Source organism: Embleya sp. NPDC050493 (assembly GCF_044458105.1).
Classification (GTDB): domain Bacteria; phylum Actinomycetota; class Actinomycetes; order Streptomycetales; family Streptomycetaceae; genus Embleya.
Genome location: NZ_JBITHP010000011.1, coordinates 230,230 through 287,900 on the forward strand (window position 1 = coordinate 230,230; position 57,671 = coordinate 287,900).

At 72.5% G+C, this 57,671-nt stretch carries 45 protein-coding genes (2 of these 45 only partly in view); 13 read left to right on the forward strand and 32 right to left on the reverse strand.

All coding sequences use genetic code 11. The features are described 5' to 3' along the window. Positions 1-314, reverse strand: partial view of a ferrochelatase gene (locus tag ACIBM5_RS22775; RefSeq protein WP_396008502.1) — the start only. It extends 820 nt beyond the left edge of the window; the window shows 314 of its 1,134 coding nt (coding positions 1-314); the start codon lies at positions 312-314; its stop codon lies beyond the left edge, outside the window. 150 nt (positions 315-464) lie between these two features. Between ACIBM5_RS22775 and ACIBM5_RS22780 the strand changes: the two genes are divergently transcribed. Continuing rightward, entirely contained in the window at positions 465-1,793 is a 1,329-nt protein-coding gene (locus ACIBM5_RS22780) for a D-arabinono-1,4-lactone oxidase (protein WP_396008503.1), read from the forward strand. 22 nt (positions 1,794-1,815) lie between these two features. Here ACIBM5_RS22780 and ACIBM5_RS22785 read toward each other — a convergent pair whose 3' ends face one another. Then, positions 1,816-2,769, reverse strand: a complete 954-nt coding sequence (locus ACIBM5_RS22785) for a hypothetical protein (protein WP_396008504.1) — start codon at positions 2,767-2,769, stop codon at positions 1,816-1,818. Positions 2,770-3,191: 422 nt separating this feature from the next. On the opposite strand from ACIBM5_RS22785, the gene sepH reads away from it, so the two are divergent. Beyond that, positions 3,192-4,316, forward strand: coding sequence for a septation protein SepH (sepH, locus tag ACIBM5_RS22790; RefSeq protein WP_396008505.1), 1,125 nt, complete (start codon positions 3,192-3,194; stop codon positions 4,314-4,316). Between the two features lie 87 nt (positions 4,317-4,403). Here the strand turns inward: sepH and ACIBM5_RS22795 are convergent, their stop codons facing one another. Next, a complete protein-coding gene (locus ACIBM5_RS22795; protein WP_396008506.1) occupies positions 4,404-5,246 on the reverse strand; it encodes a sulfurtransferase in 843 nt (280 codons plus the stop codon). 110 nt (positions 5,247-5,356) lie between these two features. Here ACIBM5_RS22795 and ACIBM5_RS22800 point away from each other — a divergent pair, with 110 nt between their 5' ends. Next, positions 5,357-6,136, forward strand: coding sequence for a VOC family protein (locus ACIBM5_RS22800; RefSeq protein ID WP_396008507.1), 780 nt, complete (start codon positions 5,357-5,359; stop codon positions 6,134-6,136). 438 nt (positions 6,137-6,574) lie between these two features. On the opposite strand, the gene ACIBM5_RS22805 is transcribed toward ACIBM5_RS22800, so the two are convergent. From ACIBM5_RS22805 to ACIBM5_RS22815, 3 genes are all read right to left on the reverse strand, one after another. Beyond that, a complete protein-coding gene (locus ACIBM5_RS22805) occupies positions 6,575-7,741 on the reverse strand; it encodes an alkaline phosphatase family protein (RefSeq protein WP_396008508.1) in 1,167 nt (388 codons plus the stop codon). Next, on the reverse strand, positions 7,738-8,325 hold the full coding sequence (locus tag ACIBM5_RS22810; RefSeq protein WP_161365428.1) for a DUF5998 family protein: 588 nt from the start codon (positions 8,323-8,325) through the stop codon (positions 7,738-7,740). Before ACIBM5_RS22810 ends, ACIBM5_RS22805 begins: the two co-directional genes overlap by 4 nt. Positions 8,326-8,920: 595 nt before the next feature. After that, positions 8,921-11,653 carry a GNAT family N-acetyltransferase gene (locus ACIBM5_RS22815; protein ID WP_396008509.1) on the reverse strand — a complete coding sequence of 911 codons (2,733 nt, stop codon included), beginning with the start codon at positions 11,651-11,653 and terminating at the stop codon, positions 8,921-8,923. Between the two features lie 123 nt (positions 11,654-11,776). On the opposite strand from ACIBM5_RS22815, the gene ACIBM5_RS22820 reads away from it, so the two are divergent. Both ACIBM5_RS22820 and ACIBM5_RS22825 read left to right on the forward strand, forming a co-directional pair. Beyond that, a complete protein-coding gene (locus ACIBM5_RS22820; protein WP_391581677.1) occupies positions 11,777-12,115 on the forward strand; it encodes a VOC family protein in 339 nt (112 codons plus the stop codon). Positions 12,116-12,145: 30 nt separating this feature from the next. Continuing rightward, complete coding sequence (locus ACIBM5_RS22825) at positions 12,146-13,156, forward strand: pseudouridine-5'-phosphate glycosidase (protein WP_396008510.1); 1,011 nt, start codon at positions 12,146-12,148, stop codon at positions 13,154-13,156. 58 nt (positions 13,157-13,214) lie between these two features. Here ACIBM5_RS22825 and ACIBM5_RS22830 read toward each other — a convergent pair whose 3' ends face one another. Next, a complete protein-coding gene (locus ACIBM5_RS22830; RefSeq protein WP_396008511.1) occupies positions 13,215-14,507 on the reverse strand; it encodes a four-carbon acid sugar kinase family protein in 1,293 nt (430 codons plus the stop codon). 207 nt (positions 14,508-14,714) lie between these two features. Between ACIBM5_RS22830 and ACIBM5_RS22835 the strand changes: the two genes are divergently transcribed. Further along, positions 14,715-16,448: an AMP-binding protein gene (locus tag ACIBM5_RS22835; RefSeq protein ID WP_396008512.1), complete on the forward strand. Its 1,734-nt coding sequence runs from the start codon at positions 14,715-14,717 to the stop codon at positions 16,446-16,448. 103 nt (positions 16,449-16,551) lie between these two features. Here ACIBM5_RS22835 and ACIBM5_RS22840 read toward each other — a convergent pair whose 3' ends face one another. After that, positions 16,552-17,232, reverse strand: a complete 681-nt coding sequence (locus ACIBM5_RS22840) for a hypothetical protein (RefSeq protein ID WP_396008513.1) — start codon at positions 17,230-17,232, stop codon at positions 16,552-16,554. A 174-nt stretch (positions 17,233-17,406) separates the two neighbouring features. Here ACIBM5_RS22840 and ACIBM5_RS22845 point away from each other — a divergent pair, with 174 nt between their 5' ends. Then, positions 17,407-17,817: a hypothetical protein gene (locus tag ACIBM5_RS22845; protein WP_396008514.1), complete on the forward strand. Its 411-nt coding sequence runs from the start codon at positions 17,407-17,409 to the stop codon at positions 17,815-17,817. 201 nt (positions 17,818-18,018) lie between these two features. Here ACIBM5_RS22845 and ACIBM5_RS22850 read toward each other — a convergent pair whose 3' ends face one another. The 4 genes from ACIBM5_RS22850 to ACIBM5_RS22865 all read right to left on the reverse strand — a co-directional run bounded on the left by ACIBM5_RS22850 (position 18,019) and on the right by ACIBM5_RS22865 (position 23,637). Continuing rightward, the gene (locus tag ACIBM5_RS22850; RefSeq protein WP_396008515.1) at positions 18,019-20,487 is read right to left on the reverse strand and encodes an HAD-IC family P-type ATPase; all 2,469 of its coding nucleotides are present in this window, start codon (positions 20,485-20,487) and stop codon (positions 18,019-18,021) included. Positions 20,488-20,565: 78 nt separating this feature from the next. Beyond that, complete coding sequence (locus ACIBM5_RS22855; protein WP_396008516.1) at positions 20,566-21,930, reverse strand: M16 family metallopeptidase; 1,365 nt, start codon at positions 21,928-21,930, stop codon at positions 20,566-20,568. After that, a complete protein-coding gene (locus ACIBM5_RS22860; protein WP_391581668.1) occupies positions 21,927-23,261 on the reverse strand; it encodes a M16 family metallopeptidase in 1,335 nt (444 codons plus the stop codon). The genes ACIBM5_RS22855 and ACIBM5_RS22860 overlap by 4 nt, the downstream gene beginning before the upstream one ends. 130 nt (positions 23,262-23,391) lie before the next feature. Next, on the reverse strand, positions 23,392-23,637 hold the full coding sequence (locus ACIBM5_RS22865) for a DUF2630 family protein (protein WP_391581667.1): 246 nt from the start codon (positions 23,635-23,637) through the stop codon (positions 23,392-23,394). 250 nt (positions 23,638-23,887) lie between these two features. On the opposite strand from ACIBM5_RS22865, the gene ACIBM5_RS22870 reads away from it, so the two are divergent. Further along, positions 23,888-26,356, forward strand: a complete 2,469-nt coding sequence (locus ACIBM5_RS22870; protein WP_396008517.1) for a DNA topoisomerase (ATP-hydrolyzing) subunit A — start codon at positions 23,888-23,890, stop codon at positions 26,354-26,356. 89 nt (positions 26,357-26,445) lie between these two features. Here the strand turns inward: ACIBM5_RS22870 and ACIBM5_RS22875 are convergent, their stop codons facing one another. Beyond that, positions 26,446-26,919: an HD domain-containing protein gene (locus ACIBM5_RS22875; protein WP_396008518.1), complete on the reverse strand. Its 474-nt coding sequence runs from the start codon at positions 26,917-26,919 to the stop codon at positions 26,446-26,448. Positions 26,920-27,032: 113 nt separating this feature from the next. On the opposite strand from ACIBM5_RS22875, the gene ACIBM5_RS22880 reads away from it, so the two are divergent. Continuing rightward, positions 27,033-28,025 (forward strand): sucrase ferredoxin, encoded by a 993-nt coding sequence (locus ACIBM5_RS22880; RefSeq protein ID WP_396008519.1) that lies wholly within the window; start codon positions 27,033-27,035, stop codon positions 28,023-28,025. Here ACIBM5_RS22880 and ACIBM5_RS22885 read toward each other — a convergent pair. The 3 genes from ACIBM5_RS22885 to ACIBM5_RS22895 all read right to left on the reverse strand — a co-directional run bounded on the left by ACIBM5_RS22885 (position 28,019) and on the right by ACIBM5_RS22895 (position 32,509). Then, positions 28,019-29,632: a cation acetate symporter gene (locus ACIBM5_RS22885; RefSeq protein WP_396008520.1), complete on the reverse strand. Its 1,614-nt coding sequence runs from the start codon at positions 29,630-29,632 to the stop codon at positions 28,019-28,021. The genes ACIBM5_RS22880 and ACIBM5_RS22885 overlap by 7 nt on opposite strands. Further along, positions 29,629-30,009, reverse strand: coding sequence for a DUF485 domain-containing protein (locus ACIBM5_RS22890; protein ID WP_391581662.1), 381 nt, complete (start codon positions 30,007-30,009; stop codon positions 29,629-29,631). The genes ACIBM5_RS22885 and ACIBM5_RS22890 overlap by 4 nt, the downstream gene beginning before the upstream one ends. 379 nt (positions 30,010-30,388) lie before the next feature. Continuing rightward, positions 30,389-32,509: a type IIA DNA topoisomerase subunit B gene (locus ACIBM5_RS22895; protein ID WP_396008521.1), complete on the reverse strand. Its 2,121-nt coding sequence runs from the start codon at positions 32,507-32,509 to the stop codon at positions 30,389-30,391. A 385-nt stretch (positions 32,510-32,894) separates the two neighbouring features. Between ACIBM5_RS22895 and ACIBM5_RS22900 the strand changes: the two genes are divergently transcribed. Next, positions 32,895-33,125, forward strand: coding sequence for a hypothetical protein (locus ACIBM5_RS22900; protein WP_020555816.1), 231 nt, complete (start codon positions 32,895-32,897; stop codon positions 33,123-33,125). A gap of 133 nt (positions 33,126-33,258) precedes the next feature. Here ACIBM5_RS22900 and ACIBM5_RS22905 read toward each other — a convergent pair whose 3' ends face one another. From ACIBM5_RS22905 to ACIBM5_RS22930, 6 genes are all read right to left on the reverse strand, one after another. Continuing rightward, positions 33,259-34,032, reverse strand: a complete 774-nt coding sequence (locus ACIBM5_RS22905; RefSeq protein WP_396008522.1) for a S1 family peptidase — start codon at positions 34,030-34,032, stop codon at positions 33,259-33,261. A gap of 270 nt (positions 34,033-34,302) precedes the next feature. Continuing rightward, a complete protein-coding gene (locus ACIBM5_RS22910) occupies positions 34,303-35,916 on the reverse strand; it encodes an RNA polymerase sigma factor (RefSeq protein WP_396008523.1) in 1,614 nt (537 codons plus the stop codon). 257 nt (positions 35,917-36,173) lie between these two features. Then, on the reverse strand, positions 36,174-37,811 hold the full coding sequence (locus tag ACIBM5_RS22915; protein ID WP_396008524.1) for a SpoIIE family protein phosphatase: 1,638 nt from the start codon (positions 37,809-37,811) through the stop codon (positions 36,174-36,176). Between the two features lie 215 nt (positions 37,812-38,026). After that, on the reverse strand, positions 38,027-38,881 hold the full coding sequence (locus tag ACIBM5_RS22920; RefSeq protein WP_396008525.1) for a FadR/GntR family transcriptional regulator: 855 nt from the start codon (positions 38,879-38,881) through the stop codon (positions 38,027-38,029). A 172-nt stretch (positions 38,882-39,053) separates the two neighbouring features. Further along, complete coding sequence (locus ACIBM5_RS22925; RefSeq protein WP_396008526.1) at positions 39,054-39,812, reverse strand: hypothetical protein; 759 nt, start codon at positions 39,810-39,812, stop codon at positions 39,054-39,056. Beyond that, positions 39,809-41,218 carry an ATP-binding cassette domain-containing protein gene (locus ACIBM5_RS22930; RefSeq protein WP_396008527.1) on the reverse strand — a complete coding sequence of 470 codons (1,410 nt, stop codon included), beginning with the start codon at positions 41,216-41,218 and terminating at the stop codon, positions 39,809-39,811. The genes ACIBM5_RS22925 and ACIBM5_RS22930 overlap by 4 nt, the downstream gene beginning before the upstream one ends. A 189-nt stretch (positions 41,219-41,407) precedes the next feature. Between ACIBM5_RS22930 and ACIBM5_RS22935 the strand changes: the two genes are divergently transcribed. Then, positions 41,408-41,860, forward strand: a complete 453-nt coding sequence (locus tag ACIBM5_RS22935; RefSeq protein WP_396008528.1) for a hypothetical protein — start codon at positions 41,408-41,410, stop codon at positions 41,858-41,860. 138 nt (positions 41,861-41,998) lie between these two features. On the opposite strand, the gene ACIBM5_RS22940 is transcribed toward ACIBM5_RS22935, so the two are convergent. The 4 genes from ACIBM5_RS22940 to ACIBM5_RS22955 all read right to left on the reverse strand — a co-directional run bounded on the left by ACIBM5_RS22940 (position 41,999) and on the right by ACIBM5_RS22955 (position 47,152). Next, complete coding sequence (locus tag ACIBM5_RS22940) at positions 41,999-42,706, reverse strand: NUDIX domain-containing protein (RefSeq protein WP_396008529.1); 708 nt, start codon at positions 42,704-42,706, stop codon at positions 41,999-42,001. Between the two features lie 118 nt (positions 42,707-42,824). Beyond that, complete coding sequence (locus ACIBM5_RS22945; RefSeq protein WP_396008530.1) at positions 42,825-44,768, reverse strand: glycogen debranching N-terminal domain-containing protein; 1,944 nt, start codon at positions 44,766-44,768, stop codon at positions 42,825-42,827. Between the two features lie 134 nt (positions 44,769-44,902). Then, the gene (locus tag ACIBM5_RS22950; protein ID WP_396008531.1) at positions 44,903-46,009 is read right to left on the reverse strand and encodes a DUF4192 domain-containing protein; all 1,107 of its coding nucleotides are present in this window, start codon (positions 46,007-46,009) and stop codon (positions 44,903-44,905) included. Between the two features lie 162 nt (positions 46,010-46,171). Next, positions 46,172-47,152, reverse strand: coding sequence for an aldo/keto reductase (locus ACIBM5_RS22955; protein ID WP_396008532.1), 981 nt, complete (start codon positions 47,150-47,152; stop codon positions 46,172-46,174). A gap of 192 nt (positions 47,153-47,344) precedes the next feature. On the opposite strand from ACIBM5_RS22955, the gene ACIBM5_RS22960 reads away from it, so the two are divergent. Further along, positions 47,345-49,492 carry a RecQ family ATP-dependent DNA helicase gene (locus ACIBM5_RS22960; RefSeq protein ID WP_396008533.1) on the forward strand — a complete coding sequence of 716 codons (2,148 nt, stop codon included), beginning with the start codon at positions 47,345-47,347 and terminating at the stop codon, positions 49,490-49,492. 199 nt (positions 49,493-49,691) lie between these two features. Beyond that, positions 49,692-50,354, forward strand: a complete 663-nt coding sequence (locus ACIBM5_RS22965; RefSeq protein WP_396008534.1) for a hypothetical protein — start codon at positions 49,692-49,694, stop codon at positions 50,352-50,354. A gap of 13 nt (positions 50,355-50,367) precedes the next feature. Here the strand turns inward: ACIBM5_RS22965 and ACIBM5_RS22970 are convergent, their stop codons facing one another. The 6 genes from ACIBM5_RS22970 to ACIBM5_RS22995 form a co-directional block, all read right to left on the reverse strand. Beyond that, the gene (locus tag ACIBM5_RS22970; protein WP_020554773.1) at positions 50,368-50,736 is read right to left on the reverse strand and encodes a hypothetical protein; all 369 of its coding nucleotides are present in this window, start codon (positions 50,734-50,736) and stop codon (positions 50,368-50,370) included. 96 nt (positions 50,737-50,832) lie between these two features. Beyond that, positions 50,833-51,420 (reverse strand): hypothetical protein, encoded by a 588-nt coding sequence (locus ACIBM5_RS22975; protein WP_396008535.1) that lies wholly within the window; start codon positions 51,418-51,420, stop codon positions 50,833-50,835. A 231-nt stretch (positions 51,421-51,651) separates the two neighbouring features. Then, positions 51,652-54,231, reverse strand: a complete 2,580-nt coding sequence (locus tag ACIBM5_RS22980; protein ID WP_396008536.1) for a TerD family protein — start codon at positions 54,229-54,231, stop codon at positions 51,652-51,654. 163 nt (positions 54,232-54,394) lie between these two features. After that, positions 54,395-55,303, reverse strand: a complete 909-nt coding sequence (locus ACIBM5_RS22985) for a DUF2510 domain-containing protein (RefSeq protein ID WP_396008537.1) — start codon at positions 55,301-55,303, stop codon at positions 54,395-54,397. Positions 55,304-55,381: 78 nt separating this feature from the next. After that, positions 55,382-56,068 (reverse strand): ribonuclease HII, encoded by a 687-nt coding sequence (locus tag ACIBM5_RS22990; protein WP_391581791.1) that lies wholly within the window; start codon positions 56,066-56,068, stop codon positions 55,382-55,384. Positions 56,069-56,332: 264 nt separating this feature from the next. Beyond that, positions 56,333-57,671 carry the 3' portion of a hypothetical protein gene (locus ACIBM5_RS22995; protein ID WP_396008538.1) on the reverse strand. 167 nt of this gene lie beyond the right edge of the window, so the window shows 1,339 of its 1,506 coding nt (coding positions 168-1,506); its start codon lies off the right edge, out of view — the gene reads right to left on this strand; its stop codon occupies positions 56,333-56,335.

Here is a 57,671-nt window from a genome sequence, read left to right on the forward strand (position 1 = left end):
ATCCGCCGCACGGTGTCCGCCAGATACGGGCGCCAGTTGCGGTTGCCCCAGTACACCGGCAGCCGCACCTCGTGCGCGGCGAAGTCGGCCTCGACCGCGGCGATCAGGGCGCGGTTGTGCGCGTTGATCGGGCTGGCCCCGCCGAAGTGCGCGTAGTGGCCGGCGGCCTCTTGGAGGCGTTCGCGGGGCACCCCGCGTCCCGCGGTCACGTTCTCCAGGAACGGGAGCACCTCGTCGGGGGCCTCCGGGCCGCCGAAGGAGAGCACCAGGAGGGCGTCGAACGGAGTGGGGTCGAGGGCCCGGGTCGCGTGCATGCCTGTGATCCTCGCATCGCCGACCCCGCGGTGCCCGACACCCCCGCCCGCACGGCGTGAGTTGCGGCGCAACCGTGCGCGACCCCTTCCCGGTCCGATGACCGGCGAGTAATGTCCGGCTGATCCCACGGCGACCCCAGGAGGAACCCGTTGAGCAGCGCCACCCCCGCCGTCTCCAAGACGCCCCCCGCCTGGCGGAACTGGGCCGGGAACCAGTCCGCCCGGCCGCACTCGGTGCTGACCCCGAGGTCCGCCGAGGAGATCTCGGCCGCCGTGCGGCGGGCCGCGGGGCAGGGTCTCGCGGTCAAGGCCGTCGGCGCGGGGCACTCCTTCACGTCGGTCGCGGTCACCGACGGGGTGCAGATCCGGCCGGAGGGGCTGACCGAGGTGCACGCGCTCGACCGTGCGGCGGGCACCGTCACGGTCGGGTCCGGGATGCGGCTGAGCGACTTCAACACGCTGCTCAGCGGCTACGGCCTGGCGCTCGCCAACATGGGCGACATCGCGGTGCAGAGTCTGGCGGGCGCCACCTCGACCGGCACGCACGGCACCGGGCGGGCGTCCGGCTCGCTGGCCGCGCAGATCCGGGGCATGGAGATCGTGCTGGCGGACGGTGAGATCACCACGTGCTCGCCGACCGAGAACGCGGAACTGTTCGCGGGCGCCCGGGTGGGCCTGGGCGCGCTGGGCATCGTGACCGCGCTGACGTTCGCGGTGGAGCCGAGCTTCCTGTTGGAGGCGCGCGAGGAGCCGATGAAGTTCGACGCGGTGCTGGCGGACTTCGATGAGCTGTGCGCCGACAACGAGCATTTCGAGTTCTATTGGTTTCCGCACACGGACAACTGCAACGTGAAGCGCAACAACCGGATCGAGGGACCGGCGAAGCCGCTTTCGAAGGCACGTTTCCTGCTGGACGACGAGTTGTTGTCCAACGGCGTGTTCTCGCTCGCCTGCCGGGTGGGCAGGCGGGTGCCCGGGACGGTGCCCTCGATCGCGCGGCTGTCCAGCCGCGCGTTGTCGGCGCGGACCTACTCGGACACCTCGCACAAGGTGTTCACCAGTCCGCGCCGGGTGCGCTTCATCGAGATGGAGTACGCCCTGCCGCGCGAGGCGGCGACGTCGGCGCTGGCCGAGGTGCGCGCGTTCGTCGAGGCCGCCGGTCTGCCGATCAGTTTCCCGGTCGAGGTGCGGGTGGCTCCGGCGGACGATCTGTGGATGTCCACGGCGTACGGCCGCGACACCGCCTACATCGCGGTGCACATGTACAAGGGCACGCCGCACGAGCGGTACTTCACCGAGGTCGAGAAGATCATGGTCGGGCACGGCGGGCGCCCGCACTGGGGCAAGATGCACACCCGCGACGCGGACTACTTCGCCAAGCTCTACCCGAGGTTCGCCGACTTCACGGCGCTCCGGAACCGGGTGGATCCGGAGCGCCGCTTCGGCAACGACTATCTGCGTCGGGTGCTGGGCGACTGAGCCGCGACACCGGCCGACCGCGTTACGACCCGGAGCCGGTGTTCGACTTCGGGTCGGACTTCGCCGCGCCCTGACCGGTGCCGCCGGCGTCGTTGCCCGCCGCCGCTCCGCCGTTGCCCGCTCCGCCGGGCGGCGTGGTCGTGGGCGGGGCCGTGGCCGGCGGCCGGGAGCCGGTCGGGTCGGGGGTGGGGGTGTCGCTCGGGCGGGTGGTCGGGGTGGTCGAGGGCACCGAGGTCGCGCCGTCGCCGCCGTGCTCGCCCGACGTGCCCTTGTCCCCGGTGTCCGGGCCGCGGGTGGGCGTCGATGTAGCGGTGCCGGTCGGGTTCGGGGTCGACCCGGTCGGGGGCTTGGGCGGGTCGTGCCGGGCGGGCCGGTCGTCGACGATCCGCGAGATGGTCGAGCCGCCGCCGTCGCCGTGACCGAACAGGCTCGCGAACGAGCGCCCGATCGCGGTCTCGGCGAGCGTCACGACGCCCATCGCCACGACGAACACGAGCACGGCTCCCACCAGCGATCGGCCGAGCCACACCCGCCGGTCGCCGACGTCGCCGGGCGGGGCCTGGGTCCGGGCGGCGTCGGCCCGGGACGCTCCGCCCGGCGCACCCGCGTCCGGGTCGAGGCGCTCGTAGTCGCCGACCGGCAGCAGCACCGTCTCGTCGAACGCCTGCCGTCGTTCGGCCACGCCGGTGGGCCGATTCGGCACCGCGGCGGGGTCCGGGCTCGGCCCGCCCTCGTGCGGCGGGCTCAGCGTCGCCCGCACGTCGCGCAGTTGCTCGCCGGTGCGCCGGAACAGGTGCACGTAGACCGCGCTCCCGACCGTGGCGACCACACTCGCGAGCGCGGCGCCGATCACGGTCCCGGCGACGCCGAGCGTGGAGAGCAGGAACGCCGAGGAGATGGCCGCCAGGGCACTGCCCACGACCTGCACCGCGTTGACATCGATCCGGCGACGTTCATTCTCGGCCCTTTCCGGCATCACTTTCCTTGCCCGTCCGCACTCGGACGGTGGTTAATCATGAAAAACAGGACTTCACCCTGGTTACGACCGAACAGCCCATCCACATCGTTCCGATCGGCCCAATCTTGTGATCGACATCACCCCGGACGGCCGAAAACGACTCGTCCGAACGGGACGCGCCGATGCGGCGCGGTGTGTCCCGGTAGAGCCCCCGAATGGAGTACTGTTCACGCGAGGTTCCGGAAAGACCTGTGCGCGAAGTGGGGAGGCGACCGACCGCAGAGGTCAGGGTGGGGCGCCGCCCCGGTATCGACCCGAAATGGTGTAACCAAGGCAATTCGGCCAGTCAGGTAATAAATCCGACACGCCGGACAACTCGGTCAGGTTGTGGCCATGCCGAGGCTGGGCAGGTCACACTCGTAGCGGGAGCAACGACGCAGGTGACGTCGGCAGGCACCACCCGGGAGGTCCCCATGCCCGAACTGCGTGTCGTGGCCGTCAGCAACGACGGCACACGGTTGGTGCTGAAGGCTGCCGACGGCACTGAGTACATGTTGCCCATCGACGAGCGGCTCCGTGCCGCCGTCAGGGGCGACCGCGCCAGGCTCGGCCAGATCGAGATCGAAGTCGAAAGCCAACTGCGTCCGCGTGACATCCAGGCCCGGATAAGGGCCGGTGCCACCGCGGAGGAGGTCGCACAACTCGCCGGCATCCCGGTCGACCGCGTGCGGCGTTTCGAGGGTCCGGTGCTCGCCGAACGCGCCTTCATGGCCGAGCGCGCCCGCAAGACGCCCATCCGTCGCCAGGGTGAGACCACCGGTCCGCTGCTCGGCGAGATCGTCACCGAACGCCTGCACCTGCGCGGCGCGGACTCCGAGTCCGTGCAGTGGGATTCGTGGCGACGTGACGACGGCAGCTGGGAGATCCTGCTGCTCTACCGCGCCGACGGCGAGATGCGCTCCGCGAGTTGGAGCTTCGATCCGCCCCGGCGGCTGGTCACCACGAACGACGACGAGGCCCGTTCGCTGATCGGCGAACACCCGGCGGCGTCCGAGACCCCGTTCCCGTTTCGGCCGCGCCTGGCCACCATCCCGCGCGAGAGCGACGACGACGCGATCACCAGCCTGCTGGACGCGGTCCCGGGGCTGCGCGGCGAACCGCAGACCCAGTCGGTCTCCCCCGGTCCGATGCGCATCGACGTGACCGCGCTGGCCGAGCGCCCGCGGGTGGGCAGCATCGAGCGATCCGAGCGCGCCGAACGCCCGGAGCGGATCGAACGCGTCGAACGCGGCGAGCGGATCGAACGCGTGGAGCGGGCGGAGCGCCCGGAGCGCGCCGAACCGATCGAGGAAGAGGAGACCCAGGCCCCCGCCGCGGCGGCGGGCGCGGGCAGCGCGTACGAGAACGTCCTGGTGCCGCGCGGCGTGGTCGGCCCGCACCGCGAGCGCCTGGTCGGCAGCACCGACCGGCAGGCCGAGGCGGACGGCGTGCGTCCGGGCCGCCGGGCGACCGTGCCCAGTTGGGACGAGATCGTGTTCGGCAGCAGGCGCAAACGCCGCGAGTGATCGACGAATACGGATACGCGAAGAGCCGAGGGCCCCAACGGGACCCTCGGCTCTTTCGTTGCCGGCCACGAACGGGCGCGGGACCCGCTACTCGCCGGTGGCCACCGGGCGGTCCGGATCCGTGATCCAGTCGCTCCAGGATCCGGCGTACAGCGCGGCGGGGACGCCGGCCAGGGACAGCGCGAGCACCTCGTGCGCGGCGGTCGCGCCGGAGCCGCAGTACGCGGCGACCCGCGCACCGTGCACCGCGCCCCGAGCGGCGAAGTACTCCTTGAGCTCGGCGGGTTCGCGGAACCGGCCGTCGGCGTGCGTGTACTCGGTCGCGGGCGCGCTGATCGCGCCGGGGATGTGCCCGGCCTTGGCGTCGATCGGCTCGGTCTCGCCGCGGAAGCGCTCACCGGCGCGCGCGTCCAGCAACACGCCGCCGGCGGCCACCAGCGCCGCGGTCTCGTCCGCGTCCAGCCGCGACATCCCACCCGGACGCGGGACGAACGTGCCGGGCTCGGCGGGCCCCGGCACCACGTCGGTGACCGGCAGGTTCGCGGCCGTCCAGGCCCCGAAGCCGCCGTCGAGCACCCGCACCCGGTCGTGGCCGAAGTAGCGCAGCAGCCACCACGCACGCGCCGCGGCGACACTCTGGCCCGCGTCGTAGACGACCACGTCGGTCTCCGGGGAGACGCCCAGGCGGCGCATCGCCGTGCCGAACGCGGCCGGCTCCGGCATCGGATGCCGGCCCCCGGCGCCGGTGGGGGTGTGCGGCCCGGACAACTCCGTGGCGAGGTCGACGAAGCGGGCGCCGGGTACGTGGGCGATCCGGTAGGAGTCGATTCCGGGCGGACCGCCGAGCTGCCAGGTGACGTCGAGCACCAGCGGCGGCGACGAACTCTCCAGGGCGGCGGCCAGGTCGGCCGCCTTGATCAGGGAACTCATACCCGCATCCTGCCTCGTGCGGCGGTCACCGACGAGCACATGTCCGACCCTGGTGGCAGCATCGGTTTCGGATCGTCCCGAATTGTCGGCATCTGCCCGAGGAGGCAGTGATGAGCGAGTGGACCTCGCGGTATCCCACCGGCGTGCCGTGCTGGGTGGACCTGGGCGTGCCCGACGTCGAGGCCGGACTGGCCTTCTATCGTGGCCTGTTCGGCTGGGAGGGGGAGATCGGGCCGGCCGACGTGGGCCACTACACGACCTGCACGCTCGGCGGTCGCCCGGTCGCCGGCCTGATGGGGCGCATGCCCGGACAGGAGGGACCCGTCGCGTGGACCACCTACCTGGCGGCGGACGACGCGGATGCGGTGATCGACCGGGTCCGCGCGGCCGGCGGCACGGTGCTCGTGCCGCCGACGGACGTGCTGACGTTCGGCCGGATGGCGGTGGCCGCCGACTCGACCGGCGGCGTGTTCGGCGTGTGGCAGGCGGGCGACCACAAGGGTGCGGGTGTGGTCAACGAGCCCGGCGCGGTGGTGTGGAACGAGCTGTACACGCCGGAGAGCGCGCGGGCCAAGGAGTTCTACACGGCGGTGTTCGACTTCACCTACGAGGACATGTCCGACGCCGACTTCGACTACGCGACGTTCCATGTCGGCGGCGAGCTGCGCGGCGGCGTGGCGGGCGTGCGGAACGGCCCGCCGCCGCACTGGGCGACGTACTTCGCGGTGCGCGACGCGGACGAGACCGTGGACCGGGTGGACGCCCTGGGCGGCAAGGTGCTGCGCGGCCCGGAGGAGTCGCCGTACGGCCGGGTGGCCGCGGTGCGGGATGCGCAGGGCGCGGTGTTCAACGTGATCGCGGTGGCGTCGAATCCGAATGATCCGCAATAGCCCGCCTGGTGCGAATCCGCGGCCGGCGCCCCTCGCAGGGCCCGCCACTCCGACCGGAAACCACTCCACGCTTGAGCCAAACGGGTGACGTAGAGTCGAGCTTGACGGGCTCCCGTCCGGCAACGGGGTCCGGGATCGGCGGGTTCCCGTGCGCCTACGTACACACGGGGCGCGTCGCCCGCGACCTTCCCGGTCGGGAGACGCATCTTCGTTCGACCATCGAGGGGGTCCTTTTCCATGGGCAAGCTGTTCAAGATCGTCCTGCTGCTCGCCGCCGCCGCGGGCGTTGCCACGCTCGTGGCGTCCAAGAAGCGCAACCAGGCCTGAACCGGCCTCTGTTCACGCCGAAGGGACGGTCTCCGTGCGGAGACCGTCCCTTCGGCGTGAACGGGATCGCCCGCCGCGACCGGAGGTGTTCACCGGTCCTGGGCGCACGCTTCAGCCGCGAACCTCGAGGAGCGGAATCAGCTGTTCCGCCGAGGTCATCGACCCGTGCACGCCGGTGAGTCGCGATTCGCCCGGTTCGCGACGCGAGGCCACCACCGCGATGTCGCCGAAGGCCGCCGCGACGATGTCGCCGATGCGCGCCCGCACCCGGTCCTCGACGACCGGCCCGAACCAGCCCGCCTCGATCGCCTCGTCGCGGGTGAGCACCCACATCTGGTCACCGAGCATGTCGTCCCAGATCGCGTGCACGTCCTTGGTCGCGCCCGGACGGGTATAGACGTGCCGCGCCCGGGACTCGCCGCCGAGGAGGGCGACGCCGGCGGACAGACCGGGGTCGCCGTCCACGTCGACGCGCTGCTCGGGAGCCACGTCGACCATGCCGTGGTCGGCGGTCACGTACAGGACCGAATCCGCGGGCAGGCCCTCGGCCATCGCCCGCACGACGCCGTCGATCCGCCGCAGTTCGGCGCGCCACTCGGGCGAGTCGACGCCCATGCCGTGGCCGCAGCGGTCGAGTTCGCTGGCGTAGGTGTACACGAGCACGGGGCCCGGTCGGGCGAGTTGCCGGTGCACGCCCTTGACCCTGGGCTCGCCGAACTCGGCGCCCACGTAGCGACCGCCGCCGAGCACCGCCTTGGTCAGCGGGGTGTGCTCGAAGATGACGTCGTTGACCTGCGCGACGGTGATCCCGGCGGCGGCGGCCCGCTCCAGCAGGCTCGGGTACGGCTGCCAGTCCCGCGGGCGGATGTCGTCGGCCCAGCGCAGCTGGTTCATCAGGCGGTTCTCGCCCGGCACCGCCACGGCGTAGCCGACCAGTCCGTGCACGCCGGGGGTGAGCCCGGTGCCGAACGACGCGAGGCTGGTCGCGGTGGTCGCCGGGAAGCCGGCCGTCAGCGGCCTGCCGCTGCCCGCGAACGAGGTGCCCAGGAGCGAGTGCAGATACGGCGCCTCCACCGGGTGTGCCCGCAGCAGGTCCCAGCCCAGGCCGTCGATCAGGAACACGCACGCGGCGCGCGCGGGCGCGAGACCGAGTGTGTTCGCCTCCCCCGGCATGCCGAGGGAGGCGGCTATCGAGGGCAACAGGTCGGACAGCGCCCCGGTCCCGTAGCGAGGCAGCGGGACCGGGGGTTGTTCGTCGAACCAGACGGAAGCACTCACTGGTTGATGCCGGCCACTGCCTCGGACAGCGCACGGGCGAAGGTCAGGGTGCGCTCGACCGCTTCGGGGCCGTCGGCGGCTTCACTGACCCGCAGCGAGAGGTCGTCGGCGGTCAGCGAACCGGTGTAGCCGTGGTCGACCTCACAGTTCGGGTCGGCGCAACCGGCCGGTTCGAGGTCGATCCGACCGACCGCACCCCAGCCGATGGTGAGCACGGCTTCGCGCGGCGGGGCTCCCGGGACGTACTCGGCGGGGTTGCCCACGACGCGACTGACCACGACCGACTCCAGGCGGTCGATCCGCACCGTCTCGGTGGACGTCGTCGCGTACGGAGTGGGCGAGGTGTCGTCCGGTGCGTGTTCATCGGTGTGGCTGACCAGAAAACGGCCTGGTGTGAGCACCAGAACGGTGATGTGGCGGCGGACCTCATTGGAATCGAACGTGGTCTCCTGGTGCACCAGGAAAGCGTCGACCGGCTCGGTGCCGATCGTGGACTCGACCGCGTCGGCAACGAGGCTCGGGTAGTAACCGCTGCGCTCGATGGCCGTGCGCAGCCCCTGGGTCGAGGTGGTGGTCTTAGCCATACCCCCATCCTGGCACCTCCGAGGGCACACGTGCGCCATCCGCCCCGTGCGAAGGTCGGGTTGCGCACCTGCCGTTGCCAAATGGTGACGGTTTGTCGACGTAATGACAGGACCGAAAGGGTGAGGTGGATGCGCACTGTTGGTGCGTCCTCTACGGATCGCCACCGTGCGCCTTCCGTGCGCCCTCCCGGTGAACGGCTCGGCGGGGTTGACTGATCCCTCGAGAGGCCCGACCGGGGCAACAGGGACGCGCCGTCGACACGGTGGCACCGGTGGATCTCTCGCGACACTCGTGCCCCCGGGCGGGGGAACGAGTGACACCGCCTCACCGCCGGGGACACTCGGGGAAACGACCGGCGCGGGGCGGCTCGGTCCGGAAAGCGTCGAACGGCATGAAATGCGCAGCCATGTGGAGGGTAGGCGCGGAGGGGCATGCCGCGGAGCGGATCCGGCCTGGAGCCGCCGCCGTACGTAGGTGCCACAGCTCGGGGTGGCATGTGAGTACGGCGGCGGTTCCGCATGTGTGTACGGGCACGGCGCCGGCGCGCACCGCGGCGGATTCCCCCGCACTCGGGCGGTCCGGCGCGATCACCGGCTACGGGCGCGACAGTGACCTGGGGCCCAGGTCGGTGCGGGCCGGCGGGCGGGACAGGCGGATCTGCGCGCCCAGTACGTGTGCGCCCTCGGCCGCCACCACCACCGGGTTCAGCGCGATGGACGTCACCTGCGGCAGGTCGTCGGCCAGCCGGGACAGCCGCAGCAGGATGTCCTCCAGCGCGGGCACGTCCACGGGCCGTGCGCCGCGGTAGCCGAACAACATCGGCGCCGCCCGGACCTCGCGAACCAGGTCCGCCACGTCCTGGTCGGTGGCCGGCACCAACCGGTGGGCCACGTCGCCCAGGAGTTCGGTGGCGGGGCCGGCCAGCCCGAACGAGAGCACCGCACCGAAGGATTCGTCGTAGGTCAGCCCGAGCACGGTCGCGATCCCGTGCGGCGCCATCGGCTGCACCACCAGTCGGGCCTGGTCCGGGCCGCCCAGTCGGGTGGTCATCTCCCGGAACACCCGGCGCAGTCCGGCCTCGGCGCCGATGTCCAGCCGCACTCCGTCCACGTCCACCCGGTGTCGCAGATGTTCGGCGATCGTCTTGAGCGCGACCGGGTAGCCCAGTTCGGTCGCCGCGCGGATGGCCGCGTCCTCGCTGTCCACCCGCACCGCGGGCAGCAGCCTGATGCCGTAGCAGTCCAGCAGCTCGGCGGCGTCCGCCGGGGACAGGCCCACCGCGTCCGCCGCGCCGAGCCGGGCCCGGACCAGTGCGCGGGCCTGATCGGTGCGCACCTCGGGATGTTCGGGCACCGAGCCGGTGGGCCGCCGGCGCCACGCGGCGTAGCGCACCACCTCGGCGAGCGCGCGGACCGCGTTCTCCGGGGCCGGGTAGGAGGGCACCGAGCCGAGCGCCGGCACGCCGTCCGCGTCCAGTCGGCGCAGTTGGGTGGGCAGCCCCTCGTGCGCGAGGTAGGTGGTCAGCAGCGGCTTGCCGATCCGTGCCGCGTGCCCGGCCATCTCCGCGATCGCGCTCGCCACCTCGTCGCCCGACGTGGTCAGCGGTGGGATGAACACGGTGATCACCGCGTCCGTCTCGGCGGAGGCCAAAGCCTCGGCGAGCGCGTCGCGGAAGTCGTCGGCGGTCGCGGACGTGGTCAGGTCGACCGGGCGCCGCGGCTTCAGGCCCGCACTGGCGCACGCGTCCTGGGTGAGCAGGCCCAGCGAGTCGGAGTTGCCGATGATCGCGATCCGGTCGCCGGCGGGCAGCGGTTGGTAGGCGAGCAGTTGGCCCACGTCGAACAGCTCGGCGACGGTGGGCACCCGGATCACGCCCGCCTGCCGGAACAGTGCGTCGACCGCCGAGTCGGGCAGGGTCAGGGTGCGGGTGACGTGCCCGAGCGGCACGCCCTGGGTGTGTCGTCCGGACTTGACCGCGACCACCGGCTTGGCCCGGGAGACCCGTCGGGCGAGCCGGGTGAACTTGCGCGGGTTGCCGATCGACTCCAGGTGCAGCAACACCACGTCGGTGGCCGGGTCGTCCTCCCAGTACTGCAACAGGTCGTTGCCGGAGACGTCGGCGCGGTTGCCCGCGGACACGAACGTGGAGAGCCCGATCCCCCGGCTCACGGTGGACTCCAGGATGGCGATGCCCAGCGCGCCCGACTGGGCGAACATGCCCACCCGGCCGCGGCGTGGCATCCGGGGCGACAGGCTGGCGTTGACCAGCAGGTCCGGGTCGGTGTTGAGCACGCCCAGGCAGTTCGGTCCGATCACCCGCATGCCGCGCCGGCGCGCGGCGCGGACCAGGCGCCGCTGCCGTTCGCGGCCCTCGGGACCGGTCTCGGCGAAGCCGGAGGACACCACGACCAGGCCGTGCACACCCTTGCGCCCGCACTGTTCGACCACTTGGCGCACCGCGTCCGCGGGGACCGCCACCAGCGCCAGGTCCACTCCCCCGGGGATGTCCAGCACCGAGGCATAGGTCGGCACGCCGTCGATCGGCTCGCTGCCGGCGCTCGGGTTGACCGCGTACAGGTCGCCGGTGAACTCGCCCGCACGCAGGTTGGCCAGGAGCGTGTTGCCGACCGTGCCCTCGTGCCGGCTCGCGCCGATCACCGCGACCGAGCGCGGGGTGAGCAGCCGGGCGATCGAGCGCGACTCGGCCCGGTGTTCGCGCCCGAGCATGACGCCGAGCGAGGTCTCGGTGGGCGCGAGTTCCAGGGTGAGCCGGACCACGCCGTCCTCGAACGCGGACTGCTGGGTGTAGCCGGCCTCGGTGAACACCGTGACCATCCGGCGGTTCGAGGGCAGTACGTCGGCCACGAAGCGGCGGATGCCGCGCTCGCGGGCGACCGCGGCGATGTGTTCGAGCAGGACCGACGCGACGCCGCGGCCCTGTTGGTCGTCCTGGACCAGGAAGGCCACCTCGGCGGTGGAGGAGCGGCCCTGCGGGCCGGTGCGCACCGCGCGCCCGTCCGGGCCGATCCGGTCGTAGCGCACGATCGCGACCATCTCGTCGCCGACGAACAGGCCCAGGCCGACCCGGTCCACCCAGTCGTGCGTGGTGAAGTGGCGCACGTCGCGGTCGGACAGTCGGGGGTAGGGCGTGAAGAAGCGCAGATACTTCGACTCGGCCGAGACGCGCGCGTAGAACTCGACGAGGCGGCCGGCGTCGTCCGGGCCGACCGGGCGGACGTGGGCGGTGGCGCCGTCGCGCAGCACGACGTCGGCCTCCCAGTGTTCGGGGGGCTTCGGTGGCACGTCTGCCGTGTCGGTGGGCTCCACGTTTGCGAGGCTAACCCCTGAGGCGCATCACCGGTGCTTTCCGGCCGCCCCGATTCGGTGGGTGTCCGCCGCACCTGATAGACCATCAGATACCGTGCCCGGTCTCGTCGCAGGAGGTAACCCATGTCCGCTCAGGGCCTGTCCGCCGCTTTCCCCGTCGCCGACATGGCCGCGGCGGTGCGGTTCATGACCGCGGTACTCGGCGCGGAACCGACCTTCGTCGACGGTGAGCGCTGGGCCCAGTTCGACGTGAACGGCGGCCGGCTGGCGCTGGCCGGCACCGACCGCGAGGGCGAGGCGGCCTCGGTGATGGTCAAGGTCGCCGACCTCGACGCGGCCCTGGTGCCGCTGCGCGAGAGCGGGTTCGGTGTGGGCGAGCCGGTCGAGGGGCCGCACGAGGTGCGGGTCCGGGTGACCGGGCCGGACGGCTGGGCCGCCGTGCTGTATCAGCCGCGGCGCTGACCGCGGGTCGCGACGGGACGGCGGATTGCCATGATCATCGGAGTATCCGAGCGCCGAGGCGAGGCCGAACCGCCGCGTCCCGGCGCATATGCCGTACCACTGCCGCCCGCGCCCGGTAGCGTCCTACCGGTGAACGGCTTGCGGATCCTGCCGGAGGTCGCGGACGCGCTCGCCGCGGGCCGACCGGTGGTCGCCCTGGAGAGCACGATCATCGCGCACGGGCTGCCGCGCCCGGACAACCTGCGGATCGCGCGCGAGATCGAGGGCCGGGTCCGGGCCGCGGGCGCGGTCCCGGCGACGATCGCGGTCGTGCACGGCCGTCCGTCGATCGGGCTGGACGCCGAGACGCTCGAATTCGTCGCCACGTGTCCGGACGTGCTCAAGGCGGGCATGCGGGATCTGGCCCTGGTCGCCGCACGGGGCGGGCACGCCGCGACCACCGTGGGGGCGACCGCGCACCTGGCCCACCAGGCGGGCATCCGGGTGTTCGCCACCGGCGGTCTGGGCGGGGTGCATCGGCAGGCCCGGGAGAGCTGGGACGAATCGGCCGACCTGGTCGCGCTGACCCGGTGCGGCCTCGTCGTGGTGTGCTCGGGGGTCAAGTCGATCCTGGACGTCGGCGCGACGCTGGAGCGCCTGGAATCGCTCAACGTGCCGGTGGTGGGTTTCGGCACCCACACGTTCCCGGGGTTCTACCTGGTCGACTCCGGCCATCGGCTGGAGTGGCGGGTGGACACCGCGGACGAGGTGGCCGACGTCGTGCGGGCGCACGAGGCGCTCGGGCTGGGCCGCAACGCCCTCGTGGTGGCCAACCCGGTGCCGCGGGCCGACCAGTTGGACCCGCGGTTGCACGACCGGGTGCTGAACGGGGCACTGGCCGCGCTGACCGACGAGGGCATCGGCGGCAAGGCGGTCACCCCGTTCCTCCTCGACTTCTTCCACCGCGAAACCGCCGGCGCAAGCCTGACCGCCAACATCGCCCTCATCCTGAACAACGCCGCCCTGGCCGCCCGCATCGCCCAGGCCCTGACCATCACCTGAGCATCGACAAACCGAGCCGGTCACTCCACTGCGCACAGCGTGTTCGCACCGTCGTCCTTCACCGATCCCGCACGATCTCCCGGATCGCGATCGCCGTCGGCGCGGTCGCCTGGACGGTGGCACTCATCCGCAGGTGCAACACGCACGCCACCGCCGCGTGCGCGTCCCCGACCAGCCCGCCCTTCGCCGCGAACGGCAACCCGTCGTGCGACCCGCCGACCAGCCGACCGGCCACCACCAGCGGCTGCACCTCGGTCTCCACCGCGAGCCCGTCCGCACCGAGCGCGGTGCACACCGCACCCGCGATGTCCCCGCCCGTCGCGTACACCCCCGCGAACGGCGCGGCCGCCAGGGCACGTTTGACCACCTCGCCGAGCAGCACCGGCAGCCGCGCGGCGCGCATCGGGTCGATCCGATCCGGGATCCGGGTGCGGATTCCGGTCAGGGCCGCGCCGGTGCGGGCCAGCGCCACCAGGTCGGCGGCGACCCGAACCGGATCGGGCGCATCGCCCACGTCCAGCCAGCGCGCGCCCAGTCGGCGCTGGGTCTCGGCGATCTGATCCCGGCTGAGCCTGCTGAGACTGCCCGCGACGCCGAGCACGGGCGCACCGGTGGGCACCGCGCCCAACGCGCCGACCAGCGCCGCGCCGAACGGCCCGGGATCCACCGGCAACCAGCGCACTTCGCCGCCCAGCGCGGCGGCTGCGGCGGTCAGCGCGAGCGTCTCCACGTCCGCCTCGGTGACCGCGTCGCAGACCAGCACCCGGGCACCCGGGTCGCCCAGCGCCCGCGCCAGGCCGGACGCATCGCCGCGCACCACGTCCAGCGGGACGTGCACGATCGGCCGCTCGATCACGCCGAAGGCCTCGATCACGCACGAGGACGTCACCGGGCACAACGGGTCGCGGCCGACCTCGCCGGCCGCGATCGGCACGCCGTGCACGAGCTGGATGCCACCCTCGGTGGTGCCGCCCGCCTCGGGATGGGCCGGCACCACGAGTGCGCGCACCGGCGGCCCCGGGCGGGCGTCCAGCACGTGCAGCAGCGCGGCGGTCTCCGCGCCCGGGTTGCCGCGCAGGGTGCTGTCCACCCGCTTGGTCACCAGCGGCGCGTCCGGGAACACCGAGGCGCCCGCGACCACCCGGCGGGCGGCCTGCTCGGCGGGCAGGTGGCGGGTGGCCAGGTCCAGCACGAGTACGTCCGGCGCACTGACGCAGGCCCGCGGCGGCCCACCGGTGACCAGCGTGCGCATCCCGCGCCGGGCGAAGCGCACCGCGGTGGCGTTGGCGCCGGTGAGGTCGTCGGCAAGGACGAGCACCCGCGGGTCGGATCGCCCCGTACTGTCTGTCAATTACGGTCCCGAATGTCGGATCAAGATCAACTTTGGTGGCTTTTGTGCTGGCCCCGGGAGTCTTGCCGCCCGGCGCGGCGACGGTCAATGCGCGGAGCCCGCGCGCGGTCGTTGACCGCTCGAACGGGTGATGCGAGGGTGCGTTCCGGTACCGACGACGCGATGCTGCGGTACGGCGATCCGCACGACAGACGGAGGAATTCGGCGATGACGACGGGTGCGACCGAGGCTTTTCGCGCTGCGCGCGACTTCCTGCTCGAACACCGCGAGGACCAGCCCACCGCGTGCCGGGACTTCCCGCGCCCCGAACCCACCGAATTCAACTGGGCACTCGACTGGTTCGACGTGATCGCCCGCGGCAACGACACGACCGCGCTGTGGATCGTGGCCGAGGACGGCACCGACACCGAGTTCTCCTTCGACGAACTGGCCCGGCGCTCCGACCGGGTCGCCGGTTGGTTGCGCGCGCAGGGCGTGCGCCGCGGCGACCGGGTCCTGCTCGTGCTCGGCAATCGGGTCGAGTTGTGGGAGGCGATGCTGGCCGCGATGAAGCTCGGCGCGGTGATCATCCCGGCCACCACGATGCTCGCGCCCGCCGACCTGACCGACCGGGTCACCCGGGGCGACGTCGCGCACGTGATCGCCGAGTCGGCGGTGACCCCGGGTTTCGCCGAGGTGCCGGGCGCGTGGACCCGGATCGTGGTGGGCGAACCGACCCCGGGCTGGCTCTCGTTCGCCGACGCGCACGACGGTCCCGACGACGCGCACGCGGCGTTCGTACCGGACGGCCCGACCGCCGCGACCGACCCGCTGCTGCTGTACTTCACCTCCGGCACCACCGCGCAGCCCAAGCTGGTGGGCCACACCCAGGCGAGCTATCCGATCGGGCACCTGTCCACGATGTACTGGCTGGGCCTGCGTCCGGGCGACGTGCACCTGAACATCTCCTCACCCGGCTGGGCCAAGCACGCCTGGAGCAACTTCTTCGCTCCCTGGAACGCCGGGGCCACGATCTTGATCGTGCGTCAGGAGCGGTTCGCCGCACGTCCGTTGTTGGACACGATGGTGCGCTGTGGGGCGACCTCGTTCTGCGCGCCGCCGACCGTGTGGCGGATGCTGGTCCAGGAGGACCTGGGCGCGTGGCGGACCGCGCTGCGCGAGGTGATCGGCGCGGGCGAGCCGCTCAATCCGGAGGTCATCGAACAGGTACGGGCCGCCTGGGGGTTGACCATCCGGGACGGCTTCGGGCAGACCGAGACCACGGCGCAGATCGGCAACGCACCCGGGCAGGAGGTCCGGCCCGGCTCGATGGGCCGGCCGCTGCCCGGCTACACGGTGGCTCTGGTCGACCCGATCTCCGGCGAGGTGGTCACCGACACCGACGCCGAGGGCGAGATCTGCCTCGACCTCGCCGCCCGCCCGCTGGGCCTGATGACCGGATACCTCGACGACCCGGAGCGCACGGCCGAGTCGATGCGCGACGGCTTCTACCACACCGGCGACGTCGGCACCCGGGACGCGGATGGCTACATCACCTATGTGGGCCGCTCCGACGACGTGTTCAAGGCGTCCGACTACCGCATCTCGCCGTTCGAGCTGGAGAGCGTGCTGATCGAGCACGACGCGGTGGCCGAGGCCGCGGTGGTGCCGTCGCCGGACCCGGTGCGACTGGCCGTGCCGAAGGCGTACGTGGTGCTCGCGCCCGGGCACGAGCCGACCCGGGAGATCGCGCTGTCCATCCTGCGGCACGCCCGCGCCGTGCTCTCACCGTACAAGCGGGTCCGCCGGATCGAGTTCGCGGAGTTGCCCAAGACCATCTCGGGCAAGATCCGCCGGGTCGAACTGCGGGGTCGGGAGCGCGAATTGCATGACGGCGACCCGGCCGGGCGGGGCGCCCTGGAGTGGTTCGAGGAGGACTTCCCGGAACTCAAGGGCAACTGAGCGCGGACCCCGGGCCCGGGCGCCGAGAGCCGAGGAGTCGAGCGCCGAGGAGTCGGGCCGGGCCCGGGGCCGAGCCGATACCGGCTCGGCCCCGGGCGGCGGGTCAGATCTTGTCGGCGATCAGCTTGGCGATCGCGATGTGCTGCCCGCGCGGCAGGTCCTTCGCGGCGGGTGCCAGGCTCACGTGCATGTCGACGATCAGGTCGCCGTGCGTCTTGGCGAAGTAGATCTCGGGGACACTGGGCGCCGGGTAGCTGCCGGTGCCCGGCACGTACAGCGTGGGGAACGCACCGAGGTCGGTGATCGGCTTGCCGTACTTCGACATTTCGTTCTTGGCCACGACGCTCTCCGGCGTGTCACCGGCCCTGCTGCTGCGGGTGAAGTACTGGAGGGTCACCACCGGCGAGTCGCCCGGTCCGTAGTAGCGGCAGGTGCGCAGCGTGTCGTCGTTCTTGGTGCGGGTGACCTCGCTGCCCAGCACACCCTTGAGTTCGGCGGGCGTGAGCAGGTTGCAGAAGGCCTTGGGGTCGAGGTTGCCCGTACCGCCGGGCTTGTCCGTGGCCGGCGTCGTGGCGGGCGCGGTGCCCTTGCCCCCGCCGGGCTGCGTGGCCGGCGCGCCGGTCGCCCCGCCGGTCGATCCACCCGCCTGGGGCGCGGCCGTGGCCGGGTCCTTCTTCTTGTCGTCGTCGCCCTTGACCTTGTCGACCAGGCCGCATCCGCTGGAGAGCGCGATGACGGAAGCGGCGATCAACAGTCCCGGAAGGGCAGGCTTGCGCAGGTACAACGTGGTTCTCCATCCCCGTGGCGCGACCGGACGCCGCCACCCCCCTGGATGCGTGACGGGTCGTCACGATGGCGCCGATCCCGCGATGTCGCCGGTGCGTGTGTACGGCAGAGCGAGGCTAATGCACGAAATTGCCGGCCGCTGAAGTGCCGCGGGGACGATACCGTGACGGATGTGACGCGCACGCTACGTGATCCCCAGGGCCTCATCCGCACGGCGACCTTCGGCTGGGCCGGTGCCCGGGCCGTGCTGGGCGTGGTCGCGCTGCTCGACCCGCCGCGGGTCTCCCGACCGTGGATCGGCGACGACGCGGACCGCACCGGGGCCCTCGTGTTCGCCCGCGCGCTCGGCGGGCGCGACCTCGCACTCGGCGCCGGCGCGATGTTCGCGGCCGCCCGCGGCGAGCCGATCCGCACCTGGGCGCTGGCGGCCTCGGCGGCCGATCTCGGCGACACCCTCATCACGTACCGGCATCGCGAGCAACTGCCCCGCGGCCGGAGGGCCTTCATCGCCGGCCTGGCCGGGGGCTCGGCACTGATCGGCGTGGGCCTGGCCCTGGCGGAGCGGCGCCGAGCCGGCGGGTAGCGGCGGAGGCCGCCGGGCCGGAGCGGGGCGCCCCGACGTGACGTGACGCCGATCTCCGCACCGAATCGCAACGGGTGGGCCGGGTCGGCGCGACAACCGCCGACCCGGCCCACCCGCCACCGCCGCGAGCGCCCATGCCCCGACAACCGTCGGGGCCATCCGGCCGGCAGCCAGGCCGTGTCCGGCGGATCCTGGTGGGGCCTAGGCCGCGACCTCGCTCGCCAGTCGCCGCTTGTTCCAATAGGCGACGACCTCCAGCAGGATCCCCGCGACGACCGCAATGCCGACCGCGGTCCACGGCATCTTCGTGCCGACCAGCTTGAGTTCGAAGAAGTCCTGCAACCACGGCACCGAGAGCACCGTGGCGAACCCGGCCCCCATCACCAGCACCAGGCCTATCCGCCACCACGTGTACGGGCGGGCGATGATCGCCAGCACCCACAGGCCGACCAGGAACAGCGTGAGCGTCGCGATCGACGTCTCGGCCGTACGCGTGGCGTCCGTCGCGCCGTAGTCCGCACGGGCCAGCAGATACGCGGTGAAGGTCGCGGTACCGGCGATCACGCCGGAGGGGCCCGAGTAGCGCAGCACCCGCTTGACGAAGCCGGGGCGCGCCCGCTCCTTGTTCGGGGCCAGTGCCAGGAAGAACGCGGGCGTGCCGATGGTGAACCAGGCCAGCAGCGTCAGGTGCCGGGGCAGGAACGGGTAGGGCACGTTGGCGATCACGACCAGGATGGCCAGGAGCACCGAGTAGGCGGTCTTGGTCAGGAACAGGTTGGAGACCCGCTCGATGTTGCCGATCACCCGGCGGCCCTCGCCGACCACCGACGGCAGCGTGGCGAAGCTGTTGTCCAGGAGCACGATCTGCGCGACGCCCTTGGTGGCCTCGCTGCCCGAACCCATCGACACGCCGATGTCGGCGTCCTTGAGCGCGAGTACGTCGTTGACGCCGTCGCCGGTCATCGCCACGTTGTGCCCGCGCGACTGGAGGGCGGCGACCATGTCCCGCTTCTGCTGCGGGGTGACCCGGCCGAAGACCGTGTTGGCCTCCAACACGTCCGCGAGCTCGTTTTGGTCGGTGGGCAGCGTGCGGGCGTCCACCGGGTGTTCGGCGCCCTTGATGCCGAGCTTGGCGGCTACCGCGCCGACCGAGATCGCGTTGTCGCCGGAGATCACCTTGGCCGCCACGCCCTGGTCGGCGAAGTAGTCCAGCGTCGCGCCCGCGTCGTGGCGCAGTCGCTGCTCCAGCACCACCAGCGCGGCGGGCGTCACCTCGGCGCCGTCCGGGCCGCCGACGAGCGCATCGACGGTGTCCGCGAGGGAGGCGTCGGTGCGGACCAGCAGCAGCACCCGCAGGCCCTGGGCGCCCAGTCGCTCGGCGTCGGTGAGCAGGTCGCCGTGCTCCCGCGTGCCCACCAGCACCTCGGGGGCGCCGATCAGCCACGTGGCGCGGGCGCCGGACACCTCGAACGTCGCGCCGCTGTACTTGCGGGCGGAGGAGAACGGCACGCTCTCCACCGACGTCCAGCCGGTCTGCGCCGGGCACTCGTCGATGATCGCGGCCAGGCTCGCGTTCGGCCGGGGCTCGGTGGTGCCGAGCGCGCCGAGCGCGGCGCGCACCGGCAGGCCCTCGGCCAGTTCGCGCACCTCGGCGACGTTCATGCCGCCCTCGGTGAGCGTGCCGGTCTTGTCCAGGCAGACCACGTCGACCCGGGCCAGGCCCTCGATCGCGGGCAGTTCCTGGACCAGGCAGTGCTTGCGACCCAGCCGCACCACACCGACCGCGAAGGCCAGCGAGGTGAGCAGCACCAGACCCTCGGGGACCATCGGCACGATGCCCGCGATCATCCGGGTGACCGCCTCGCGCCAGGTGGTGTCCTCCAGCCGGTACTGGCTGATGATCAGCGCGATCGAGGCCGGGAACAGGATCCAGGTGACGTACTTGAGGATCGTGCTGATGCCGTTGCGCAGTTCGGAGGCCACCAGGGTGAACTTGCTGGCCTCCTCCATCAGCTGCGCGGCGTACGCCTCGCGGCCCACCCGGGTCGCGGTGAAGGCGCCGTTGCCGGCCACCACGAAGCTGCCGGACATCACCGGGTCGCCCGGGCGCTTGATCACCGGGTCGGCCTCGCCGGTGAGCAGCGACTCGTCGATCTCCAGGTTGTCCGCCTCGACGACCACGCCGTCCACGGCGGCCTTGTCGCCCGCGCCCAACTCGATCACGTCGTCGAGCACGAGGTCCGAGGGGGACAGCGCCACCGGCTTCCCGTCCCGGCGCACCACCGGCTTGGACTCGCCGATCACCGCGAGCCGGTCCAGGGTGCGCTTGGCGCGCATCTCCTGGATGATGCCGATCCCGGTGTTGGCGATGATCACGAAGCCGAACAGGCCGTCCTTGACCGACCCGACGGACAGGATGATCAGCCAGAGCACACCGATCACGGCGTTGAACCGGGTGAAGACGTTCGCCTTGACGATCTCGGCCGTCGAGCGGCTCGACCGCACGGGAACGTCGTTGACGTCCCCTCTGGCGACCCGTTCCGCGACGTCCGCGGCGGTCAGTCCGATGCCAAGGGTCACGTCGGGTTCGCTTGCCGTCCCGTCGGGTCTGTCGACCGGCGGGATGGCTGTCGTCTCTCCGGGCCCGGCGCCCGGCAACGGCTGAGTCATGGGTCTACCGTAAGTGCCCCAAGAGATCGTGGTTGGCGGTGGGCCGACCGTTGTCGTCCGCCCACCGCCGGATCACGACTATTCGACGACCGTGACCGGTCCGAGTTCGAGTGCTTCGAGCGGTTCGCGAATCTTGTCCGCGTCGCCCACCAGGACCACCACGAGGTGCTCGGGATCGAACCCCGCGGACACCGCCTCGGCGGCGTCCTTGGTCGCGACTTCGGCCAGCCGCAGGTAGAGCTGCGGCAGGTAGTCGTCCGGCTGCCGCTCGGCGGCCATGTCGGCCAGCGAGTCGCACACCGCGCGCGGCGTCACGTACTTGAGCGGCGCGACGCCCACGATGCTCTGCACCGCCGCGTCCCGCTCGCCGTCCACCAGGCCCTCGGCGGCCAGCGTGCGCAGCACGGTGACCAGGTCCGCGACGGCCGGCCCGGTGACGTCGGTCTCCACCGAACCCTGGATCACCAACAGCGAGCCCTGCGGCAACGATTGGTTCGCCGCGCGCACGCCGTAGGTGTAGCCCTTCTCCTCGCGCAGCACCCGGTCCAGTCGCGAGGTGAGCGTGCCGCCCAGGCAGTACGTGCCGATCGTCAGGGCCGGCCACGCGGCGTCCTCGCGGCCGGGTCCGATCCGCCCGACCAGCAGCTGCGTCTGCACGCTGCCCGGTCGGTGCACGATCAGTACGCGGGCGTGGTCGTCGGCGAGCACGGGTGCTGGCTGCGAGGGCTCGGCGGTCGCCGCGGTCCAGGTGCCGAGCGTGCGCTCCAGCACGTCGGTGACATCCACGCCGGCGAAGTCGCCCACCACGACCAGGGTCGCGGTCTGCGGGCGCACGTGCGTGGTGAAGAAGTCCCACACGGCCGCGCGGTCCACCCGCGCGACGCTCTCCGCGGAGCCGGCCCGCGGTCGGGACAGCCGCATCGAGGCGTCGAACAGCGTGCCGCTGAGCGCGAGCGCGGCGCGCCGGGGCGGGCTGGCCAACTCGTGCACGATCTCGTCCTGCCGCTGGCGCACCAGCCGGTCCACCTCGGCCGCGGGGAAGGCCGGTGCCCGCACCGCGTCCGCGAGCAGCCCCAGCGCCCGTTCCAGACGCGAGGCCGGCACGTCGAGTGCGACCCGCACGCCCGGGTGATCGGCGTCGGTGTCGATCGTCGCGCCGCAGCGCTCGAGTTCGGCGGCGAACTCCTCGGCGCCCATCCTGTCGGTGCCCTCGGTGAACGCGCGCGCCATGATCGTGGCCACGCCCTCGCACTCGGCCGGCTCGGCGGCCAGCGGCGAGTCGAGCACCAACTCGACGGCCACCACCTTCTGACCGGGCCGGTCCACGCGCAGCACCGCGAGGCCGTTGCCGAGCACGAAGCGCTCGGGCGCGGGGAAGGTCCACTCACGGGCCGGGCCCGCGCCGGGGCGCGGGTGGAACACCATCTCGCCGGTCTGGGTCACGCGACCTGCTCCTCGTCCTCGTCCGCGTCGTCGTCGGTCGGCTCGTCCGTCGGTTCGTACACCAGCACCGCGCGGTTGTCCGGCACCAGGCGTTCGGCGGCGACCGCCCGCACCTCCTCGGCGGTGATGTCCAGCAACCGCTCCAGCGCGGTGAACGCCAGGTTCGCGTCCCCGAACAGCGTCGCGTAGCGGCACAGTTCGTCGGCCCGGCTGCCCACCGTTGCCATCGTGTCCAGGTAGGCGCGCTCCAACTGGGCCTGCGCACGCTCGAGTTCGGCCGGGGTCGGCCCCTCGGCGGCGAACCTGGCGAACTCCTCGGTCAACGCCGCGTCGATCGCCTCCACCGCACCCGAACCGGACGCCTTCACGTCCAGCATGCCCACCGACGCGGTTCCGGCCTGGCGCATCAGGCCGACCCCCGCGTAGAGCGCGAGTTCGTCGTGCCGCACCAGGCGGGTGTTCAGCCGCGAACTCTCCCCCTCGCCCAGGACGGTCAGCGCGATCTCCGCGGCGTCCGCCTCCCGGGTGCCGTCGGCCGGCATCCGGTAGGCGGCCATCAGCGCGGGCGAGGGCACGTTCTCGCGTACGACCTCGCGCAGCTCGGCGCCCAGGACCGGGGGCAGCGCGCCGTCCGCGGGCACCGGCTTGCCGTCGTGCGCGGGGATCGTGCCGAAGTACTTCTCCACCCAGGCCAGGGTCTGCTCGGGGTCCACGTCGCCGACGATCGCCAGCACCGCGTTGTTCGGCGCGTAGTAGGTCCGGAAGAACGCCTGGCAGTCCGCGAGCGAGGTGGCGTCCAGGTCGGCCATCGAGCCGATCGGCATGTGGTGGTACGGGTGGCCCTCGGGGTAGGCCATCGCCACCAGGCGCTCCCACGCGGTGCCGTAGGGCACGTTGTCGTAGCGCTGGCGGCGCTCGTTCTTGACCACGTCGCGCTGGTTCTCCAGGCTTTCCTCGGTCAGCGCCCGGAGCAGCCCGCCCATCCGGTCCGCCTCCAGCCACAGCGCGAGTTCCAGCTGGTGCGCGGGCATCGTCTCGAAGTAGTTCGTGCGCTCGAAGCTCGTGGTGCCGTTGAGCGAACCGCCCGCGGACTGCACGAACTCGAAGTGCTCGTTGCCGTGCACGTTGGCCGAGCCCTGGAACATCAGGTGCTCGAAGAGGTGCGCGAGCCCGGTCCGCCCGGGCCGTTCGTGCCGTGAGCCCACGTCGTACCAGAGGCAGACGGCGGCCACGGGGTCGACGTGGTCCTCCGAGAGCACCACGCGGAGCCCGTTGCCGAGGGTGTGCGTGGTCGCGGTGAACCCCAACGATGCAGTCGCCGGTCCTGCCATAAGCCCATCCGTCCTCTCCTGGAGGGTGACCGCCGCGACGGCGGCCACCCTCACCCTAACGACGCGCGGTGCCCGATCGACTCCCGCTCGCGAGGGTGTTCGCGGTGGGCGAAGCGCGCCCGCAGCGCGCCTACTGCTGGTAGCCCTCGACCTCGCGCGCCGGGCGCGCGGCCGCGCTCGCCGGGTCCCCTCCCGCGTCGCGCAAAGCCTGACGCTGCCTCAGCAGGTCCCAACACCGGTCGAGTTCGGCCTCCACCTCGGACAGCCGACGATGCTCCTCGTCACCGGAGATCGTGCCTTGCGCAAGTTGGTCCCGCAGGGCACGCTCCTGCTCGACCATGTCGGTGATGCGTTCGCGAATCTGCTTGTCGTCCATCGCGAAACCCTTCTTTTTTCCTGCTCGGACGGCGGCCGGAGACTGCGGCACAACCGTGGGCCAAAGGGCTGTCCTTCCCTCCTCGCACGGCCCCCAAGCACGGTGTCACCCGGGTCGATGCACTCACATGTCGCAGCGGCGCGTCACAATGGGCACGCCGTGCGGGCCGTCCCCGGCCGCGCCGCCCTCGGGCGGACACGGGAGACACGGCCCGGCGCCGGCCCGAAGAAGCAAAGGAGCAACGCCGCGCATGGCCCGCCGTAGTACGAAAACTTCCGGTCCGCAGCCACCGGACGACTTCGAGGAACGCATCCTCGACATCGATGTCGTCGACGAGATGCAGGGCTCCTTCCTGGAGTACGCCTACTCGGTCATCTACTCGCGGGCACTACCGGACGCCCGCGACGGGCTCAAGCCCGTGCATCGCCGCATCCTGTACCAAGCCGCCGAGATGGGCCTGCGTCCCGACCGGGGGTACGTCAAGTGCGCCCGTGTCGTGGGCGAGGTGATGGGCAAGCTGCACCCGCACGGTGACGGCCCCATCTACGACACCCTCGTGCGGATGGCGCAGCCGTTCTCGATGCGCCTGCCACTGATCGACGGCCACGGGAACTTCGGCTCCCTCGGCGGCGACGACCCGCCCGCCGCGATGCGATACACCGAGTCCCGACTGTCCTCCGCCGCGATGTTGATGGTCGACTCGATCGACGAGGACGTCGTCGACTTCGGCCCCAACTACGACGGCCAGGAACAGGAACCGGGCGTCCTGCCCGCCGCGTTCCCGAACCTGCTCGTCAACGGCGCGTCCGGGATCGCGGTCGGCATGGCGACCAACATGCCGCCGCACAACCTGGTCGAGGTGATCGCCGCCGCGCGCCACCTGATCCGGCACCCCACCGCCACGCTCGAAGACCTGATGCGCCACGTACCCGGCCCCGACCTGCCCACCGGCGGCCGGATCGTCGGCCTCGGCGGCGTCCGGGACGCGTACGAGAAGGGCCGCGGCACCTTCAAGATCCGCGCGACCGCGACGGTCGAGTCGGTCACCGCGCGCCGCAAGGGCATCGTGGTCACCGAACTGCCCTACAACGTCGGCCCGGAGCGGGTGATCGCCAAGATCAAGGAGTTGGTGCAGTCCAAGAAGGTCCAGGGCATCGCGGACCTGAAGGACCTCACCGACCGCTCGCACGGACTGCGCCTGGTCATCGAGATCAAGAACGGCTTCAACCCCGAGGCGATCCTCCAACAGCTCTACAAGCTGACGCCGATGGAGGAGACCTTCGGCATCAACAACGTCGCCCTGGTCGACGGCCAGCCGCTCACGCTGGGCCTGAAGGAACTGCTCCAGGTCTACGTGGACCACCGCTTCGAGGTGATCCGCCGACGCAGCGAGTTCCGCCGCCGCAAGCGCCGGGAGCGCCTGCACCTGGTCGACGGTCTGCTCGTCGCGCTGATCGACATCGACCGGGTGATCGAGCTGATCCGCTCCAGCGACAACTCGGCGCAGGCCAAGGAACGTCTGATGGAGACGTTCTCACTGTCCGACATCCAGGCGTCCTACATCCTGGACACCCCGCTGCGCCGGCTCACCCGGTTCGACCGGATCGAACTGGAGGCCGAGCAGGAGCGGCTGCGCGCCGAGATCGCCGAACTGACCAAGATCCTGGAGGACGACAAGCTGCTCCGAAAGGTGGTCTCGGACGAACTGGCCGCGGTGTCCAAGAAGTACGGCACCCCGCGCCGCACCGTCCTGCTGGAGTCGGCCGACGTGTCCGCCGCGGCGGTCCCGCTCCAGGTCACCGATGCGCCGTGCACGGTCCTGCTGTCCTCGACCGGTCTGCTCGCGCGCACCTCGACCGGCGGCCCGCTGCCGCCCGAGGGGGGCCGAGCCAACCACGACCTGGTGGTGTCCTCGGTCGCGGCCACCGTGCGCGGCGAGGTCGGCGCGGTCACCAGCACCGGCCGGCTGTTGCGGATCAACGTGGTCGACCTGCCCTCGTTGCCGGAGACCGCGACCGCGCCGAACCTGGCCGGCGGCGCGCCGCTGTCCGAGTTCGTCTCGTTGGAATCACACGAACGCCTGGTGTGCCTGACCACGCTCGCCGCCGACTCCCCCGGGCTCGCGCTCGGCACCGCGCAGGGGGTGGTCAAGCGGGTCGTGCCGGACTATCCGGCGAACAAGGACGACCTGGAGGTGATCTCGCTGCGCGACGGCGACGTCATCGTCGGCGCGGTCGAGTTGCGCACCGGCGAGGAGGACCTGGTCTTCGTCACCGACGACGCCCAGCTGCTGCGCTTCCAGGCCGCGATGGTGCGGCCGCAGGGTCGCCCGGCGGGCGGCATGGCCGGCATCAAGCTGGGTGCCGGGCAGTCCGTGCTCTCGTTCACCGCGGTGGATCCGGGCGCGGACGCGGTGGTGGTCACGGTCGCCGCCTACAGCGGCGACGCCCTGTTCGGCTCGGAGCACGGCACCTGCAAGGTCACCCCGTTCGCCGAGTACCCGCGCAAGGGCCGGGCCACCGGCGGCGTGCGCTGCCAACGCTTCCTCAAGGGCGAGAGCACGCTGCGCCTGGCCTGGGCGGGCCCTGCCCCGGCCCGCGCCTCGGACGCCAAGGGCCGGCCGGTCGAGCTGCCCGCCCTGGACCCGCGCCGCGACGGCTCCGGCACGCCGCTGGCCAAGCACGTCGACGCGGTCGGCGGCCCGCCGGGCACCGTCTGAGTCGACCCATCGACGAGGCCCCCGCAGCGTCCCTCGCTGCGGGGGCCTCTCCCGTTCCGTCACCGGGCGTACCGGCGGCGATCGACTCGTCAGCGTGCCGCGAACTCCTCCAGGAGCTCGATCGAGCGCGCGTACTTCCTCCGCAACCGCACCTGCGTCCTGGCGTCGAGCTGGCCGAGCCGGGCCTCGGAGCGGTTGTCCGCGATGTCCGCCCGCTTGACCACGAGCGCGATCGGGTCCGCCGCGGCGCGCGCGATGCTGACCTCCAGCGGTTCGCCGGGCAGCTTGGACAGCGCGATCACCGCCGCCACCACCCGCTCCGGCACACCCGCCTTACGCAGGTCGTCCGCACCCACCGGTGTGTCTTCGATCACGTCGTGCAGCACCGCCGCCATCTGCGTGTAGGTGCCCTCGACCTGTTGCATCACCCGCAGCGGGTGCGTGATGTACGGATGGCCACCCTTGTCCAACTGACCGTCGTGCGCGGCCCTGGCGAGCGCCACCGCGTCGTCCAACGTGAAGCCGGCTATCGCCGCGCTCCCGTCGGTCCGTCCCTGGGGCATGGCCGCCTCCCATCGTTACCGTGTGCAACAACCGTACCGGGATCACCGGATCCGGGCGCTCGGGGCGGCACCGATCGGGCCGGACGGCGGGTAAAGCTATACGGTGCACAGTCGTGGAAACCTGCGTCTTTCTCTCGCACGAACTCGCCGAGCCGATGGCCGGCACCGCTCCGACCACGCGCGGTTGGTTGCTCGTCGAGCACCCCGGGCCGTGGGCCGCCAAGGCCCTGACCGGCAGTCGCGGGCTCGACGACGGGGTGGGCGCGGAGTTGGACGAGCGGGCCGCCCGGGCCGGTTTCCGCGCCGCGCTCATCCGCCGGCCGGACGAGACCGGCCGCCGCATCGACGAGGCGGCGGGCCCCGGGGGCAACGAGAGCGAGCGCGCCTTCGACGCCCCGGGACGCCGCGCCGGCGACGCGGGCGCCGCCCCCGACGGTCCGCGGACCGTCTTCCTGGCCTGGACCGAGCCCGGCGGCACGTGGCTGCGCCGGTTGCGCGTACGCACCGCCGCCGACGTGCTCGCGCTCGACCTGGCCGCGCTGGCCGGACCGATCGAACCCGCGGTGGGCGAGGCGACGGCCGAACCGCTCCTGCTGGTCTGCACGAACGGCAAGCGCGACCGGTGCTGCGCGGTCGCGGGCCGGCCGCTGGCCGGCGCACTCGCCGTGAGCTTCCCCGAGGCCACCTGGGAGGTCACCCACCTGGGCGGGCACCGATTCGCACCGACCGCCCTCGTGCTGCCCCAGGGCTACCTGTACGGGCGCCTGGACCCCACCTCGGCCCGAGCCGTGGTCGCCGCCGCCCGGCGCGGCGAGATGTTGCCGGACCGCTGCCGGGGCCGGGCCACCTACTCCCGGGCCGGGCAGGCCGCCGAACTCGCGGTGCGCGCGGACTGCGGCGAGCGCCTGGCCGACGTGCTGTCGGTCTACGACGAGCGCGCCGAGGACGACGGCGGCTGGACCGTGCGGGTCGACCACCGCGACGGCCGTACCTGGACCGTCGCGGTGGACGCCCGCAAGGAGGCCCCCGCCCGGCCGGAGAGTTGCGGCAAGGGCGAGGGCCTCCCGACGAGCATGCGCGCCCGCCTGTTGTCGCACCGTCAGTAGGCGCCCGCCCCGGTCAGCGAACGGACCTCCATCTCGGCGTACTTGGCGGCGTCCGCCTCCTCGTCCGAGCGCAGCGTGCCGATCCAGCCGCACAGGAAGCCGATCGGGATCGACACGATCCCCGGGTTCTCCAACGGGAACCAGTGGAAGTCGATCCCGGTCACCAGCGGCGTTTTGCCCCCGGAGACCACCGGCGAGAACAGCACGAGCACCAGCGCCGAGCCGAGCCCGCCGTAGATCGCCCAGACCGTGCCGTTGGTGTTGAACCGGCGCCAGAACAGCGTGTACAGCAGCGTGGGCAGATTCGCCGAGGCGGCGACCGCGAAGGCGAGCGCGACCAGGAACGCGACGTTGAGCTTCTGTGCGGACAGGCTCAGCCCGATCGCGATCCCGCCGATCACGATCGCCGAGAGCCGGGCGGCCCGCAGTTCGCTCTTCTCGTCGGTCGCCTCCTTGCGGATCACGTTGGTGTACAGATCGTGTGCGAAGGACGCCGAGGAGGCCAGGGTCAGCCCGGCCACCACCGCCAGAATGGTCGCGAACGCCACCGCCGCGATCACCGCGAGCAGCACCACACCGCCGAACGTGTTCGGACCGCCGCCGAGTTCCTCCGCGAGCAGCGGCAGTGCGGTGTTGCCGGCCGCGTTCGACTTGCGGATCCTGTCCGACCCGAGCACCGCCGCAGCACCGAATCCGAGCACGATGGTGAGCAGGTAGAACGTGCCGATCAGGGCGATCGCCCACATCACCGAGTGCCGCGCGGCCCGCGCGGTGGGCACGGTGTAGAACCGCACCAGGATGTGCGGTAGCCCCGCGGTGCCGAGCACCAGGGCGATCGCCAGGCTGATGAAGTCCAGCCGACTGGTCAGGTTCTTCCCGTACTTCAGCCCCGGTTCGAGGAACTCCTGTCCGTGCCCGCTGGTGTGCGCCGCGGTGTCCAGCAACTCGTCGAGATCGAAGTGGAAGCGCAGCAGGACCAGGATCGTCATCAGGATCGCGCCGCCCAGCAGCAGCACCGCCTTGACGATCTGGATCCAGGTGGTGCCCTTCATCCCGCCGAAGGTCACGTAGACCACCATCAGCGCGCCCACGCCGACGATCGTCCAGGTCTGCGCGGAACCGCCCGGGTCGCCGAGGAGCAGGGCGACCAGTGTGCCCGCGCCGACCATCTGGGCGATCAGGTAGAAGATCGAGACCACGATCGTCGCGGCTCCCGCCGCCGTCCGCACCGGCTTGCGACTCATCCGGAACGCGACCACGTCGGCCATCGTGAACCGCCCGCAGTTGCGCACGAGTTCGGCCACGAGCATGAGCACGACCAGCCAGGCGACCAGGAAGCCGATCGAGTACAGGAAGCCGTCGTAGCCGAAGAGCGCGATCAGTCCGGCGATGCCCAGGAAGGACGCCGCGGACATGTAGTCGCCGGCGATGGCCAGCCCGTTCTGCGACGCGGAGAACTCCCGTCCGCCGGCGTAGAAGTCGTTGGTCGTGCGGTTGTTGCGACTGGCCCACACGGTGATGCCGAGGGTGATCAGCACGAAGACCACGAACAGCAGACCGGTCAGACCGCGGTGGCCGCCGGCCGCCGCGAGGTTGGCAGGGTTCACCGGAACATCTCCTGGGTCTCCCACCGCAGGTTGAGCGCGGCCCGGTCGCGCTTGCCTCGCGCGTTGCGGGCGTACGACCACGTGATCAGGAACGTGCTCGCGAACTGGAGCAGGCCGAAGGCGAGCGCGACGTTGAACGCGCCCAGGATCCGGTGTGCCATGAAGCCGCGCGCGAAGGTGGACGCGAATACGTAGAGCAGGTACCACGCGAGGAACGCGAGCGACATCGGGAAGACGAAGTCGCGATAGCGGCGCCGGATCTCCTGGAACTCCGGGCTCGCCTGCACGCGTAGGTAGATGTCCGCGCGCGAATCCGGCTCCGGGTCGCCGAACGGCACACCCTGGGTGGGTGTGGGTCGGTACGAACTGGTCGTCACCGTAGCTCTCCTCGTCGATTGCCGAACCGCGCGGTTCCGTCCGGTCCGAACCCCCGAGACAGGCGTTCGATGGGACTGGTGTTCAGCATGGGCAGCGGGCGCGGGCCGCACGGCCAGGTTCTGCGCGATTCACCTGTACGGATGAACCGCCGGCACGGCCGCACACCTGGCTCCGCCATGCGTCGTGGAATCGTCTGGCCAACGAGGATCCGAGCCCTGCCGATACGGGATGTGTGACGGTCACACGCCAATGAGTGACATTCGTCCTTCTATCCCAGATATGCGGACCATGTGGCCCGGATATGGTGATCATGAAAAAAGCCGGGCCCGAAGGGACGAATCCCTTCGGGCCCGGCGAACGACCGGCGGGTCGGTGTGCTCAGGCGTCGATCCGCGAGCGGTCGAGCAGCGACGCGGAGTTGGTGATGAACTCCTTGCGCGGCGCCACCTCGTTGCCCATCAGCAGGTCGAACACGCGCTCGGCCGCCTCCAGGTCGCCCAGGTTGATCCGGCGCAGCGTGCGGTGCCGGGGATCGACCGTGGTCTCCGCGAGCTGGTCGGCGTCCATCTCACCCAGGCCCTTGTACCGCTGGACCGGCTCCTTCCAGCCGATGCCCTTGCGCTGGTACTCCAGCAGCGTGCGCTTCAGCTCGGCGTCCGAGTACGTGTAGACGTACTTGTCCTGGCCCTTCTTGGGCCGGGACAGCTCGATCCGGTGCAGCGGCGGGACCGCGGCGAAGACCCGGCCGGCCTCGACCATCGGACGCATGTAGCGCTGGAAGAGGGTGAGCAGCAGGCAGCGGATGTGCGAGCCGTCGACGTCGGCGTCCGCCATGAAGATGATCTTGCCGTAGCGGGCCTGGTCGATGTCGAACGTGCGCCCGGAGCCCGCTCCTATCACCTGGATGATCGCGGCGCATTCGGCGTTCTTGAGCATGTCCGAGACGGACGCCTTCTGCACGTTCAGGATCTTGCCCCGAATCGGCAGCAGTGCCTGGAACTCCGAGTTGCGCGCGAGCTTGGCGGTGCCCAGCGCCGAGTCGCCCTCGACGATGAACAGCTCGCTGCGTTCGACGTCGTCGCTGCGGCAGTCGGCCAGCTTGGCCGGCAGCGCCGAGGTCTCCAGGGCCGTCTTGCGCCGCTGGGCCTCCTTGTGCTGACGCGCGGCGATCCGGGTGCGGGCCGCGGAGACGACCTTCTCCAGGACGGCGCGCGACTGCGCCTTGTGATCGCGCCCGGTGGAGGTCAGGAACGCCTTGAGTTCCTTGGACACCACGTTCTGCACGATCCGTGCGGCGGCCGAGGTGCCCAGCACCTCCTTGGTCTGCCCCTCGAACTGCGGCTCGGCCAGCCGCACGGTGACCACGGCGGTCAGGCCCTCGGTCGCGTCGTCCTTGGTGATGTCGTCCTCGGCCACGCGCAGCAGCTTGGTCGAGCGCAGCACGTCGTTGACCGTGCGCCGGAGCGCCTGGTCGAACCCGGCGACGTGGGTGCCGCCCTTGGGCGTGGCGATGATGTTGACGAAGGAGCGCAGGGTCGAGTCGTATCCCGTGCCCCAGCGCAGCGCCACGTCCACGCCCAGCTCGCGCTGGACCTCGGTGGCCACCATGTGCCCCTGCTCGTCGAGCACGGGCACGGTTTCCTTGAAGGTGCCGGAGCCGGTGAAGCGCAGGACGTCGCACAGCGCGCGGTCGGGGGCGAGGTACTCGCAGAACTCGCTGATCCCGCCGGAGTAGTGAAAGACCTGTTCGTCTACTTCGCCCGGATTCGCACCATTACGCTCGTCGCGAACAACGATCGTGAGGCCGGGTACCAGGAACGCGGTCTGCCGGGCCCGCGAGTACAACGATTCCAGGTCGAGCGCGGCGTCCTTGAGGAAGATCTGCCGGTCCGCCCAGTAGCGGACCCGGGTGCCGGACTTGGCCTTGGAGATCTTCTTGATCTTGCGCAGCCCGTTACCGGCACTGAACGGAGCGTCCGCACCGAGCGTGGCGAACTCGCCGGGCACGCCGCGGCGGAACGAGATGGCGTGGGTGTGCCCGCCGCGGTCCACCTCGACGTCGAGTCGGGCGGACAGGGCGTTGACCACGGAGGCGCCGACGCCGTGCAGGCCGCCGGAGGCGGCATAGGATCCGCCGCCGAACTTGCCGCCTGCGTGCAGCTTGGTCATGACGACCTCGACACCGGACAGGCCGGTCTTGGGCTCCACGTCGACGGGGATACCGCGACCGTTGTCCCGAACCTCCACCGAGCCGTCAGCGTGCAGGAGCACCTCGATCCGGTCGCCGAAGCCCCCGAGGGCCTCGTCCACCGAGTTGTCGATGATCTCCCACAGACAGTGCATCAGGCCCCGACTGTCGGTGGAGCCGATGTACATGCCGGGCCGCTTGCGGACCGCGTCAAGACCCTCGAGAACGAGGAGATGCCGCGCGGTGTAGTTCGAGTGGTCGGGCTCGCCCGCCAGGAGCGCGGTGGACTGCGCGGTCGTCTGGGCGGTCACGCGGTGCAACTCCTCGCATGTAGTCGCGTAGTCGAATCGCCGCGAACGCGTCGATCCGTACGGCGCGGCGGCGGCGTCCGAGCCCACGAAATCGGGCCCGGTGATCACCCTCGTCGCGCCGGAGAGCAAGGCTACCGGGGCCGGAAGACAGCCCGGCGACGGCTCGCCGCCGCATCCTAGCCGGCATCCGAACACATCTTCGACCACCCGATCGGGTGGCCGGCATGAACCGTACGCGCACAGGGCACGTCCTATGCACAAGGAATGAGTTGCAGAAGGGGTGTGCCGAGAAGCTGTTGAACATGACACGATCACCCCGGGAACGTTCGAGGCTGATTTGATGTTGGACATCGATGAAGGCTTCGTCGAGTAGAGAAGAGGCGACGTGAATTCGGTTCTGACACCCGCCAGTCCGTTGACGGCCGCCGACCGTTGTGATCGGTGCGGCGCCCAGGCATACCTTCGGGTTGTCCTTTCCAGCGGCGGCGAACTGCTGTTCTGTGCGCACCACGCCCGCAAGTTCGAGCCTGAACTTCGGAAGGTGGCCGTGGAGATACAGGACGAGACCGACCGCCTCACGGCGGTCCCCGTTACCGCACCGGACGACGACAACTGACCAGACAGCCGACCCTCTGAGATCCCGACGAGCAGACATCGCGCCGATGGCGGCCACCGCGAGGTGGCCGCCATCGGCGTCTGTCATGCTCACCCACGGGGGCGGCCGGCGCCCGAAAGGCGCGTGATATCCCTCACAATCCGGCGGCATCCCGGATGTCCCGGGCGAACGCGGCGACCCGGGTGTAGACGCCCGGTTTACCCGGCAGGGCACATCCGTCGCCCCACGAGACGATCCCCGCGACCCGGCCGGCCACCAGGAGCGGTCCGCCGCTGTCCGCACTGCATGCGTCCTTGCCACCCTGCCGCTCACCGGCGCACACCATCGCGGCGGCGTCGTACGTCCCGAGCGGCCCGCCCGGGTACGCGGTCCCGCAGGTCGCATCGGACACCAGTGGCACGGTGACCTGTCGCAGCGTCGAGGAGTAGTCGCCGTTACCCGTGGTGTCACCCCACCCGACCACGGTCGAGGCGGTGCCACTCGCATAGACGCTCGCGCCCTGTTCCACCACCGACGCGACGCCGGTACCGAGCGGCTCGTCCAGGGTGAGCACCGCCCAGTCGCCGGAGATCGAACCCGGATCGAAGGACGGATTCACATACACCTCGCCGACCGCCACCTCCCGGCCCTGCGTGCTGCGCAGGTCGGTCCGGCCCTGGATCACCTTCAGGTCCGGGCGGTCGTCGCGCCTGCCGTACGCGTCGTACATGCAGTGCGCGGCGGTCAGCACCTTGGTGGGTGCGATCAGCGTCCCGCCGCAGAACTGTCCCGATCGTGCGGAGCCGTACTCGGCCCGGCTGGACAGGGCCACCGCCCACGGATAGGTCGCGGTGTCCGCGGGGGTCCCGCCGACCACCACGCGCGGCGGGCCCGAGGGCGTGGCGCCCGTCAGGACTCCCGCGGTCACGACCGCGGCAAGCGCGACCGTCGATCCTCGTCTGTACCGCCGGATATTGCTGCGTCTGTTCCGCTCGGGCGCTCGCACCATCATGGGGAACCTCTCGCCGGCTACCGTCAGGTAGAGGCCGGTGCCCCAGCGTGGCCGTCCGGAACCCTCGCTCTGCGCGAACGGGTGATTTCCTCGCCGAACGCACACACGAAGGCCCCGGATGGTGTATCCGGGGCCGATGTCGTGCGTCGTGCGGTGCGCCGCGGCCCGCCGGGTCCGCGCCGACGCTCAGTCGAGGTAGTCGCGCAGCACCTGGGAGCGGGACGGGTGGCGCAGCTTCGACATGGTCTTCGACTCGATCTGGCGGATCCGCTCGCGGGTGACCCCGTAGACCTTGCCGATCTCGTCGAGCGTCTTGGGCTGACCGTCGGTGAGTCCGAAACGCATCGACACCACGCCCGCCTCGCGCTCGGAGAGCGTGTCGAGCACCGAGTGCAGCTGTTCCTGGAGCAGGGTGAAGCTGACCGCGTCGGCCGGCACGACCGCCTCGGAGTCCTCGATCAGGTCACCGAACTCGCTGTCGCCGTCCTCGCCGAGCGGGGTGTGCAGGGAGATCGGCTCGCGGCCGTACTTCTGCACCTCGATGACCTTCTCCGGGGTCATGTCCAGTTCCTTGGCCAGCTCCTCCGGGGTGGGCTCGCGGCCCAGGTCCTGGAGCATCTGGCGCTGCACGCGGGCCAGCTTGTTGATCACCTCGACCATGTGCACCGGAATGCGGATGGTCCGCGCCTGGTCGGCCATGGCCCGGGTGATCGCCTGACGAATCCACCAGGTGGCGTACGTGGAGAACTTGTAGCCCTTGGTGTAGTCGAACTTCTCGACCGCCCGGATCAGACCCAGGTTGCCCTCCTGGATCAGGTCCAGGAAGAGCATGCCGCGGCCGGTGTAGCGCTTGGCCAGCGAGACCACCAGGCGCAGGTTGGCCTCCAGGAGGTGGTTCTTCGCCCGGCGGCCGTCCTCGGCGATGATCTCCAGCTCCATCCGGAGCTTGGGTTGCAGCTTGTCGCCGGAGCCGAGCTTGTCCTCGGCGAACAGGCCGGCCTCGATCCGCTTGGCGAGGTTGACCTCCTGCTCGGCGTTGAGCAGCGGGACCTTGCCGATCTGCTTGAGGTAGTCCTTGACCGGGTCGGCGGTGGCGCCCGCGGCGGCGACCTGCTGTGCGGGGGCGTCGTCCTCGTCGTCGGAGAGGATGAAGCCCTTGCTCTCCGGCTCGTCGGGCACCGCATCCTCGACGACCGCCTCGGGGTCGTCGGGCAACTCCTCGGCGTCGGCGTCGGGTTCGCCGGCCTTGCCGGCGGTCTTCTTGGCGGCGACCTTCTTCGGCGCGGCCTTCTTGGCGGCGCCCGCGGCCGCGGTCTTCTTCGCGGCGCTCTTGCGCGGTGCGGCGCTCGCCGCGGGCGGGGTGGGCGCGGCCGCGGCGCTCTCGACCACGGCGCCGGCCGGCGCGACGCCGGTGTCGGGCGCCGCCGGTTCGGCCGGTGCCGTCACGGTACCGGCAGTGCCGGGGTTGCCGGGGTTCCCGGCGCGGTTGGAGACGACGGTCTTGGTCGCGGTCCGCTTGGCAGCGCTCTTGGCGGCCACACTCTTCCGGGTGCGCTTGGGCGCCGCCGAGTCCGCGGCACTGACCATGATGGTCACACCCTCCTGGTCGAGGACCTGGTTGAGGCTGCGCAGGACGTTCTTCCACTGAGTGGCCGGAATCTGGTCGGCCTCGAACGCCTGACGCACCTCGTCGCTGGCGATGTACCCCTGGGCCTCACCCCGCTCGATCAACGACTTCACGTTGACGAATTCGGCGATCTCGGGCGGGAGCGAACGGGATGTGCTGGCCGACACAAACAACCTCTCGACGATCTGGACGGCGTCACGGCCTGGTGCACAGGCAGGCGCCGCCAAGCGAACGACACTCGGGCGGACAGCGTGGTTCCGGCAAACCGATTGCGCTCGAATCAGCGCAGCGGCCTGTTTTGCTATTCCCGAACGGCTGCCACCTTCGTACTCATCGGGCCAGGCGAAGAAGTGTTACGCACCCGTTCGGTGGTGCAGCTCACACGATTCCCCCTTGCGGCGCGCGCCACACCCTGTGTGAGGGATCCGACTTACGCGTCACCGGTGATCCGCACCCCCAGGATGGTCACGTCGTCGTCTCGATCCCGGTCCCCGAGCAGCCCTTCCAGGATGTCGGTGAGCAGCGCCTCCAGGCCCTCGTTGGTCCCGCGGGCGATCTCCACGAGGTCGGCCAGGCCCTCGTCGAGACCGCGCCCGCGGGTCTCCACGAGGCCGTCCGAGAAGCCGATCAGGATGTCTCCCGGGTCGAGTCGGATGGTGTGTTGCGTCCGCTGTTCCGCGACTCCCAGGGGCGTCGACTCCTCGCCGATCTCCACGAGTTTGGCCGTTCCGTCGGCCGAGACGAGCACCACGGGCAGGTGGCCGGCGTCGGCGAGGTCGAGCAGGCCGGTCGCGGGATCCACCACGGCGTACACCAGTGTGGTCAGCGACTCGTCGTCCTCGGTCGCGGTGAACAGCCGGTCCAGGCCGGTGAGTACGGCGGCCGGTTCGGGGTCGGTGAAGGCGAGCGCGCGCAGGGCCGAGCGGACCCGGCCCATGCCGGCCGCCGCGGTCAGGCCCTTGCCGATCACGTCGCCGACCACGATCGCCACCCGCCCGTCCGGCAGTTGGAACACGTCGTACCAGTCGCCGCCGACTTCGAAGTCGGGTGCGCCGGGCAGGTAGCGGAAGCCGAACTCGACGCCGCGCACCGCCGGCAGGCGCTCGGGCAGCAGGCTGCGCTGCAGTGCGACGGCGGTGCGGTGCTCGCGCTCGTACAGCCGCGAGCGCTCGATGGCCAGCGCACACTGGCCCGCGAACGCCTCCAGGAAGATCCGGTCGTCCGGGTCGAACACACGGCCGTCGTCGAAGGTGTAGCGCAGCACGCCCAACGGGGCGCCGGAGCCGACCAGCGGCAGGATCACCCGGGACGCGCCCGGGCCGTCGTTCGAGGTGTACCGCGCGATGCCGTCGGTCACCGCGGCCACCAACTCCGCGGACCAGTGCGCGGGCAGGCCGCGGCGGCGGGCGACGGTGCGCTGTGCGGGCACGTTCGGCCACGGGTACACCGGCGCGGTCTCGTCCAACAGGTAGGCCTCCGAGCACACGGCGGCGATGCCGGCGCCCAGGTCGCCGACCGCCTCCTCCACCTCGGGCACGCTGAGCGTGCCGGCGATCCGCGCGGTCATCGCCTGGAGTCTGGCGGTGCGCCACTGGCTGGACCGCAGGAGGTCCTCACAGCGCCGCTGCTCGGTGATGTCGCGCACCACCAGCAGGACGCCGATCACCGGGCCGGCCTCGTCCACCGGGTCGCGCACCGGCAACCACTGGGATTCGTACGCCCGTTCGCGTCCGTCGGGGCAGGCCGCGCCGACCCGGTCGACCGGGTCGCCGCCGTCGTGGGCGTGGCCCGCGTGGGTCTCCACGTGCGGTTCGCCGCGGGTCAGCACGCGGGAGAGGGCCGCCTCGATCCGGCGGGCCCGGGCCGGCGGATGCACCTCGTCGGGACGTCGGCCGAGCAGGTCCTCGGCCGCCCGGCCGGTCAGCCGGGCGAGTGCGCCGCTGACCCGCCGACAGTGCAACTGCCGGTCGTAGAAAGCGAATGCCGTCGATCCCTGGCTGGTCAAGGTTGCCAACAGCGCCGCGTCGATCCCTGCGGGCCGCTCGCATCCGACCTTGTCGTCGTTCATTGCCTCACAACCCCACCTGTTGGCAATTCCGGGCCGGCGAGTCAGATATCGAGAGTACGCACGCGAACCCCCTCACCGTGAGTTTTGGCCCGAACTCTCCGTACATCGGATAAGCGGACGGACTCGGACATACGCGCGCCCCCTCGTCGACCCGTGCGTCGGGTCGGCGAAGGGGCGATGCGTGCGTCCCGCGTGGCGCTGTCCCCGGTTGCGGATCAGCCCTCGCGTGGGGCGGGAAACTGGCGGTCCACTTCGGGGTGTACGGCCAGCAGGGAGCGCATGGCGGCCTCGGCGCTCTCGCCGTCGCCGGCGGCGACCGCGTCGACCAGGCGCGCATGCAGCGCCACCGACGCCTCGGAGAGGTGCTCGCAGCCGGCCACGTGCCCGCCGGACACCTGGAGTGCGGCGGCCAGGATGCTCGCGAGGTGGTCGAGCATCCGGTTGCCCGCGACCTGGAGCAGCAGACCGTGGAACTCCGCGTCGGCGCGGCTGAAGGTCAGCGGGTCGGGCTGGGCGACGGCCCGCTGCATGATCTCCACGACGTCGCCGAGTCGACGGACGATCTCCGGGTGGTTGCGACACGCGGCCATGTGCGCGGCGAGCGGCTCGATGCCCCAGCGCAGTTCGAAGAGTTCACGGCGCTGCGAGTCGCGCTGCGGGCCGCATGCGCGCCACTCGATCACGTCGGGGTCGAGCAGGTTCCAGTCGCTCACCGGGCGCACCCGGGTGCCGACGTTGGGCCGGGCGCTGACCAGGCCCTTGGCCTCCAGGACCCGGAGCGATTCGCGCACCACGGTCCGGGACACCTCGAAGCGCTGGCCGATCTCCTCGGGCACCAGCGGGCGTTCGGCGCCCACCTCGCCCGCGACGATCATCTGGCCGAGCTGCTGGACGAGTTGGCCATGCAGGCCGCGGCCGCGGCCGACGCCGGGTTTGCGCACGGCGCGGGCCGGTTCCAGGTCGGGTCCGTCCCACACGTACGGCCGGCGGGAGATCGGGTCGGTGCCGGCGGCGCCCGGCTCGCCGGCGCGGAACGCGTCGGCCGAGCCGCTCGCCGGGGCGTGGGTCATTGTCTGATGGGCAGCGATACTCACGCTCTCCATCTCGGCCTCGAACGGGCCCGGCTTGAGCGGCAAACCCGCTCTCGGCTGAAAAACACACGAAAGGGTGATCTACCTTGCGGGTCGATCGTCCGAAAGTGTGACGTCCGCCGGCCCGGGCCCCATCCCTCCGGGGTCGGTCCTAAGCCCGTCGGCGGGTGAACGTGATCATCGCGAGGACGGTGAGCACGAGCGTGGTTGCGGCCAGGACCGAGCCGCCGACCATCGGTGACAGGCCGCCGTCGGTGCCGGCGAGCATGCGGTCCGCGGCGCGGAACGGAAGGTAGCGCACGAGGTCCCGATGCGCCGGCGGGACACCGGCCGAAACGGCCGCCGCGATCAGTCGTTCGGCCCCGGCGGGCAGCGCCGCGGCCGCGATCGCGATCAACGGGGCACCGCGGGACAGCGTGCCGATCGCCAGGCCCAGGACGGCGGCGAGCAGCACGTAGGCGACGAATCCGGCCAGGATCCGCGGTGCCGGGGCCTCGATCGCCGCGGTGTCGGGGAAGGTCGGGCCGAATACGGCGCGGGCCGTGCCGACGCTCGCGGCCACCGCCAGGACGGCGACCACGACGGCCGCGAGCGCGGTGCCGACCAGCTTGGCCAGGTACACCCGCCCGCGCCGGGGCAGCGCGAGCAACAGGGTGGGCAGCGCGTCCCGACGCTGCTCGCGCGCACAGGCGAGCGCGGTCGCCAGCATGATCACGGGGATCAATACAGGGGTGCGGCCGGGCCCCGCGGTGACCAGGCGGGCGGCCTCGGCGGAGCCGAGCGGGACGGCGCCGGCCTGGCGGGCCGCCACCCATGTCGCGCCGGCGGCGAGCGCGAGCAGGCCCAGGAGGCCCCACCATGTCGTGCGCAGGCTGCGGGCTCGCACGAGTTCGTACCTGATCGCGCTCATGCGCTTCTCACCTCGTCGGTCTGCTCGGCGCGCTCGGTGGAACGCCAGGTGCGGGCGAATCGGCGCCTCGGCGGCAGTGCGGCGGGCGCCTCGTTCGGTTCCGGCTCGCCGCTCCGGCCGCTGCCGGGGGCGATCTCGTCGATCGGGCGCGTGTGCGGCGCGACCGGCGTCCGGGGGTTCGGGTCGACGGCGGGGGTGATGCCGGGGTCGATGTGCGACTCGATGACCCGAGGGGCCTCGGGTACGACCATCGAGGCGGTGTCGCGGCCGGTGGCAGGAGCGGTTGCCGCGTGCGGCCGGGCGGGATGCGGCTCGGGGTCGGGGCCGGGATCGAACCCCGTCCCGAGCACGGTCGTCGGCGCCGCGCCGGCGAGCGCCGGCCCCGGTGCCGCCGCGCGGGCGAACTCGAATCCGGGTCCGGCGAGTTCCTCGGTGGGCCGGGTCGTCGCGTCGATCCCGCCCGGGTCGCCCCCGGTCGATCGCTCGACGCGGGCATCCTCGTCCCCGGCGAGCTGCGTCCGCTCGCGCCGGCGGGTGATCACATCGGTGAACGCGTCGCCCACCCCGGGCTCGCGTTCGGCCAACTCGTGCAGCAGGATCCCGCCGCGGAAGGCGATCTCGCCGACCCTGGCCCGGTCGGCGCCGGTCACGGTGAGCGTGGTGCCGCCGGAACGGGCGGCGTGCACGCCCTCGGCCTGCAACAGCGCGGACAGCCGGGCCACCTGCGGGGTGCGTACCGAAACGCCGGCCCGTACCCCGCGACGCAGGAAGTCGGCCGCCGATTCGTCCGCGACCAGGCGACCCCGGCTGATCACCAGGACCCGGTCCGCGCAGTGCGCGGTCTCGGCCAGGACGTGCCCGGCGACCAGGACCGTCCGGCCATCGGCCGCGTAGGCGCGCAGGAAGTCGCGCAGCCAGCGCACTCCTTGCGGGTCCAGACCGGTCGCCGGTTCGTCCAGCACCAACGTGCCCGGGTCCCCGAGCAGGGCGCCGGCCAGCCCGAGTCGGCCGAGCGCGCCCGCGGAGAGCACCCGGACCCGGGCGCCCGCCACCGGGGTCAGCCCGACCAGGTCGAGCACCTCGTCCACCCGGCGCGCCGGGATCCGGCCGGCCGCCGCGAGCATCCGCAGGTGCGACCGCACCCGGCGTCCCGGATGTGCGCCCGCGGGGCCCACGCAGGCGCCGACGCGGGCGGCGGGGCGGCGCAGCCGGCGGTAGCGTCGGCCGTCGTACAGCGTCTCGCCTCCGCCGCGCTCCAGGTCGAGCATCAGCCGCAGGGTGGTCGACTTGCCCGCGCCGTTGGGCCCGAGCAGTGCCGTGACCTTGCCGGGGAGCACGTCGAAGGACAGGTCGTCGACGGCCACGATGCCGCCGTATCTCTTGGTCAGCGCACGTGTCTGGATCATCGCCATCGCTCCTCGGCACCCCGAATTCGGGAGATCTGTGGATCTTTGGCAACATACCGGCGAAACCACAATTTTCCCGGCATTTGCCGCCGTATCGGCGAGCTGCGGAAAAGTCCGCCGAACCTGGACAGGCCGCCCGGTCCTGGAGGACCATCGAGAGATCGCCGAGTACCGCCTCTGGAGGTCGGCATGTCTCTTCCCGATCCGGGCGTCCTGGACGCCGTCCGCCGCAGGCGGGGCGACCTCGACGACGCGTTGTTGATCGTCCGTGACGGTCTGGTCGCCGACCCGGCGGGCCCGCGCCGGGTGGCCGCGCTGTGCGCGGGGCTGCGGCAGTTGCGGGCCGACCTGTACGAACATGTCGCCGTCACCGAGGAGCCCGGCGGTCTCTACGACGAGGTGCGCCGCGCGGATCCCAGGTTCGAGCCCGCGGTGTGGCGGCTGCGGGGTGAACACACCCGGCTCGGCCTGCTCTTGGACGACCTCCTGGCGGGCATCGCACACCAACCGCGGGGCGTCGTGGGTTGGCCCACTCTGCGCCCGCGGGTGGTGGAGCTGCTCACGCTGCTGGGTCGCCATCGCAGCCGGGACGCGCAGCTCGCATACGACGCGGGCGGCCTCGATCTGGGCGGCCAGGACTGACCGAACAGCCGCCCGGCACCGACGCGGGGCGGCGATCTCGGAGCGGCGATCCCAGGACGGCGGGCAGCGGGCAACGGCAGCGTCGGCGGCGGTGCGGGCACCGGGAGGCGCCGACGAGCGTGGCCGCGGCCGGCTCGGTCAGGCCTCGGGACGCAACATCGGCGGGTTGAGCTTCTCCGCGGAGCCGCGGCGGAACAGTTGGGCCGGCCGGCCGCCCTGTCGGGTGGTGGTGCCCCCGGTGGGCACCAGGAAGTCGGGCGTGCCGGTGACCTTGCGGTGGAAGTTGCGCGGGTCCAGGGCCACGCCCCACACCGCCTCGTAGACCCGGCGCAGCTCGCCGACGGTGAACTCCTCCGGGCAGAACGCGGCGGCCAGCGAGGAGTATTCGATCTTGGAGCGGGCGCGCTCGACGCCGTCCTCCAGGATCCGCGCGTGGTCGAAGGCCAACCGGCTGCCGTCGCCGAGCAGTTCGCCGACCGAGGACCAGCGGGCCCCGGCCGCGTCGCCGCCGGGGCGCGGGGCGGGCAGATCCGGGGCCAGGACCAGGTAGGCCACGCTGACCACGCGCATCCGGGGATCGCGGCCGGGGTCGCCGAACGTGGCGAGCTGCTCCAGATGCACCGGCAGCCGGTCCAGTCCGGTCTCCTCGGCGAGTTCGCGTGCCGCGGCGGCCTCCAGGCCCTCGCCCTCGCGCACGAAGCCGCCGGGCAGCGCCCATGCGCCCTGGAACGGCGGTTCGCCCCGGCGGATGGTCAAGGCGCTCAGCGCGTGCTCGCGCACCGTGAGGACGACGAGATCCACGGTGACTCCGAAGGGCGGAAAGAGCGAGGTCTCGGAGCGCGGCATGGGGCGATCCTAGTGCCCGGAGGGCACTAGCTGTCTGGCTGACGATAAAACGGATTCCCGATCGCTCGGCATACCCCGCGCATGCGGGTGGTGGCGTCGCGTCACCGGACGGTCGGGTTCAGATCGCCAGTTGCATGCCTTCCGCCGCCTCCTCCACGATCGCCTGCCCCGCCCGATTGACCCGCACCGTGAACGGCGCGCCGGCCACGCACAGGTCGCGCAGTTCGAGTTCGCCGACGTCCAGCGGGCCGGCCGGGCGCACGGTGACCCGGCCGGCCGGGACGTCCGGCCGAATCCCGGCGAAGGCCACCAGCACCGGCAGGATCGCCCCTGCCGCGCGCGCCAGCGGCCGGCATGCCAGGGGGTGGGCCACCGGAGCGTGGCCCTCCGCGCGCTGTTCGCCCGCGTGCATCTCCGGCAATCGGTACTGGAACCACGGTGCGGCGTGCAGCAAACCGGCGAACAGCTGTTGTGCGGCGTCGAGATGGCCCGCGTCGGCGAGTCCGGCCGCGGCCACGCACGTGTCGTGGACGCGCACCACGCCGCCTCGGACGGCGAGCGGGTGGTAGCCGGGCATCCGGGCCGAGGTGCCGCGCAGCCCCCAGCCGCAGTCCAGGTCGGGGGCGGTCAACCGGCGGGCCACCGCGCGATTGCCGGTGTCGTCCAGGATGCCGCTACCGGGCAGGTGCGCCATCGCGGACGAGGCCACGGTGATCGGTCGGCCGGCGGGATCGAGCGCCGCCGCGTAGTACTCCCCCGCCGCGTCCTCGGCCCGAAACGCCCGGCGGAAGGCGACGCCGAGTTGCTCGGCCCGCTCGCGCAGTGCGCCCGCGCCCGGCAGGCCGTGCGCGTCCAGCAGCGCCGCACCGTGCCGCGCGGCCTGGTAGGTCTGCGCCTGGAGCTCGCACGGCGCGGGCCCCCCGGGGCCGAGCCGAACGAAGTCGTCCGGCCGCTCGCCCATCGTGCGGGACAGGTGTCCCAGCGCACGGCCGAGCGCGGGCAGCAGCGCGCCGGCCTCGGCGGCGGGCAGTCCCCAGCGCCAGGCCTCGCCGAACAGCGTGACGAACAGCGCGGTCGAACCGGCGCAGTCGTAGCGGTCCGGTTCGCCGGCCCGGCCCAGGGTGTGCGGGATCCGCCCGGGGTCCTCGCCGCCGCGCGGCTGCGCGCGCACGCCCTGGCGTGCGGCGAGCAACCGCAGCACACCGCCGGCGAATCGGGTGCCCAGCGGCAGCAACATCCGGGCGGTCCACAGCGCGTCGCGCCCGGTGGGGGCCAGTTGCCACGGCGCGCCGGCCACGGGCAGCGGCGCGGTCGGCAGCTCGGGATCGGGGACCACGAGCAGCGCCCGCAGGTCGCGCAGCCCCTGGTCGAGCCAGGCCGCGACCCGCACGTCGTCGCAGCGCACCCGCGGCTGCGCCCACGGCGGCCCGCCGGAGAAGGCGCGCGCTCCGGGTCGGCCGGGAGCCGGTTCGGCGACCACTCGCAGTTCGACCGCCCACGAGCGGGCCGGCTCCAGCTCGACGTCCCAGCGCAGCGTGGCGGTGCCGGCCAGCGCGGTGTCCGGCGCGGGCTCGGCGCTCGCCCGCACGCTCGTCCCGTCCGGTGCGCTCCAGCCCAGACCGGCCGCGGCGACCCGGGCCGGCAGCTCGGGTGGACGGTGTCCGGCCCGCAGCGCGTCGAGCGGGATCAGGTCGGTGCCCAGGGCCAGTTCGACCGGGAAGCGCAACGCCCGGCGCCCGGTGTTGCGCAACACGAGCCGCTCCCGGCCGGCGGCGTAGCGGGTGCGCTCGATCACCAGACCCGGATCGGGCGAGCCGTCCGCGGTGAATCGGCGCATCGCGAGGTAGCGCACGGTGTCGGCCGCGACCACGTGTCCGGACAGCGGTTCGGGCTCGGTGCCGCCGATGGTCAGCACGATCCGCGACAGGATGCGCCGCCCGTCGTGGTAGATGCCCTGCACGCCGTGCCCGCGCAGTTGCCCGTCGAGCCCACTGATCGCCATGCCCGGCGCGTCCACGCAGACGAGCGCGTCGTGCGCGACGGGATGTGGGGTCGTGCTCACGCTCACCGCTCTCGTCTCCCGCTTCCTCGTGGGCCCCGCGCGGGCGGGGCTCGGGCTCTCCCGCGGCAAAGCCTGCCGCGGTCCGCCCCGCCGTCGACCGGTCGGTCGACATGTGGCCCCCGGCCCCCCAACGGTCACGGCGCCCGGTTGGTCACGGCATCGCGGAAGATCCTTCGGCGCACCTCGGCCGCGCTCAGCGGGCTGTTGATCGCCGAGTGCAGCAGCCGCGCCATCGTGTATCCGGCGTCGGCCCGCAACGCCCGGGTCACCGCGACCCGGGCCAACACCCCGTCGCCGATCGTCCACGCGGCCCATGCGGCCAGGGTGAGCGGCGGCGCGGAGGCGGGCGCGAAGGCCCGGCGGGCCAGCGCGGTCCACAGCGCGAGCAGGGCCGGGTCGTCGGCGTCGCCCGGCTGTTCGCCGTGCCAGCCCATCACCTCGTCGCGCACCCGGGAATCGCCCAATCCGAGCACCAGGCGCGCCGCCTCGGCCGGTTCGATCGTGGTGTCGCCGGCCCGGAACCGGGTCCGGTGACCGGCCAGTGCGGTCAGCGTGCGCCGCGCCGCGAACCCTTCGGGTTCGGCCCGCACGCTCTCGTACGCCCGCAGCATCAGCTCGCGCATCGCGTACTCCGGCGGCCGGAAGCGGCGCACCAGATCGGCCAACGACACCGGCTCGGGCAGTCCCGCCCAGACCGCCGTCGCGGCGACCGTCGAGCTGCGCTCGGTGCGCAGCGGGGTGCCCTCGGTCGGACAGCACCGGGCATCCGTACAGCCGTAGGACCACCAGCGCTCGGCGGTCACGCACACCGCCTCGCGCACCTCGATCGCATGCGTGCCACACGCGTGGGCGATCGCCGCGTGCAGCGGCCGCAATCGCTCGACGGCCGCCGCCGACCCGTCCTCGGGCGCCGTGCCTTCCGTGACCGGCGCCGTCGCCTCGGCGCCGTCCGGATACATCGCGACGGCCACGCCGCGCGCGCCGGTGCGCACCAGCAGTCGGGCGAAGTGCCGGGCGGCGGGCTCGAAATCGGCCGGCGGCGGCAGGTCGTGCCGCAACACCGGGCCGACCCGGCTGCGCTCACCGGGCAGGATGCCCAACAGCACCACGCTGTCGGTGGGCCGCACCCCGATCAGATACGGCACCGCCTCCACCAGGTCCGCGGGCGAGCGCACCCGCAGCACGGACTGCGGGGACATCGCCACGAAGGGGGCGCGGTCGAAACCATCGGTGTCGTTCATGCGGCGAGCGTGCGCCCGCCCGCGACCCGAGCCCGGCACGGGCCGACGGCCGGTGCACGACTCGGGCGCTGTGGGCACACAGCTTGACGAACCAGGTCGAACCCACCCGATTTTCCACCCTCGGCGGCCGCACCCGTCGGGCCACCGGCCGGCCCGTGCGCGTCAATGCACCGGCGCGCTCCGCGACTCGTCCCGTGCGCGTGCACGCAGCGCGTCCAGCCCCCGAAGCGGTGCGAAGACCTCCGCCTGTGCCGTCAGCGCCCGGTACTCGTCCTCACCCAGTTCGATCTCCGCCGCCGCCACGTTGTGTTCCAGTTGCTCGATCGTGGACGCCCCGGGAATGGCCACCACCGGCCCCCGGTGCAGGGTCCACGCCAACGCGATCTGGGCGGGCGTCGCGTCGTGTGCGACGGCCACCTCGCGCAACAGCTCCAGGAGCGGGCCGGCCCGGCGCAGATTCTCCGGCTGGAACAGCCTCGTGTGCGCACGGAGCCCGGCCGGCCGGTTGTACTCGTCGTAGCGCGAGCCGAGCAGGCCTCGGGCCAGCGGGCTGTGCGCGATCACCAGGCGTCGATTGTGTTCGGCCCACGGCACCAGATCGCGCAGCGGTCCGGGCGCCGCGAGGCTGAACTCGACCTGGTCGGAGAGCACCCGTCGACCCAGTGCGTGCTCGGCCCGGCGCCATCGGGCGAGGTCGTGGTTGCTCACCCCGACCTCCTCGACGATCTTCTCGTCCTGGAGTTCGCCGAGCGCGTGCATCATCACGTCGATCGGCACCAGCGGATTGGCGACATGGGCCTGGTACAGCGGGATCCGGTCCAGGCCCAGCCGGGCCATGCTGCGATAGGCCCGACCGCGCAGCACGGGGGTGGTCGGCAGCGCCGGCACGAACTTGGTGGCCACCACGACCCGGTCGGCGTCCGCCCCCAGCGCCTCGCCCAGGATGCGTTCACCGCGCCCGAGCCCATAGATCTCGGCCGTGTCGAACAGGGTCACCCCCAGTTCCAACGCCCGGCCGACCAGGGCATGGGCGGTCACCGACGCGTACGCGTCGCCGTAGCCCCACACCCGTGAGCCGAACTGCCACGTGCCCAGTCCGATCCGACCCACCGGGGGAAATCCGTCCACTTCGAGGTAGCGCACGTCGCGCCTCCGTCGCCGTAGGGGTTTCGGTCCCTTCCACCATCGCGCGCCGACCGCCCGCCGGCCAGGGTGTCCCGCATGCCCCGATCCACCCGGGCGGCTCGGGGCGCGGCCGCGCAGCCAACACGTTTCTGCCCAAATCGCCCCGGCCTGCTTTTCGCGATGTCGCCGCCGGCGACTACAAAGGGAGGCATGACCGAGGACCGCTCCACCGCCCCCGACGCCCGCCCCGACCCCGCGACGGACCTGCGCAGCCGCGCCGACGCCGTGTTGCGGGACCTGGCGGGCGGCGACGCACGGCTGCGCGAGGACCAGTGGCGCGCGGTCGAGGCGCTGGTCGCCCACCGTCGCCGGGTCCTGGTGGTGCAGCGCACGGGCTGGGGCAAGTCCGCGGTCTACTTCGTGGCCACCGCGCTGCTGCGCGAGCGCGGCGCGGGCCCCACCGTGATCGTCTCGCCGCTGCTGGCCCTGATGCGCAACCAGGTCGACGCGGCAGCCCGCGCCGGGATTCGGGCCCGCACCATCAACTCGGCCAACGTCGACGACTGGGACGCGGTGCAGGCCGAGGTGGCCGAGGGCGTCGTGGACGTGCTCCTGGTCAGCCCCGAGCGGCTGAACAACCCCGACTTCCGGGACAACGTGCTGCCCAAGCTGGCCGCCACGACCGGCCTGCTCGTGGTCGACGAGGCGCACTGCGTGTCCGACTGGGGACACGACTTCCGTCCCGACTACCGCCGGCTGCGCACCCTGTTGGAGGAGCTGCCGACCGGCGTACCGGTCCTGGCCACCACCGCGACCGCGAACGCGCGGGTGAGCGCCGACGTGGCCGAGCAGCTCGACCCGGCCGGCGACGCGCTCGTGCTGCGCGGCACCCTGGACCGGGAGAGCCTCTCGCTCGGCGTGCTGCGCCTGCCCGACGCGGCCGACCGGCTGGCCTGGCTGGACACCCACCTGCCCGAGCTGCCGGGCTCGGGCATCGTCTACACGCTGACCGTGGCCGCCGCCGAGGAGGTCACCGCGTTCCTGCGCTCGCGCGGGCACGCCGTCGCGTCCTACTCGGGCCGCACCGAGGACGCCGAGCGCCGGGTCGCCGAGGCCGACCTGCTGGCCAACCGGGTCAAGGCGCTCGTGGCCACGTCGGCGCTGGGCATGGGCTTCGACAAGGGCGACCTGGGCTTCGTCGTGCACCTGGGCGCCCCGCAGTCGCCGATCGCCTACTACCAGCAGATCGGCCGGGCCGGGCGCGCGGTGGAGCGGGCCGACGTACTGCTGCTGCCCGGGCGTGAGGACGAGGCGATCTGGCGCTACTTCGGCTCGCTGGGCTTCCCCGCCCGCGAGCAGGTCGAGCGCACGCTGGCCGCCCTGGAGGGTGCCGGTCGCCCGCTGTCCACGCAGGCCCTGGAACCCCTCGTGGACCTGCGCCGCAACCGCCTGGAGCTGATGCTCAAGGTGCTCGACGTGGACGGCGCGGTCCGGCGCGTGCGCGGCGGCTGGACCGCGACCGGCCGTCCCTGGGAGTACGACGCCGAGCGCTACGCGCGAGTGGCCGCGGCCCGCGAGCACGAGCAGCAGTCGATGCGCGACTACCAGGCCGACGGCACCTGCCGGATGGAGTTCCTGCGCCGCTGCCTGGACGATCCGAACGCCGCCCCGTGCGGGCGCTGCGACACGTGCGCGGGGCCGCGCCACGACGCGCGGGTGGATCCGGCCTCCCGGGACGCGGCGCGCGCGGCGCTGGGCCGGCCGGGCGTGGAGGTGGAACCGCGCCGGATGTGGCCCACCGGCATGGCGGTGGCCGGCGTCGAGCTCAAGGGCCGCATCCCGGACCGCGAACAGGCCGCCGCCGGCCGGGCCCTGGGGCGCTCCTCGGACATCGGGTGGGGCAACCGGCTGCGGCCGATCCTGGCTCCCGGCACTCCCGACGGGCCGATCCCGGACGCCGCGTTCGACGCCGTCGTCCAGGTTTTGGCCGCCTGGGGATGGCAGCGCCGACCCGGCGGCGTGGTGACCATCGCCTCGCACACGCGCGGCGCACTGATCGACAGCCTCGGCGAACGGCTCGCCGGCGTCGGCCGACTCCCCTGGCTCGGTCGGGTCGAATACGCACCCGGTGCGGGCGGCCCGGCACCGCGCAGCAACAGCGCGCAGCGCCTGCGTTCGATCGCCGACGCGTTCGTGTTGCCCGAGGCACTCGCCGAACGGGTGGCCGCCCTGGACGCGCCGGTCCTGCTCGTCGACGACCGCACCGACACCGGGTGGACGCTCACCGTGGTGGCTCGCCTGCTGCGCCGGGCCGGCGCCCCCGAGGTGTTGCCCCTGGTGCTCACGATGGAGGGGTGACCGGCTCCGGCCGACCCCGCGCCGTCACGCGAACGTATCGAATGATCACATGTACGTGTTGCCGAGTTCGCGGGCGTCACGCAAGAATCGACAAGGCGTTCCCTTCACATTCCCGTGCGGGCCCCCTCGGCGCCGCTCCGCCGCGAGCCGCCCGCAGTCGGAGCGTGCGCCGCTGTCCGTTTTGGACGGAAGGAGGACCGTGCACATCGCCGCAACCGCCTCCACAGCGTCCGCTCGCCACGGCGCGCCCACGAGCGGGCCCTCCCGCTCGCTCGACCCGGAATCCTGGCACGCGCGTCGGGTCCCGTTGCTGCGCGACCCCCGCACGCTGATCAAACGCCTGTACGACCTGCACCGACCGGTCGCGCGCACGGCGGTGGTGGCCGTCCTGGATCGGTCCGAACGCCCGGTGGCCAGTGCCTCCTTCGGCTTCGGCGAGGGTCGTACCGACGGCTGGCGCTGCCGCAATCTGATCCTGGCGAACCTGCGCCTGATCGTCCCGGACGACCTGCGTCGGACCACCCCGACGCACACCACGGTGCTGGCGATACACCGCGAGGGCACCCGCGAGTGGGAAGCGGACGACGGCCGCTGGATGTGGGGGCTGCACGACGCGTGCGTGCTGCACGGACTGCGCTGTGGGGCGTTCGCGATCGTCGCGCAGGACGGCTGGCGGGTGATCGCCGACGTACGCTCCGGGCGTAACCCGGCGCTCGCCGCGGGCCGCGGCGGCGGTCCCGGCGGCAGCAGGCCGATCAGGGCAGCGGGCATCGCCCCGGCCCGACCCGCGACTGAACTGCCGCAGGTGCGTTACCTGCCGGAGACGGGGCCCACTCCCCTGGTACGACCTTCCGCGTCCTGACGGACGCTCCGGATCAGGCGGTGAGACCGCGCTCTGCGAGCCAGTCGACCAGATCGGTCGTGACCGTCAGCGCGTGGTCCTGGACGAGCTCCGGGCTCTGCAACCGTGTACGCAGATGTTGCGCGTGGAACGGCTTGATCCCGGCGATCAACTTGCGCACCCCGAACACGTTGCAGAACGCCCGGTCGTCACCGGCCGAGAAGGCGCGGTCCCATTCCTGGCGTTCGGCCCCGATCAGGGTGGTGTAGGCATACCGGTTGAGATAGCCCGACAACATGTCGATGACGGTGCTACAGGCCCGGTACTGCTGTATTTTCAGCCGGTCCTCCTGGTCGCTGAGGAACCGGTCAAGGAGCTGCGCGATCGACGGCGATTCCGACATGGCAACGAACCGTAGCCGACCTTCGGGTTTCGCGGGGCAGGGGGCCCGAGTTCGGTCGGACCGGACCCGGATGGGCCCCCTGCGTGCTACGACGTGCTATGCGACACCGGTGAGGGCGCGCACCCGCTCGATGTCGCCGCAGACCGTCACCGACGCCCCGGCGGTCAGTGCCGCGGTCAGGATCTGCGCGGCGTTGTCCTGGTCGGCGAATCCGTTGACCACGACCACGACCGCGGCCCGGCGCAACGGGCGCGAGGCGGGCAGCGACGCGTAGAAGACGTCCTTGCCCTCGTCGTATTGACGCCAGTACTGCGCGGCGCCGAACGTCTCCTCGTGCTGCTGCCACGGGTGCGGCCCACCGGTGGTCAGCACCAGGATCGAGCCGGGCTCGGTGCCGGCCTCCAGGAGGGCGTCCACCGCGTCGTCGGCGGCGTCGAAGACGTTCTCCTCGGTCGCCGGGATCAGCGTGACCCGCGGCGCGGCCGGAGCGGCCGGAGCGGGCTTGCCGGGCTTGCCCGGCTTCGCCGGGGCGGATCCCGCGGTCGCCTGACGCGGCACGGCGGGCTTGGGCGGGCCCGGCTTCGGGCCCGGACGGGGTCCGGGCTTGGGTACCGCGCCGGACGGGCGCGGTACGGACGGGGTTTCGGGTGCGGACGTCGCGTCCGCGGTGTTTTCGGCAGTCACCGGATTCACAGTCATGTCTGGGGAAGGCTCGGTTCGTTCGTGGCGGTACCGGGATGCCCGGCGGTGAGGAGACGCGGGGAGGGATCGGTGGAGTCCCGTTCCCCGGAGAACACGCGCGGCATGGTGGCAGTCCTATCAAAGCCGCGCGGGGCGTGCCCACCCAGGGTGCTCCTGGGGTGTGGCCCGGGCGTACGACGGCGCATCCTACGATGCCCCGTCAGCTCGGCCGGATCAATCGTCCACCACCACCCCGTGCTCGATCACCAAAGCTGCCAGGCCCTCCGCATAGCCCTGACCGACCGATCGCAGGCGCCAGGAGTCGCCGCGCCGATAGACCTCGGCCAGGATCATGACGGTCTCATCGCCTCCGCTCAACCGGAATTCGGCGAGTCGACGGCAGGTCACGGGGTCGACGATACCGACGGTGACGGGTACCTGGGCGAAGGTGGTGCCACTGCCGGCGTCCAGCGCGAGTGCGACCAGTACCCGACTGCGGCCCGGAGGCAACGTGGTGACGTCGATCTCGACCGAATCCGAGCCCGGTTCCACCTCGTTGGTGGTCCCGGTCTGCAGCTTGCCGGCCAACCGCACGGCGCCGCTGGCGTGTACGGGCTGATTGAAGAACACCAGGTCGCCGTCGTCACCCACTCGGCGGTCGTCGTCCAGGACCAGGGCCACCGTGTCGCCGTCCGCCTGGCCCGGCGCCCACCACGCCGCCTCGATCCGCACCGTGCCCGCGAACGGGCCCAGGTCCTCGATCGTGACGGCCTGCCCGCGGGTGAGCTCCCGCGGCGGCGCATCCGCCGGCCGCGGCACAACGGCGGCCGGGGGTGTGTCCGTCGGCCGGGGCGGCACGGCGGTCGGTGGGGCATCGGTCGGTCGCGGCGGCACGACCACCGACGATGCCCCGGACCCGCCGGCGGCGGGCGTGGCCGCGGGCACCGCCGGCATCGGCTGCGGCGGCGTCTCCGGGCCCGGCACCGGCGGTGGCGTGGTCGGCGCGGTGTCGTGCGTCGCCGGCACCTCCGGTGGCGGCGGGAGCACGTCCGGGACGGTGGCCTGGAGCACCTCGGCGGCCGAGGAACCCGACGCCACCGGCAGATCGGCGGCGGTCGGCGGCGGCGGGATGCTCGGCAGCGTGACGCCCGTGACCGGCACCGGCGCCGGTGTGGTGGCCGACGCGGACGCCGACCCGGACACCGGCGTGGCCGGCGCGGTCTGCGCCTCGGTGATCTCGAACGCCTCGGTGGGCGCGAAGGCTTCGGCCGATCCCGGGGCCTGGGTCGACGCGAACGCCTCGGTCGGCAGCACCTCCGAGACACCGTCCACGGGCGTGTCGTAGGGCCGGTAGGGGCTCGGCGCGAAGGATCCGGCGGCGGCCGGCACCGCAGCGCCCGGCCGGGGCAGCAGGAAGCCGCTCGTGGTGCGCGGCGCCCCCGGCACGATGTGCGCGAGCGAGGCGGCGGCCACCTGGGAGGCCGCGTCGGCCGCGCTGCTGCGCCCGCGTTCCAGGTCGGCCAGCAGCGCCAGGAACACCGGCTCGATCAGCACCCGGATGCCGCGCTGGCGGGCCCAGTAGGTGCGGTCCGCGGATTCGTCCGGGTCGGCCACCACGAGCACGTCCACCCGATCGTGGATGCCGGACGCCACGGACAGGTCCGCGCGGGCCATCCGGCGCTCCAACTCGCCCCGGGTGACCGCGAGATAGCCGTGGAAGAGCACGTGCAGGCCCGATTCCAGCGGACGCCCGCGGGCCAGGATGCGCGGTCCGCCGTGGCCCTGCTCGACCGTGGAGCGGGCCATGCCGACGATCTCGTCCAGCGCGGTGCGCGGGATGCCCAGTTGCGCGGCGACCCGGGTCAGGTCGGCCCGCTCCTCGCGGTCGACGGGTCCGGCCGCGACCATGGACGCGGCCAGCGCGGTCACGTACAGCCGGTCCAGGTCCTTGCGCTGCGCCTCGGAAATGCCCAGGGACACCGCGAGTTCGGCCAGGTCGATGGCCTCCTGCGGGGTGATCACCCGGTCCTCCAGGGCCGCGTCCAGCACCGCGAGGTAGCTGTCCGGGCCCTCGCCCACGCCGGTGGGCGGACCGTACGCGCGGGCCTTCTCCAGGTACGACACCGCGTCCCGGCGGCGCACCTGCTCGGCCTCCTCGCGTGCCCGCCGGGCCACGTGCGCGTCGTCGCGGGTGAACATGCGCGGCACGTCGGCGCCGCGGCGCGGCCAGTTCAGCGTGGCCGCCACCGTCCGGGCCTGTTGCCAGTGCCGGGCCTCGCCCGCGCCCTGACGCAGGTAGTGCTCCAGGAGCCGCGCGGTGCCCATCGCCTTGGCCGCCGCGCCGTGCCCGCCGTCCACCGGCACCTCGGCCGCCTCGCAACACGCGAGCAGGGTGAAGCGCGGCGCCTCGGGCAGGTGGTGCGGTGCCTCGCGCATCGTGCACAGCGTGGTCAGCGGCGGCACGGTGGGCCGACCGCGGCGCTGGAACTCGCGCTCGACGAAGCCGATGTCGAAGCGCGCGTTGTGTGCGACCACGACCCGTTGCCGGAACAGGTGTGCCAGCCACGGTGCGACCTCGGCGAACGTCGGGGCGTTCACCACGTCGTCGTCGAACAGGCCGTGTGCCTGGAAGTCGCCTGCGGGACCCTGCGGGTCGAGCAGGGTCGCGAAGAACTCGGTCACTCGTCCGTCGAGATCGCATTGGGCTACCGCGATCTCGATGATGCGATGTCGATGTGGGGACAATCCCGTCGTCTCCACGGCCACCACCGAGTAGCCGGGGCATTCGAGGCGATCACCGATGCGCACAGTCACCCCCCAATGATGATGTGCCCGGTGCGGCCTCCTTCAGTCGCATCCCGGCAAGCCCGACCTGCGGCGCGCGTCCACGGTACGCGCTCGCGACCGGTGCGGGGTACGGCGCGACCGATCGGGCGTACCGTACCGCTGGTGACGTCTCGTCAGATATGACGCAGGGTCAGGATGTGCTCTCCGAGGGCTGCGGTGTGCCCACCTTGATGCCCTTGAGCACGGTGTCGAGCGTGGACTTGTCCGGCGCCGAGGGGGAGATCTCCAGCTTGAGCAGCACGCAGGGGAATTCGCCGTCCGCGTTCTTCTCGTCGATCACCACCGCCTGCGCCCAGGCGGTGTCCGAGTCCATGTTCAGGTCCTCGGGCTTGCCCCTGACCTTGGCCCGCAGGACGTGGCCCGGGTGGCCGTCCACCGTGATCGCCTTGTCCAGTTCCAGGGTCTCCAGCTTGATCCTGCCCTTGGTGCCGGTCACGTCCTTCTTCAGGTCGGCGACCAACTCCTCCAGGGTGTCGGCCTTGCGGGTGTCCACCGTCAGGCCGGCGCGATAGCACTTGCGCTCCGCCTGCAGTGCGGTCTCGGCCGCGGCCCCGCTCGACCGGGTCGCGGACCTGCTCGGACACGGGCGCTCCACCGCCTGATCCGCGGGATCGTCGTCCGGGTCCGGGACGACCCAGCCCTTGAACCTGGGCACGGTGAGCCCGGTGGTGGGATCGGTGAGCGTGCCGTCCGTGGCCGCCGTCTTTCCGCCGCCGCCGTCGTCCCCGCCCAGGATGACGATCAGCGCGGCGATGATGCCGCCCACCACGACCAGGGCCAGCACGCTCAGGCCGATCGCCTTGCCGCGGCCGGGTCGGGCTGCGGCGGCCGGCGGGCCGACCGGCTGATAGCCGCCGGGATACCCGCCCTGGGGATAGCCGGCCGGCCCCGCGGCCGGCGGCGCGCCCATCGGCGGTGGCGGGATCTCCCCCTGTGCGCGGGCGCGGGTCGAGGCGGTCCACTGGGCGCCGTCCCACCAGCGCTCGGAGCCCGGGGCCGAGGGATCGTCGTACCAGCCGGGAGGAATCGAGGCAGTCACCCGCGTGACGCTACAACCGGCCGCGGGCGGCGCACGAGCGCCCCCGGGCAAACGTGACCGTTCGGAAACCGAGGCCGATCAGCCCAGGTCGAAGCCGAGTTGCCCGTCGGTGACCGGTTCGACCCGGGGTCGCTTGAGGTGCCGCCACGCGGGCAGGTCGTCCCAGTACGCCCAGGACATCCGATGGTGCGGCGTGGGGCCGTGCTCGGCCAGTGCCGCCCGATGCACCGGGGCCGGATATCCGGCGTTGCCGGCGAAGCCGTACGCCGGATAGCCGGCGCCGAGGTCGGCCATCAGGGCATCGCGGTGCACCTTCGCCAGCACCGAGGCCGCCGCCACGCTGATGCAGGACTGGTCGCCCTTGATCACGCAGCGCACGGCCCACGGGGCACCGAGGAAGTCGTGCTTGCCGTCCAGCACGATCGCGTCGGGGCGCACCGGCAGTGCGGTCAGCGCGCGTTCGGCGGCCAGCCGCAGTGCGGCGGTCATCCCGAGCGTGTCGATCTCCTCGGGATCGGCCGACCCGAACGCGTAGGCGCGCACCCACGGGTCGACCGCGGCGGCGACCTCCTCGCGGCGGCGCGCGGTGAGCAGCTTGGAGTCGGTGAGCCCGGCGGGCGGCACGGTCAGGTCGGTGATCGCGGCCGCGACCAGCACGGGGCCGGCCCAGGCGCCGCGGCCGACCTCGTCGACCCCGGCGACCACCTGTGCGCCCCGGGCGATCAGTTCGCGCTCGACGTCGTAGCTGGGCGGGGCGATCCGCACGGCGGGCTTGCGCTGCCCGACGACCTTCTTGGCGGCGACCTTCCTGCCGGACACCTTCTTGGTGGCGACTTTCCTGGCGGCGACCTTTCTTGTCACCACCTTCCCGCCCGAACCCTGCTCGGCGGAAACCTTCTCGGCGACATTCGCGTTCGCCGCGACCGTGCGGTCGGCGGTCGGCTTCGCGGCGGCTCGCTCGGGCTCGATCCCGGGGCCGCCCGCCTGTTCGGTGCTCGGCTGCTTCACACCACCACCGTAGGTCACCGATCAGCGGTGGCCGACCACCGTCTCCCGCTCCCCCTCGGCGATCGACACCGGCGGCCTGGGCTCGAAGTACGTCGAGACGCCGGCCGCGGTCAACCGCTCGCGCAGCGCCCGGGCGCCGGGCGCGCCGGCGAGCGCCGCCTCGGCCCAGCCGAGCAGGTCCAGGTCGACGCCGAGGTGGTCGGTGACGGCGCCGCTGCCGGCCCAGGTCGGCCGCGACCGGCCACGCCCGGACTCCACCCACGCACACCCCAGCAGGGCGGCCAACGCCCCCGCGGTGTCCGCGCCGTGCCGGGCCGCCAGTTCCGCTCCGCGCCCCTCGACCAGCAGCGCCAGCACCCCGCCCAGGGTCACCGGGTATTCCACGCCCGCCCGTCGCGCGGAGATCCCCAGTGCCGCCGCCCGGCGGGCCCGGACGAAGCCGACCAGGTGCTCCAGGAACGCCTCCTCGGGCAGGGTCACCAGGCCGTCCAGCGCCGCGAACCCGTGCCGGCCCAGATGCCCGTCGTCGTCGGTGACCAGCAGGTACGGATGCACGTGCGCGAGCAGCCGGAGCGGCTCGATCAGCAGCGAGCCGCCGGCCAGGTCGGCGCCGCCGGGGGCGCCCCGCCCGTCCAGGGGTCGAGCCAGGAGACGCTCGACCCGGTCCGCCATCCCCCCTTCGGAGCCGGCCTCGACCTCACCCCATGCGGCCCGCAGGTCCCGAAAGGCCAGGAAACCGGCGATCGGGTCGCTCGGCACACAGCCCGCCTCGGCCGCCGGGGTCAACACGTCGTCCCGGAACCGGTCCCAGTCCGCCCGGACCCGCGCCAGCTCGGTGAGCGCGTCCGCCACCGCGTCGGTGCCGTAGGCGCGGGCCGCGGCCCGGTCGGCGGCACGCTCCTCGAAGCCCACCACCGGGGCGGTCACCCGCCGGTAGAGCACGGCGTAACGGGCCGCCGCCCGGCCCGCACCGCCGTTCCCGGCCAGCGCCTCGGCCAGCCCGATCACCGCGTCCACCCCGTGGCAGGCGATCCGGTCCGCGAGCGGCGGCCGGCGACGGCGGCCGTGTCCGAGCGCGTGTGCGATCGCCACCCGCAGCCGCCGGCCGGTCAGCACATGCGGCAGCACGGCGCCCAGCACCAGATGGCGGTGCAACCACGTCCCGGGACGGCGCACCACCCGCAGCTCGCAACCGGCCCCGCCGGTCAGCACGATGCCGTCCGGCACGGGCACCCGCAGATCGGCGGCCACGTCCTCGACTAGTTCCCACAACACCGGCTGCGCCCGGGCGTCCACCGCGAGCCCGGCCGGCAGCCGGCGCGGACCGGTCAGCTCCAGCAGCAGCGCGACCAGTGCGACG

Coding starts and splice junctions, on each gene's coding strand:
- ACIBM5_RS22970 (WP_020554773.1), bottom strand. CDS start 50,736: ATGTCGGAATCGCCGTCGATCGCGCAGCTCCTTGACCGGTTCCTCAGC.
- ACIBM5_RS22875 (WP_396008518.1), bottom strand. CDS start 26,919: ATGCCCCAGGGACGGACCGACGGGAGCGCGGCGATAGCCGGCTTCACG.
- ACIBM5_RS22920 (WP_396008525.1), bottom strand. CDS start 38,881: ATGACCCACGCCCCGGCGAGCGGCTCGGCCGACGCGTTCCGCGCCGGC.
- ACIBM5_RS22785 (WP_396008504.1), bottom strand. CDS start 2,769: ATGCCGGAAAGGGCCGAGAATGAACGTCGCCGGATCGATGTCAACGCG.
- ACIBM5_RS22940 (WP_396008529.1), bottom strand. CDS start 42,706: ATGCCGCGCTCCGAGACCTCGCTCTTTCCGCCCTTCGGAGTCACCGTG.
- ACIBM5_RS22835 (WP_396008512.1), top strand. CDS start 14,715: ATGACGACGGGTGCGACCGAGGCTTTTCGCGCTGCGCGCGACTTCCTG.
- ACIBM5_RS22915 (WP_396008524.1), bottom strand. CDS start 37,811: ATGAACGACGACAAGGTCGGATGCGAGCGGCCCGCAGGGATCGACGCG.
- ACIBM5_RS22795 (WP_396008506.1), bottom strand. CDS start 5,246: ATGAGTTCCCTGATCAAGGCGGCCGACCTGGCCGCCGCCCTGGAGAGT.
- ACIBM5_RS22960 (WP_396008533.1), top strand. CDS start 47,345: ATGACCGAGGACCGCTCCACCGCCCCCGACGCCCGCCCCGACCCCGCG.
- ACIBM5_RS22950 (WP_396008531.1), bottom strand. CDS start 46,009: ATGAACGACACCGATGGTTTCGACCGCGCCCCCTTCGTGGCGATGTCC.
- ACIBM5_RS22825 (WP_396008510.1), top strand. CDS start 12,146: ATGATCATCGGAGTATCCGAGCGCCGAGGCGAGGCCGAACCGCCGCGT.
- ACIBM5_RS22850 (WP_396008515.1), bottom strand. CDS start 20,487: ATGACTCAGCCGTTGCCGGGCGCCGGGCCCGGAGAGACGACAGCCATC.
- ACIBM5_RS22870 (WP_396008517.1), top strand. CDS start 23,888: ATGGCCCGCCGTAGTACGAAAACTTCCGGTCCGCAGCCACCGGACGAC.
- ACIBM5_RS22865 (WP_391581667.1), bottom strand. CDS start 23,637: ATGGACGACAAGCAGATTCGCGAACGCATCACCGACATGGTCGAGCAG.
- ACIBM5_RS22925 (WP_396008526.1), bottom strand. CDS start 39,812: ATGAGCGCGATCAGGTACGAACTCGTGCGAGCCCGCAGCCTGCGCACG.
- ACIBM5_RS22935 (WP_396008528.1), top strand. CDS start 41,408: ATGTCTCTTCCCGATCCGGGCGTCCTGGACGCCGTCCGCCGCAGGCGG.
- ACIBM5_RS22930 (WP_396008527.1), bottom strand. CDS start 41,218: ATGATCCAGACACGTGCGCTGACCAAGAGATACGGCGGCATCGTGGCC.
- ACIBM5_RS22820 (WP_391581677.1), top strand. CDS start 11,777: ATGTCCGCTCAGGGCCTGTCCGCCGCTTTCCCCGTCGCCGACATGGCC.
- ACIBM5_RS22810 (WP_161365428.1), bottom strand. CDS start 8,325: ATGGCTAAGACCACCACCTCGACCCAGGGGCTGCGCACGGCCATCGAG.
- ACIBM5_RS22860 (WP_391581668.1), bottom strand. CDS start 23,261: ATGGCAGGACCGGCGACTGCATCGTTGGGGTTCACCGCGACCACGCAC.
- ACIBM5_RS22800 (WP_396008507.1), top strand. CDS start 5,357: ATGAGCGAGTGGACCTCGCGGTATCCCACCGGCGTGCCGTGCTGGGTG.